Raw genomic sequence first — 56491 nt, forward strand, 5'->3', positions numbered from 1 at the left:
CAACTTCGGCAGGTCGTGGCGGTGCAGCCGGCACCAGCGGAGCAAGGCCGCCGCCGAGGCGGCACCCGATGCGGACCCTGCGGGTGCGGACAGAGCCGCAGGGTGGACGAAGACACCGGTGAGGCCGGTCAGCGGGCGCTGACCGGCCTCGCAGTGCCCTGTGCGTCTTTGTGACCGCCGCCACACGCCTGTCGTGGTTCGGGTGGGGCGCCTGCCGGTGATACGGCAGCTGACAACGGTGGCGGAAGGTGGCACGGCATGAGCCCGAGCTTGTTCTCATTCGACGATCTGGTCGGCGTGTGCCTGGCCGCGCTGGTGCTGGGCGCTCTGGCGACAGTCGCGCTGCTGTGGCTGGTCCGCTGGGAGGCGCACGCCGACCGGGCGCAGTCCGCCTGGCAGCCGACAGGCCCGGAAGCGGCCCTGACCTCCGCCGGAGTCTCGCCTGACAAGTCTTGATTCAGCCCTCACCTGCGCTTTGCGCTGCTAATCCCTTTCGTGTGGCCGGGGTCACAGGCCGCGGGTGAATGATCGGCCCGCGGCGGGCTATACGCGCATGGTTGCCGATGGAAGGACCGAGCCCGTGACGCACGAGCTGTTCTCGTTGAACGAAGTGCTGCTCGCCAGCATGGTGTCCCTGCTGTTCGGCGCGGCGGTGGCCGCCGCGCTCCTGCTACCGGTGCTGCGCCGCGGGGCCGAGGGCGAACCGGTCCGGGCGTACGCGCGCCGGGCGCTGTCCGGCACCGGGAACCGGTCCGGGCGCCACCACGAGGGACCGAGCCGGCCGAGCCGGTTCACCGCCGACCGGACCCGGTCCTGATTCCTGGCCGCGCTATCGGCTCGCGCTGATCACGACAGCAGCGCGATCAGCGCGTCGGCGGCCGGGCCGGAGGAGGCCGGGTTCTGGCCGGTGATGAGCCGGCCGTCGGTCACCACGTACGGCTGCCAGTCGCCGGTCTTGCGGAACCGGGCCCCCTTGGCGATGAGCTCGTCCTCGACCAGGAACGGCACGACCTCGGTCAGGCCCACCGCCGCCTCCTCGCCGTCGGTGAAGCCGGTGACCTCGCGGCCCGCGACCAGGGGACTGCCGTCCGGCGTGGTGACGTGGCGCAGCGCGCCCGGCGCATGGCACACCAGGGCGATGGCCTTGCCGGCCTGGACGGTGTCCTCGATCAGCTTGATCGAGACGGGGTCCTCGGCCAGGTCCCACATGGGGCCGTGGCCGCCCGGGTAGAAGACGGTGTCGTAGTCGTCGGCCGACACCGAGTCCAGCGGCAGCGTCCGGTCGAGCCGGGCCTCGGCGTCGGCGTCGCCCTCGAACCTGCGGGTCAGGTCGGTCTGGAACTCCGGCTCGCTGCTCTTGGGGTCCAGCGGCGGCCGCCCGCCCTTGGGCGAGGCCAGCGTGACGTCCCAGCCCGCCTCCTGGAAGCGGTAGTACGGCGCGGCGAGCTCCTCGAGCCAGAAGCCCGTCTTGCGGCCGGTGTCACCGAGCTGGTCGTGCGAGGTCAGCACCATCAGAACCTTCATCAGCCATACCTCCCTACGATCCGTAATCGTATGGCTTCGGCGGGCGATGCTCCGGCGACCCGGAAAACACGCTGGCCGGCCCGGGGGCTTCCGCGCCCCGGGCCTCGTTCGCCACCCCGGCGGCCAGACCGTCTCGGCTGACCCGGACGCGGGTGCCGGGCGACTCCGGCACCCGCGCCGCCGTTTCACGCCCGCCGGGCGGTGAACAGCAGATACTCCCAGTCCATGGCGCCCCAGCCCAGGTCGTTGCGCATCGCCAGCTCGTCCAGCGCGTGGTCCAGCGCCGCGACCCGGTCCGGGTCGTCGCCGATGTTGCGGTACGCCGCGATCGTCGGCCCGTAGCACCGCTTGAAGAAGTCCCGGAATCCCGCCGCGTCGCTGAACACGTCGACGCGAACCGTCCGGCGCTCCGCCCGCACGTCGGTGACCCGATCCCCGAACAACTGCCGCACGTGCTGCTCACTGCCCCACAGCGGCGGCGGCTGCGCCCCGGGCGGGGGCGGGGCCGCGTACGGCTTCATGGTGGCGAACATCTGGCCGATGAAGCCTTCCGGCGTCCAGTTGACCAGGCCGATGGTGCCGCCCGGCCGGCACACCCGCACCAACTCGTCGGCGCTGTCCTGGTGGTGCGGCGCGAACATGACCCCGACACACGACATCACCACGTCGAACTCGGCGTCGCCGTAGGGCAGCCGCTCGGCGTCGCCCTGCTCCCACCGCAGCCGCAGCCCCAGCTCGGCGGTGGCCGCGCGCCCCGTCTCCAGCAGCTCCGGTGTCAGGTCGCTGGCGACCACGTCGGCCCCCGCCTGCGCCGCGGGCACGGCCGCGTTGCCCGAACCGGCGGCCACGTCCAGCACCCGCTGTCCGGCCGCGACCTCGCACGCCCGCACCAGGACCGGTCCCAGCTCCGGGATCACCTCGGTGGCCACGCTCGGGTAGTCGCCCAGCGCCCACATCGCCCGATGCCGCGCCTTGAGCGCCTGGTCGGCGTCGGACGGGTCGGTCGTAGAACTCATCTGCCCTGCTCTCCTATGGTCGTGATGGGACCAGGCTAAGAAGGGGCGTGCCGGCAAGCCTAGTACAGGATGTGTACTGGACCCGTTGCGGCGGGCCGTCTAACGTGCGCGCCATGGGAGCGTCCTACCACCAGTTCTGCCCGGTCGCCAAGGCGATGGAGCTGCTCGACGAGCGCTGGACCATGCTCGTCATCCGTGAGCTCGTGGCCGGTAGCCGACACTTCAACGAGCTGCGCCGCGGCCTGCCGCGCATGTCGCCTACGCTGCTGTCCAAGCGGTTGCAGCAGCTGGTCGCCGCCGGGGTGGTGCAGCGGCGGCCGGTGGGCTCGGAGGTGCACTACCTGCTCACGGCGGCGGGGCGGGAGCTGGAGCCGATCGTGCTGGCGCTGGGCGCGTGGGGTGTCCGCTGGATCGGCCGGATCGGCGACCAGGACCTCGATCCGAAGCTGCTGCTCTGGGACATGCACCGCAGCGTCGACCGGGCGAAGGTGCCGACCGGCCGGACCGTGGTGGAGTTCGGGTTCGACGGGGTGGCGCCGCAGCTGCGCCGCTGGTGGCTGGTGATCACGCCGGAGGACGTGGACGTCTGCGACGCCGACCCGGGCCATCCGGTGGACGTGCTGGTGGGCTGCCGCCTGCGTACGCTCGTCGACGTCTGGATGGGCAACCTGGGCTGGTCCGATGCGCTGCGTTCCGGCAGCATCGAGGTGGCCGGGCCGCGTGCGCTGTGCCAGGACCTGCCGACATGGTTCAGTTCGACGTTCGCCTCGGTGCCCCGCCCTGAGGTGCGGCCCTAAGCTTCACGAGATAGGGCCTATTCCTCGGATATGGATTGGGATTCATAACGGTTGAGCAGGATGAGTTCGTCTGCGATGGCCGACAGGACCGGGGGTTGGACTCGTAGAAGCACGGCGGGCGGCGCCGTGCGTCCGGACAGCTGCATCTCCAGGGGGAAGCGGCTCGGGCTCGGAAACATGCGATGGTCCGGTGTCGTCCAGCCGCCGATGCGCAAGGCGTTCGCCACCGCCCGCCGAGCGGTCGCGCCCTCCGTCACGCCCGCGACGGCCCACGCGGCGTGATGCGGGTTGCTGATCGCTGATGCGAATCTCTCGGCCCGCTCGGCGTCGCCGTTTTCGTACATGGCCTCAGCCAAGCTGGCGAAGACCTGGTCCTGCCAGAATTCGTGCTCTTCAGCGGCCGCCTCGACAGCACAGCGGGCCAGCTCTTGTGCCTGCGTGCGTAGCCCGGCTCTGACAGCCCCCGCGGCGAGGGTAGCGAGTTCCATCGCGCGCAGTGGACCGCTCTGCGCGAGGTCGGGGGAGTGCATGTCGAAGTCGCCCAGCATTGCGACAGCCGCGGGCCAGCCCACCCGCCGCGCGATCGTCCGCGCGTCTGCCGGCATCGCCGACATGTCGATGTCATCGCGGCCTGACGCTGCGATCCTGTCGAACGTCGCGGCGAGCGCGATCACGTCGACCTTGTCTTCCTGAAGGACAGTCGCGAGCACGCGCTCGGCGAGTTCGTGGGCCAGGCCGTCGCTGCCGTGTGCGACCGAGGTCACCAGGTCGGCCAGTCTTCCCGATCGCGGGAACGCATCGGGAATGGTCCTGGCTTGTGCCTCCGCCTCCGCCGCAAGTTCGCGGGCCAGGGTGGCCTCGCCAGCCGTCGTCAAGGCATGGATCACATCCGTCAGGGCAGCCACCTGCCCGTCCGGCTCCGGCATCGAACGCGCGTCGGCGACGGCGCGCTCGGCGAGCTCTCGTGCGCCGTCGAAGTCGCCGAGCGCGGCCCGTACGTCGATGATCAGGGACATGCACCTGGCCAGGATCCCCGGGGCTGCGATCGAGCCGGCGACGACTTCGGCCTGCCGCCTCAGCTGGTCGGCACGCGCAACGTCGCCGCTGGCGGCGGCGGCGATCGCCGTGGTCGTCAACCCGCAAACCTGCCACCAGTCGACGGCCAGAGTGTGGGTCAGGCTCTCCGCGCGATCTACGTCCCCGGCCACAGCGAGCGGTGCGATCATGACGGCCGTCTCATCGTACATCGCCGCGTCTGAGGCGATCTCCCGGTCGCATCGCTCGGCGAGTTCCCAGGCACGTGAGGCGTCGCCCGTGACGAGCAACGACTTGGACAGTTCGGCGTAGATATAGGCGCGGTAGCGCGCGGTGGGCGTCGACCGCGCCCCCGCTTCCACCTCATCAGCGAGCTCGGACGCAGCGGCGTGATCACCGGCCCGGCTGAGCACCGCGACGAGCGGTGCCAGCGCGATGAACGAGGTGCCTGGATCGGCTGACCGCGCATTCTCCTGCGCGAGCTGGGCGAATTCCAGCGCTTGGGAAACATCCCGCTGAACTAGGAGGGCATTGGCGATGCCGATTAACGCGTAGGTACGCCATCGTGGTCTGACAATTGACTTTGCCAGGCCGGATGCGGCCGCTATGGTCCCCGCGTGGGCCATGGACGCCGCCGTCACCGCCAGAATCGAGCCGTCATTGTCGGCGTCGAGGTTCGCGGGATCGACGATTCCGATCAGTGTGGTGAGCAGTGCGGAGGCCCGAGTGGTGTCCTCGACGGAGGCGGCGGCCTCGATCAGGCCCGCCAGCGCCCACGCGCGCGAGTCGTGGTGCAGCGCCGAAGAGGCTTCGTCGGCGGCTCGCCACCGGTCGGCTGCCGCGACGCGATCACCTGACGTCGCGTACGCCACGGCCAGGCTGGACCAGGCGTAAGCCTGCCATCGTGGGGCGCCGATCCGGTTCGCGACGGCCTCGGCGCGTGGGAGGTCGCCCTGCTCGGTCAAGGCTCGGACGACCAGCGCCAGCGCCCACGCCCGCCGCTCGGGGTCCGGAATCGAGTAGGCCATCTCCTCGGCCCGGTCAGGCTGCCCTAGCCGGGCCCACACGGCGGGAAGATTGACGCGCGTCCCGTCGGCCCGTTTGGCCAGTCGATGGCGATGTACGGTCAGTCGGGCGATCGCGTCGAGGTCGGGCTCCGGTTGGGCGAGCAGGCGGTCCTGGCCAATTATGATCTCTCTCAGGGCCGCGCCGTGGCCGCCGCTCAGGCGAAGCATCCGGTGATGGCGGGCCGGATCCGTGCCGCAGACCACCATGCGCGCCAGATCCTCGGTGTCGCGCAGCACGTCGAAGTAGCCGCGCAGCAGGTACTCCGGCGTGTCGACGGGCCAGCGCCGGAGCCGGTAGCCATCGGCCCAGCCGTGCAACTGCAACCGGGACTCGGCCAATCGGGCCGCGCCCAGACTGTCGATGGCCTCGGTCTGGAGTTCCTCGTGGCCCAGGACGTAGACGTCCGTCGGGCTTGCCCCCGTCCAGCGTGTCGTACGTCTGGCGAAGCTCCGGCCCGCGATCGTCCGCAGCTGCCGCTGCACCTGCCGGAGCGGCCGATCGGTCAGCTCCGCAAGGTCGCGGTCGCTCAGCCCGCCTCCGGCCGCAGTGAGCAGGCTCAGCAGTTCCTGGTCGGCAGATGGGCCGTCGAGCAGCCGCTGAATCTCGCGGATCATGTCCATCCGCACGACGCCTGCCTGCGCTGAACCGCTCAGCGGCCTGACGATGCGGCCGTCGCGAAGCGGATGACCCTCCGGCACGTCGTCGGGGACGGGCGGATTCGGGCGGCCTGCCACGATGACCTTCAGGCCGTTGGGCAGCGGCCACGGCAGCATCGCCGCGACGCTGTAGGCGTCTGGCCCCAGCGTCACACCGCGATCCTCGTCCAGGCCGTCCACGACCAGGACCAGCCGCTCGCCTCGTGCGGTGCATCGGGCGGCGGTCCGGTGCAGCAGATGGAGCAGCTCCATCTCGGCGGTGGCCTCGGTAACGGTCGGCCTCGGTTCGCCGAGCATCTCGGCGAGCTGGGGCAGCAACACGTCTACGAATGCCACCCTGTCCTGGTGCCCGCGGAACCGCGCGGTGATGAAGAAGGAGACGATCCGGACGCCTGCCGGCGGGTGCAGCACGAACCACGACAGCAGCGCGGACTTGCCCGCCCAGGCGGGAGCCTGCCAGTAGCTGTACGACCCGGTGTCGCTGGTGCAGAAGCGTGCCAGTTCTGCCAGCTCGTCGTCACGGTCGAGCAGGCTGTCCGGCGCGATCCGCGCCACGTGCTGCTCCCGGTAAGGCGAATAGGTGGGCGCTGGGGCCACCATGTACAGGTCGCCGTTGACGATGCCGGAGTTGGCGAAACCGCCGTTGGTGGCGGTGGCGTGTCCGGTCTCGGTGGCGATGAGGCGCGGTCTGGGCATCCACCTCTCCGCAAAGGAGCCGTGTCGTGGCGGCTGCGGGTCACCGGCGTCACCGGCGACCGGATCAGCTGAGCCGGACGCCACTGGTGGCCTCGCCGCCGTCGGCCGCCTCCGCTCGCCCGGTGCCCCGGACGGAGATCTCCCCTGATCGACCGGCGGGGGCTGTCACTCCGCTGACGGCAGATCCTGACCCTCGGGCCTCGGCCGGGCCGGTGTCGGACACTCGTATCCCTCCCGCGCGCCGCCCCGGCAGCGCAGCCCACGCCGCCACACCCAGGGCGGCCACGGCCGCCAGGGCCGAAACCACCGCGGAGGCGTCGGCGAGATGGTCGTTTCCCACCAGCGACAGCAACAAGGCTGTCGCCGCGACGCCGAACAGCGTGATCATCAGGACCAGGCGCCGTGCGTTCACTATGTCACCACCATCGAGTGCTTGCGGGAGCGGACGCCTGAGTCTAGGGCCTGGGCCCAGGATCGAAAGGCGACCTCGCTCGTAAGAGATCGCATGTCCCGCCCGTCTCGGCTCCCCTGGCCGTACTTGGTCGGTGCCCGTATCCGGTGGGGCGGTTCAGATCCACCGACGATGTGGCGATCTGATCCACCCAAGTGGAGATTTCCAGAACGATGCCGGTCCGCTACGCTCCTTGAGACCGGGCCGGAGAGCGCTCTCTCTGTTATCTGCCAAGCAGATCACGCCTACCTGTCATGGGCGAGAGCGCTGTCCCGTGCCCGGACGTCCCCACACGAGAGGACTTCCTCGCAATGATGAGCACGAGTCGCGGCGTCACCGTACGCCGAAGATTCGCCCTCGGTCTGGCGTCGGTTGCCGCCGTCGCCATCGTGGGCAGCACCGGTGCGGCGGCGGTCGCCGTCGCGCCGCCGTTCGGCGCGGCCGACCTCGGTGCCAACGTGACGGTCTTCGACCCGAGCACGCCGGTAGCCGAGATCCAGGCCGCCCTGGACGCCGCGAACACCGCCCAGGTCGCCAACGAGATGGGCACCGACCGGTACGCGTTCCTGTTCAAGCCGGGCACCTACGGCACGGCCGAGCAGCCGCTGCAGATCAAGGTGGGCTACTACACCGAGATCGCGGGCCTGGGCGCCAACCCGACCGACGTCGTGATCAACGGCAAGGTCGAGGTCTACAACCGGTGCCTGGCCGACGGCGGCACCAGCAACTGCCTGGCCCTGGTCAACTTCTGGCGCACGCTGGCCAACCTGACCATCAACGTCAACGCGGCCGGCCAGGACGGCTGCCGCGCCTCGGCCGACTTCTGGGCCGTGTCGCAGGCGGTGTCGCTGCGCCGCCTCAACATCACCGGCGCGAACCTGTCGCTGATGGACTACTGCACCGCCGGCCCGCAGTACGCCAGCGGCGGCTTCATCGCCGACTCCAAGCTGCCGTTCGTCATCAACGGCTCGCAGCAGCAGTGGCTCATCCGCAACAGCCAGGTGGACGGCTGGTCCAACGGCGTGTGGAACCAGGTGTTCAGCGGCGTGGTCGGCGCCCCCGACGACGCGGCCTTCCCGGACCCGCCGTACACCACGCTGGACGCGACCCCGGTCAGCCGGGAGAAGCCGTACCTGTTCGTGGACGGCAACGGCAAGTACCAGGTGCGGGTGCCCTCGGCGCGGACGAACACCAGCGGCATCTCGTGGGCCGACGGCCTGACCGCCGGCCGCACCGTCCCGCTGAGCGACTTCTACATCGCCAAGCCGGGCGACTCCGTCGCGAAGATCAACCTGGCCCTGACGCTGGGCAAGAACCTGCTGCTCACCCCGGGTGTGTACGACATCGCCCGCAGCATCGAGGTGTGGCGCCCCGACACCGTGGTGCTGGGCCTGGGCCAGGCGACGCTGACCGCGGTCAACGGCGCCACCCCGCTCAACCTCGCCGACGTGCCCGGCATCATCGTCGCGGGCGTCACCATCGACGCGGGCCTGCAGGAGTCCCCGGTCCTGCTGCGCGTCGGCCGCAAGCACAACTTCCTGGCCTGGTCGCAGGCGAGCAACCCGACCACCCTGTCCGACGTGTACTTCCGCGTCGGCGGCCCGCACGTCGGCAAGACCGACACCGCGCTGGAGGTCAACAGCGACCACGTGCTCATCGACCACACCTGGGTGTGGCGCGGCGACCACGGCGTGGAGGGTTTCACCGACACGCAGCGGTGGAACACCAACACCGGCCGGTACGGCGCGGTCATCAACGGTGACCACGTCACCGCCACCGGCCTGTTCGTCGAGCACTTCCAGCGCCACAACACGGTCTGGAACGGCGAGGACGGCACCACCATCCTGTACCAGAACGAGCTGCCGTACGACCCGCCGACGCAGGCGGACTGGATGAACGGCTCGGTCGAGGGCTACTCGGCGTACAAGGTGGGCGACAACGTGCGCACGCACAAGCTCTACGGCGGCGGCGTGTACGTGTTCAACCAGAACAACCCGTCGATCCACACCGAGAACGGCTTCGAGGTCCCGAACCGGCCCGGCGTGCAGCTGTTCCACATCATGACGGTGAACCTGAGCGCCGGCACCATCGACCACGTGGTCAACGGCATCGGCGACCCGGCCGACACGACCCGCGTCGGCGGCCCGGTGTTCATCGCGCAGTACCCGACTCCGTAACACCCGCAGTCGGAGCACCGCGGCCGGCCGACGCGCGAGCGTCCGGTCGGCCGCGGCCGTCTGCGCCGACAGTGCTTGCGACGGGCCGGTGCCGGGTATGTGGCTGCCGTGCGTCTGCGTCGTAGCGACCTGTCGAAGCCGGGCATCAGCCGCCGCCGGCGCGGCAAGGGCTTCTCCTACACCCTCGGCGGCGAGCCGGTCACCGACCGGGCGGTGCTGGACCGCATCGCGGGGCTCGCGGTGCCGCCCGCGTGGAACGACGTATGGGTCTGCCCCGACGAGCGCGGCCACATCCAGGCGACCGGCACCGACGCGGCTGGGCGCAAGCAGTACCGGTACCACGACCTCTGGCGGGCCAAGCGCGACCGGCAGAAGTTCGGCCGCCTCGACGAGATGGCGCGGGCCCTGCCGAAGATGCGCGCGGCGGTGGCTCGTGACCTCGGCGGCCGGGGCCTTTCCCGCAGCCGCGTGCTGGCCGCGGCGGTCCGGCTGCTCGACCGCGCCGCCGTGCGCGTCGGCAGTGAGCAGTACGCCGTCGACGATCCCGACCTGGGCGAGGCGACGTTCGGGCTGGCGACGATCCGGCGCGAGCACGTGCGGGTGCGCGGCAGCCGGCTGACGCTCAGCTTCCCCGCCAAGGGCGGGATCGAGGCGGCGGTCACCGTGGACGACGACGCGCTGGCCGGCGTGGTGCGGGCGCTGCTGCGGCGGAAGGACCCGTCGGAGGAGCTGCTGGCGTACCGCACCGGGCAGGAGTGGCACGACGTCAAGAGCGGCGACGTCAACGACTACCTGCGCGAGATCAGCGGTGCGGAGATCACCGCCAAGGACTTCCGCACCTGGCACGGCACCGTGGCGGCGCTGGTGAGTCTGTGCGCCGCCGGGGCGTGCGGGTCGGCCACGGCTCGGAACAAGGCGGTGGCCGCGGCGATGCGGGACGCCTCGCAGGTGCTGGGCAACACGCCGGCCGTGGCGAAGGCTTCGTACGTCGATCCGCGGCTGGTCGACGAGTTCCACGGCGGTTCGCTGGCACCGCTGGACGGTCTATCCAGCGCGGACGGCGACGCGGTCGCGGCCGCCTTCGCCGACGAGCGGCTGTGGCGCCGCGCGGAGAAGGCCGCTATGCGGGTGCTCTCCTGAGCGTGCCCTGGTCACTCAGGACTTCGACGCGGGCCCACACCACCTTGCCGTCGCTGGTCAGCAGGCAGCCCCAGTCGCGTGACAGGGCGGACACCAGCTCCAGGCCGCCCCCGGCGTCGTGCGGGCCTGGCGCCTGGGGCGGGAACGGGTCGCCGTCGCGGACCGCCACGTCGATGCCGCCGGGCACCGCACGCAGGGTCAGCTGGAGTTCGGTGCGGGCGTGCACGATGGCGTTGGCGGCCAGTTCCGAGGCGAGCAGGCGCACGATCTGGGCCGGTCGGCGCAGCCCGAAGTCGTGGCAGGCCTGCCACGCGAGGTCGCGGGCGGCGGCGCAGCTGGGAGCGACCGGTGGTAGCCGCAGGGACCGGCGCGGGGCGGCGGGCAACTGCCGAGCGGTGGCCACGGCGTCGGCCGTTTCGGCGTACGTGGTGATGCCGTCGATCCCTGTCAGCCAGGCCGGGGGCGCCGCGACCAGCAGTGGTGCTCCCGGCCAGCGCCGGGCGGTGCGGGCCATGCCGAGCAGCCAGGCCGGAAGCCGCGGGTCGAGGCAGGGGGCGGCGGTCAGGTCGAGCAGCACGCCATCGGGCTGGTCGGCCAGGCAGTCGGTGACCGTCACGCCCAGTTCGACCACTGTCGACTCATCCAGTGTGCCCGCCACCACGATCTCTGCGATCGGGAGGTGGCGCCTGACATGGCACACCAAAGTCGGCATATATCCCATGTCCCCGTCTTCGCGACTATTAATCCCTGACTGACCGGGGACATTGAGGGGACGTCGCGCTACGGTCACGCCGCCGCCTGCCGCTGGTAGTCGGCCAGCTCGTCCCGATCCAGGTCGGCCCGGCTCACCACGCCGACCACCCGCCCCGCCTCGCACACCGGCAGGCGCCCCAGGCCGTGCAGCGCCATGAGCCGCAGGGCCTCGGTGATGTCGTCATCGGCGTGCACGGTCACCAGCTCCCGGCCGAGCAGGTCACGAACGGTGGCGGCGTGCGGGTCCAGGTCCTCGGCCAGCCCCCGGGCCACCAGTTCGTATGCGGTGAGTGTGCCGATCAGCGTCGTCCCATCGGTCACCAGCAGCTCGTCGATGTCGTGCGAGCGCATCAGCCGGCTCGCCTCGACCAGCGCGGCATCGGCGTCGACGCATACCAGGTCGCCGGTCATCACGTCGCGGACCAGGACGGTGTCCATCACGACTCCCTTCGTAGGGCGCTGACGTTCCCGACCCTCCCATCGCCGAAACTGCCTGTTCAGAAGCGGTTTGGTGCCGAACGGGGCCGGGTATCAGCGTGGTTCGCCGTATGGCGACGATGACCGCCGAGCAGCCTTCTGAGGCGGCGGCCGGTGCTCCAGCAGCAGGGCACGAAGCTTGGACTACGCCCTCGGCAGCGCGCGCCGCGCCTGTCCGGGCAGGCTGGGTGACCGGCAATGACCACGACCAAGTTCCTCGAACCCGATCCGGGTTCCGAGACACCGACGGCTGACTGCGAACAGGCGCTGAGCCTCCTGCACCGGCTGCCGCCCGAGGACGCCGGCACGATGCGGCTGCGCAACGAGATCATCTGCCGCTGCCTGCCGATGGCGCGCAGGCTCGCCGAGCGGTTCCGCAACCGGGGCGAGGACGTCCAGGACCTGATCCAGGTCGCGACGATCGGGCTGATCAATTCCGTCGACCGGTTCGACCCCGACCGGGGCGTGCCGTTCGCGTACTTCGCGGCGCCGACGATCCTGGGCGAGATCAAGCGACACTTCCGCGACCGGACCTGGACCCTGCACGTCTACCGGTCGCTGCAGGATCTGCACGTGGCCGTGTGCCGGGTGGTGCCCGAGCTGACCCAGGCGCTGCAGCGTACGCCCACGGCCGCGGACATCGCCGCGAGCCTGAAGGTCGACGTGGCCGAGGTGCAGCAGGCCATGGAGTGCTCGGCGGCCCACACCACCGGGTCGATCAACGCGCCGATCACCGGCGACGACCGCGACAGCCAGATGGGCGACCTGCTCGGGGCGCCGGACAGCACCCTGGAGGGCGTCGCCGACCGGCAGGTGCTGTACGACGCGATCGCCACCCTGCCCGAACGCGACCAGCGCATCCTGCGGATGCGGTTCGTCGACGGGCTCACCCAGAGTGAGATCGCCGCGCAGATCGGCGTCTCGCAGATGCAGATCTCGCGGCTGCTGGCGCGCACGTTCGACCGGCTGCGCGAGCAGCTGACGATCGACGACTGAGCGGCTCAGCCGGCCAGGGCCGCCCGCAGCGTGTGGCGGACCTGGCCGACGCGTACCGGGATACGCCGGCGGCGGGCCATCAGCATCGCGGCGGCGGCGGTGGCCGCCGTCGTGGCCAGGCCCGCGGCGACGAGGGTGGTGCGCGGCCCGGCGAGCTCCGCCAGCAGGCCGAGCAGCGGGGCTCCGGCCGCGGCCGCCAGCGAGCCGGTCGCGGCGAGCGCGGCCAGGACCCGGCCCCGCAGGGCGGCACTGGTGTCCAGCTGCACGCGGGTGCTGACGGCGGTGTCGATGAGCACCGCCCCGGCCGCGATCGGCACCAGCGCCAGCGCGAACGACCACAGCTGCGGTGCGAAGCCTGCCAGGACCTGCAGTGCGCTGGTGACCAGGGCGGCCCCCACCAGGGTCCGGTAGCCGAGTACGGCCTGGCGGGCGGCCAGCAGTCCGCCGGCCACCGTGCCCGCGGCGAACACGGTGGACAGCAGCGCGTAGCCGCCTGCCCCGGCGTGCAGCGGTCCGTCGCTCATCGCGGCCATGGTCACCTGGTAGTTGCGGCCGAGGCTGCCCAGCACCAGGGCCAGCGCGAGCGCGGTCAGCACCATGGGCCGACGGCGCAGGTGCGCCAGCAGGCCGGTGGCGGGCTGGTGCGCGGCCGGGGCGGCGGTCGGCAGGTCGAGCGGGTGCAGGTCGCGACCGCGGATGGCGGCCACGGCGGCGATGACGAGCAGGAAGCTGACCGCGTTGCCCGCGAACAGCAGCGTCGGGCCCCACGCGGCGACGATGACCCCGCCCAGGCTCATGCCGAGGATCCGGCCGCAGGAGCTGACCAGGGAACCCAGGGACAGGGCGTTGGACAGCGCAGCCCGGTCGACGGTCGCGGCGGCATACCGGCCCATGACGGGGCCCTCCAGCGCGGTCACCGCCCCGCCCAGCAGGGAGATCGCGTAGACGGCGGGCAGGTCGCGGGTCGAGGGCGTGTACGCGGTGAACGCCAGCGCGGCGGCGAGCGCGGCATGGGCCGCCTGGGTGGCGACGAGCAGCGGCCGGGCGGGCAGCCGGTCGGCGAGCATGCCGCCCAGACCGCCGAGGAGCAGTACGGGCAGGGTCTGCAGGGCGACGGTCACGCCCATGCTGGCGGCCGAGCGGGTCGACTGGAGGACGTACCAGTTGACGCCGAGGACCTGCATCCAGGTGCCGACGATGGAGACCAGGCAGGCTCCGGTCCAGAGGCGGAACGCGCGGTGACGCAGCGCCGCGAACATGTGCCGCACGACAATGTGCCTTTCGGGGGTGGATCAGGTCGCCCGTGGGTCGGGGACCTGCCAGTGTGCTGGCAGATGTCGATCAGTGGGTACTTCTGGTGAGCCGCCTCACCGCACGGGCCGCGGCCGCGGCCCGGCGCGCAGCCAGCCGCGCAGCCAGTGCCAGACCGCCAGCGGCGGGATCGCGGCACTGGTCAGCAGCATCGTCGTACGCTCGGCGGCCGTCGGCGGGCCGGGCGCGATGCGCGCGGCGGCGAACTCGGCCGTGCCCGCGAGCCAGCCGAGCGCGCCGACCGCCGCCGCCAGGCCCGCCGGTCGCCGGGCCCGCCGGTCGGCGGCGCAGGCCGCGGCGACCAGGGCGCCGACCCCGGCCAGCGTGATCGCGACGTGGCGGGGGCGGCGGCCGGGCGGCACCTGCAGCAGGCTGCGCCAGTGGCTGCCGTAGAGGCGGTACAGCAGGGCGTCGTCGGCGTTGCCGCGCTGGGTGCGCAGGCTCACCCAGCGGTTCTCGGGCCGTACCGGGTGGGTGGTCTGCCGGGCCCCGCGTACCAGCCGCCAGCCCGCCGCCCGGACGCGGAAGGCCAGCTCGGCGTCCTCCCGGTACGCGCGCGGGAACCGCTCGTCGAACCCGCCCACGGCGGCCAGCGCCGAGCGGCGGTACGCCATGTCGGCGGTGATCCAGTGGCTGGTAGACAGCGCGGCGGTGCACCGCTCCCAGTCGGTGGGGCGCCGGTCCGGCGGCAGCGGCACGCGGATCCGGCCGATGCTGCCGCCGACCGCCCCGGGCAGGCTCAGGTCGGCGCGCAGCGCGTGCCACCAGCCCGGACCGGGCCGCACGTCGTCGTCGAGGAAGGCGATCCAGTCGTGGCGGGCCGCGCGCCAGCCGACGTTGCGCGCGGCGGCGGGTCCGCGTCCGGGCCCGTCCAGCACCCGGGTCAGCGCCCGCAGCCGGGCCGGCACGGCCACGTCCACCGGCCGGTCGCGCACCACCAGCAGCTCCACCTCGCCGGGGGCGGCGGTGCCCAGCTGGCCCGCGAGCACGGCGAGCAGCTCGTCGAGGCTGGCCCGGCCGATGGTCGGGACGACCACGCTGACGTTCACCGGGGGCTGCCGAAGGCGACCGGGCGGCGTACGGCGTACGGGCCGAGCACGAGCAGGTCGACCGGGGCGGCCCCGAACAGCTCCATCGCCTGGCGCGGGGTGTCGACCATGGGCTGCCCGGCGATGTTGAGCGAGGTGTTGACCACCACCGGCAGGCCGGTGCGCCGCTCGAACGCGGTCAGCATCGCCGCCACCCGCGGCTCGACGGCCGGGTCGACGGTCTGCACCCGGGCGGTGCCGTCGACGTGCACGACCGCCGGGATGCGCTCGCGCCAGTCCGGGCGCACCCGGTGCACGAACAGCATGTACGGGCTGGGCAGCATCCCTTCGAAGATGTCGGCGGCCCGGTCCAGCAGCACCATCGGTGCGACCGGCCGGAACTGCTCGCGCCCCTTGATGTCGTTGAGCCGGGCGGTGGTGCCCGGGTCGCCGGGGTTGGCCAGCAGCGACCGGTGCCCCAGGGCGCGCGGCCCGTACTCGGCGCGGCCGTCGAACCAGGCCACCACGCCATCGGCGGCCAGCACCGCGGCGGCCGCCTCGGCGACGCTGGGCGGCCGCTCGTAGGGCAGCCCCGCCCGGAGCAGCTCGGCTTCGAGCTGGTCGTCGGTGAAGCCGCGGCCCAGGTCGGGGCCGGGCATCGGCTGCGGGGTGTCCTCGTACAGCCGGGCCAGCTGAAGCGCGGCGCCCAGCGCCGTGCCCGCGTCACCGGCGGCGGGCTGGACCCAGACGTCGTCGAACGGGCCGTCGGCGGCCAGCCGGGCGTTGGCGACGCAGTTGAGCGCCACCCCGCCCGCCAGCGCCAGCCGGGTCGCCCCGCCGCTGGCGTCGTACAGCCAGGCGGCCAGGTCCAGCAGCACCTCCTCCAGGCGGTGCTGGACGCTGCACGCCAGGTCGGCGTGGTCGTCGTCCAGCGGGTCGTCCTCGTGGTGGCGGGCCTTGGCCATGGCGGCCCAGTCGACCGGTTCGGTGCGGAAGCCGCCGTCGGCGGTGGGGTAGACCAGCTCGCGCAGCGCGGGCAGGAACCGGGCCCGGCCGTAGGAGGCCAGCGCCATCACCTTGTACTCGTCGCAGGAGCGCAGGAAGCCCAGGTGCGCGGTCAGGTCCTCGTAAAGCAGGCCGAGCGAGTGCGGCAGGGTCTGGCCGTACAGGGGTCGCAGCAGGCCGTCGCGGTAGACGCCGGACAGGTGGCTGGTGGCCTCGCCGCGCCCGTCCAGGACCAGCACGGCGGTGTCGCCGCCGACCGGCGCCGCCAGGGCCGCCGAGGCGGCGTGGGCGACGTGGTGCGGCACGAACCGGACGGCGCTCGGGTCGAGGCCGGGCAGCTCCTCGGCCAGGAACGAGGGCGCCCGGCGGGCGTAGTCCTGGCGCAGCCAGTCCCACGGGTCGTCCAGGCCGACCTCCTCGGCGGGGTGGCACAGGCCGGGGTCGAAGGAGTAGCCGACCGCGTCGAGGTCGGCGGGGGTCAGCCCGGCTTCGGCCAGGCACCACCGGGCGGACTGGGCGGGCAGCTCCCACGCCGAGAACGGCACCGGCCGCTTGCCGTGCTTGCGGCGGCTGAACCGCTCCTCCTCGGCGGCCGCGACGGTGCGGCCGTCGACGACCAGGGCCGCCGCCGGGTCATGGAACACCGCGTTGATACCGAGCACCTTCATGCGGGCGGCAGTTCCCGGGCCCCAGCGGTTCAAAACGGTGCAATCTCCTCGCTGGAGATTTCTATCCTGGCCGGAGATTGCCCACTGCGCAGTAACAAGCACTGAAATCTCCTTTTCGCTGCGTTTGAGTACGGTTTGCCGGGCGAGGGATCGGGTACCGAGCCCAGGTGCTTCCCGAGACTCCGTCCGCAGGGCTCTTCGACGCGGTCCTGTTCGACCGCGACGACACCCTGATCCGCGACGTCCCCGGCATCAGCGACCCGGACCTGGTCGAGCCGATGCCGGGAGCCCGCGCCGCCCTCGACGCGCTGCGCGCGGCCGGGCTGCGCCTGGGGGTGGTCACCAACCAGGCGGCCGTCGGCCGAGGCCAGACCAGCGCCGCCGCCCTGGGCGCCGTCAACGACCGGGTGGAGCGGCTGCTCGGGCCCTTCGACAGCTGGCGCGTCTGCTGCCACGTCCCCGCCGACCGGTGCGGCTGCCGCAAACCCGCCCCCGGGCTGGTCCGAGCCGCCGCCCGCGACCTCGGCGTGGCGACCGTCCGCTGCGTCGTGGTCGGCGACATCGGCTCCGACCTGCGCGCCGCCGCGGCCGCGGGCGCCACCGGCCTGCTGGTGCCGACCGCCCGCACCCGTCCTGACGAGACAGCCGCCGCCTCGTACGCCGTGCCCGACCTGGCGGCGGCCGCGGCGTGGATCCTGGCCCGGCAGGCGGCCGCCCGCGTCGCCGACCGCGACGACCAGCCGGGCCACGTCCTGGCGGTGCGGTCCGACTCCGCCGGCGACGTGCTGCTGACCGGCCCGGCCCTGCGCGCCCTGGCGGCCGGCTCCCGTTCGCTGTCGCTGCTCACCGGCCCGCGCGGCACCGCCGCCGGACGCCTGCTGCCCGGCGTCGACCGGCTCGCCGAATGGCCTACGCCGTGGATCGACCGCGATCCCGCCCCGGTGACCGGCGACGCCGTCGACCGTCTGCTCCGGACGGTACGCGACTGGAGCATCGACGAAGCGGTGGTGTTCACCTCCTACCACCAGTCGCCGCTGCCCTACGCGCTGCTGCTGCGGCTGGCCGGCGTCGGCCGCGTCAGCGCGATCTGCGAGGACTACCCGGGTGCGCTGCTGGACGTGCGCCACCACGTGCCCGACGACCTGCCCGAACCGCACCGCGCCCGGTCGCTCGCGGCCGCAGCCGGCTTCCCGGTGCCCGCCGACGATGACGGCCGTCTGCGGGTGTCCATCCCGCCAGCGCGGCGCACCGGCCGGGTCGTGGTGCACCCCGGTGCGAGCGCGTCCGCGCGCGGCATCCCGACGAAGGTCGCCGTGGACCTGGTCCGGGCGCTGGCTCGCACCGGCCGGCAGGTCGTCGTCACCGGCGGGCCCGCCGAACGCGACCTCACCGCCGAGGTCGCCGGGCACGCCGGAGTCGACCTGGGCGGCCGCACCGACCTGGCCGCGCTGGGCCGGCTGCTGGCCGCCTCGGCCTGCCTGGTCAGCGGCAACACCGGCCCGGCGCACCTGGCCGCGGCCGTCGGCACGCCGGTGGTCAGCCTGTACGCCCCGACCGTGCCGTTCGCCCGCTGGGGCCCGTACGGCGTGCCGCACGTGCGGCTGGGCGACCCGGCCGCGCCGTGCCGCGACTCCCGGGCCGTGGCCTGCACGCTGCCCGGCCACCCGTGCCTGTCCGAGGTGGACGCCGCCGACGTCGTCGCCGCCGTGGAACTGCTGACCGGGGAGTAGCCGTGAACATCCTGCTCTGGCACGTGCACGCCGCCTGGACCACCGCGTTCGTCCAGGGCCCGCACACGTACCTGCTGCCCACCACCCGCGAACGCGGCCCGTACGGCCGCGGGCGGGCGCGCACCTACCCGTGGCCGCCGTCCTGTGTGGAGGTCACCCCGGACGAGCTGGCCACCGCCGAGGTCGACCTGATCGTGCTGCAGCGGCCCGAGGAGTGGCAGCTGGCGGCCCGCTGGCTGCGCCGCGAACCCGGCCGCGACGTGCCCGTGGTCTACGTCGAGCACAACACCCCGCGCCGGGACGTCCCCGACAGCCGCCACCCGATGGCCGACCGCGACGACGTGACCCTGGTGCACGTCACGCACTTCAACGACCTGTTCTGGCAGGCGGGCGCCACCCGCACCGTCGTCGTCGAGCACGGCATCCCGGTCCCGGCGGTGTCCTACACCGGCGAGCTGGCCCGCATCGCGGTCGCGGTCAACGAACCGCTGCGCCGCGGCCGGGTCGCCGGCACCGACCTGCTGCCCCGCTTCAGCGAGGCGGCCGGGCTGGACGTCTACGGCATCGGCGCCGGCGCCCTGCGCTGGGACGTCCCACCCGGCACCGGCCTGTACGACGACCCGCCGCAGCCCGAACTGCACCGCCAGCTGGCCCGCCACCGGGTGTACCTGCACCCGTTCCGGTGGACCTCGCTGGGGCTCAGCCTGCTGGAGGCGATGATGATCGGCGCGCCGGTGGTGGCGCTGGCCACCACCGAGGCGGTCGAGGCGGTCCCGTCCCACGCCGGTGTCCTGTCGACCAGGGTCGACACCCTGGTCGAGGCGGTGCAGTGGCTCATCGCCGACCCGCAGACCGCCACCGAACTGGGGGCGCGCGGCCGTGCCGCGGTCAGCGCCCGCTACGGCCTGGACCGTTTCACATCCGCCTGGGAGCGGCTGTTCAGGGAGGTCATCCCATGTATGTCGCACCGATAGACCAGACGCTGCTCACCGGCCATCTGCGCAAGCTGGCCCAGACCGCCGCGACGTTCGAGGCCCAGGCGGCCAAACTCTCCCGCTGGGGCAACCTGCTCGCCCGCACCCTGCTCGGCGGCGGTCGGCTGCTGGTGGCCGGCAACGGCGGCAGCGCCGCGCAGGCCCAGCACCTGGCCGCCGAGTTCGTCGGCAAGCTCGACGGCGACCGGATGCCGCTGTCGGCGATCGCGCTGACCGCCGACAGCTGCGGCGTCACCGCCATCGCCAACGACTACGGCTACCCGGCCGTGTTCGCGCGGCAGGTCCGCGCGCACGGCCGGGAGGGCGACGTGCTGCTGCTCATCTCCACCAGCGGCCGCAGCGAGAACCTGCTGTCGGCCGCCGACGCGGCCCGCGCGACGGGGCTGCGGGTCTGGGGGTTCACCGGCGACCTGCCCAACCCGCTGGCGCAGCGCTGCACCGACGTGGTGGCCGTGCCGAGCCGCGATACCCAGATCATCCAGGAGCTGCAGCTGGCGGCCGGGCACGTGCTGTGCGCGTACGCCGACGCGGCGCTGCCGCGGGCCCGGGGCGAGCTCCGGCTGCTGCGCGTGCCCGAGCCGCAGGAGGTGGCGTGATGGGCGCACCGCTGGTCGTCGTCGGCGACTCGCTGCTCGACGTGGACGTCTCCGGGCAGGTCGACCGGGTCTGCCCCGACGCGCCCGTGCCCGTCTTCGAGGCGGGTGTGGGCACACCCCGGCCCGGCGGGGCCGCGCTGGCCGCGACGCTGCTGGCGCTGAGCGGGCACCAGGTGCGGCTGGTGACCGCGATCGGCCCCGACGAGGCCGGCCGGCGGCTGCGCGACCTGCTGCGCGCCGCCGGGGTCGGGGTGCTGCTGCTGCCGTACGACGGCGGCACGCCCGAGAAGATCCGGCTGATCACCGACCGGCAGGTGGTGCTGCGCCTGGACCGCGGCTGCCGGGTGCATCCCGTCGGGGCACCGGGCGGGGCGGCGCTGGTCGCGCTGGCCGAGGCCCCGGCGATCCTGGTCAGCGACTACGGCCGGGGCGTGGCCGCGCACAACGAGGTACGCCGCGCCCTGACCACGGCGGCCTCCAGCCGCCCCGTGGTGTGGGACCCGCACCCGCGCGGGCCCGGCCCGGTGCACGGGCTGCGCCTGGTCACCCCGAACGAACGCGAGCTGCCGGTGGCCGACCAGCCGTCGGTGCACGCCGACCGCCTCGGGGCGGTCGCGCGCCGCGCCGCCGGGGCCCGCCTGCTGTGGCGGGCCGGTGCGGTGGCGGTGACGCTGGGCGCGCAGGGCGCGCTGGTGTGCGACGGCAGCCCCGCCCCGCTGATGGTGGCCTCGCCGCTGCACGCCGACGGCGACGCCTGCGGCGCGGGCGACCGCTTCGCCGGGGTCGCCGCCGCGCTGCTGGGCGAGGGGGCCCTGGTCTCCGAGGCGGTCGCGGCCGGAGTCGAGGCGGCGTCGCGGTTCGTCGCCACCGGCGGCGTGCAGCGCTACGAGCAGCGCGCGGGCCTGCCCGGTCTGGCGCCGGTCGGTCTGGACGCGGCCCTGGCCGCGGTCGAGCGGGTGCGGGCCGCGGGCGGCCGGGTGGTCGCCACCGGCGGCTGCTTCGACCTGCTGCACCCGGGGCACGTGGCGACGCTGCGCGCCGCCCGGCAGCTCGGCGACTGCCTGGTCGTCTGCGTCAACTCCGACGACAGCGTACGGCGGCTCAAGGGCGACGGGCGGCCGGTCGTGCACGAGCACGACCGCGCCCAGACCCTGGCCGCGCTGAGCTGCGTCGACGCCGTCGTCGTGTTCGGCGAGTCCAGCCCCGTCGAGGTACTGGGCCGACTGCGGCCGGACGTGTGGGTCAAGGGCGGCGACTACAACCTGGAGCACCCGCGACCCGGGCAGGCGATGCCCGAGGCGGACCGGGTCCGCGACTGGGGCGGGCAGTGCGTGCTCGTGCCGTACGTCGCCGGGCACTCCACCACGCAGCTCATCCGCAGCGCGCGCCGAGCCGGGCGCGACGCCGAGCAGAGGAGTCCACGATGAACAGCAGCAACCCGGGGCGGGTCCTGATCAGCGGCGGCGCGAGCGGGCTCGGTGCGGCGGTCGTCCGGGCCGTCGCCGACGCCGGTGGCAAGCCGTACGTGCTGGACCGCGACCCCGTCGAGGGCGACCACCGGCTGGTCGACGTCGCCGACACCGCCGCCGTCACCGAAGCCGTCACCGAGCTGGGCCGGCAGACCGGCGGCTTCGACGCCGTGGTCACCGCGGCGGGCTGGGACCAGCCCGGCCGCCTGGCCGACGTGCCCGCCGACCGCTGGGACCGGGTCGTGCACATCGACCTGCTCGGCACGGCCGCGGTCATCCGGGCGGCGCTGCCGTTCCTGCCGATCGGCGGCGGCGGACACATCGTCACCGTCGCCTCGACGCTGGGGCTGCGGGCCGTCAGCGACGCCACCGCCTACTGCGCCGCGAAGTTCGGCGTCGTCGGGTTCACCCGGGCGCTGGCGGTCGAGCTGGCCGGGCAGGTCGGGGTGACGCTGCTGATCCCCGGAGGCATGCGCACGGCCTTCTTCGACGGGCGCACCGAGCAGTACCGGCCCTCGGCCGACGCCGCCCTCAACGACCCGGCCAACGTGGCCGCGGCGGTGCTGTTCGCGCTGTCGCAGCCGCCCGGTTGCGCGGTGCGCGAACTGGTGGTGTGCCCGGACACGGAGCCGTCCTACCCGTGAGCCGCTCGCGCCGCATCCTCGTGCTGCGGGCGCTGGGCATCGGGGACCTGGCCGCGGCGGTGCCGGCACTGCGCGCGCTGCGCACCGCCCGGCCCGACGCGCGGATCACCCTGGCCGCACCGGACTGGCTCGCGCCGCTGGCCGGGCTGACCGGTGCGGTCGACCGCGTGGAGGCGGTGGACGGCCTGGCCGCCTCCGTGGTCGGCGGCGGCCCGTACGACCTGGCGGTGAACCTGCACGGCCGGGGGCCCCGGTCGCACCTGCTGCTGCGGCGCAGCACCTCGGCGGGGCTGTGGGCGTTCCGCTGCCCCGCCGCCGAGCACGGCACCGGTCCGGACTGGCGCGCCGCCGAGCACGAGGTGGCCCGCTGGTGCCGGCTGCTGCGCTGGTACGGCGGCACGCCCGACCCGCAGGACCTGGCGCTGCGGCGGCCGCGGCTCGCGGTGCCGACGGGGCTGACGCTGGTCCACCCGGGGGCCAAGACGGCCGATCGACGCTGGCCGGCGGCTCGTTTCGCCGAAGTGTGCGCCGCGCTGCACCGGTCGGGCCACCGCGTCGCGCTGACCGGCTCGGCCGCCGAGCGGGACCTGGGCCTGGACATCGCCGCGCGGGCCGGGCTGGGCGAGGACCGGGTGCTGGCGGGCCGCACCGGCGTGGCGGAGCTGGCGGCGCTGGTGGCCGCCGCGCGGCTGGTGGTCAGCGGGGACACCGGCATCGCGCACCTGGCCACCGCGTACGCGGTGCCCTCGGTGGTCATGTTCGGGGCGCTGGGTCCGCACCTGTGGGGTCCGCCCGCGGGACGCCCGTGGCATCAGGCCCTGTGGCACCCGGATCCGGCGGCGCTGCCGCGCCCTGCATCCGGTCCCCATCCCGCGCTGCTGGCCACGACCTGTACGCAGGTCATCGAGGCAGCGGAGCTGGCGTGCGCCGCAGCGCCCGCTGGAGCCGGTCCAGCCGTGCCCGCAGCGCCCGCTGCAGCATGACCGGGTACACGTGCAGCACGATGTTCAGGATGGACAGCCACGCCACCGCGGTCCAGGCGCGCGCCACGACGGCGGCGAGCACCAGCGCCGTTCCGATGACGGCGAGGATCAGGTGGCTGAGCTCCGCCCGGCGGGTGCCGAGCTCGAACGCGTCCAGCGAGGCGCGGGTGCCGTCATAGGACCTGTCCTTGCGGTTCGCGCGCTCCCAGCCGATCCGGCGCAGCAGGAGCATGAACGGCCAGACGCCGAGCCTGCGGTAGAGCCCCGGTTCCCAGGCGCGGACCTGATACCAGCCGCCGCTCGGGGACGGCCGCAGCGCCGACATCGAGGCCGACATCCCCGCCATCATGGCGAAGTGGACCACCCAGGCGAAGGCGAAGCCGCCGAAGCCGAGGAACGCGCCGGTCGCCCAGCTCACCGCCACGACCGCCGCCGCGCCGAACACGACGGTCAGCAGTGCGCGGGGACTTTGCCCACGACTCATGCGGGCAGCGTAGTGGTGCGGCGCCCCGTCAGAGGAACCGGGCCGGTACCGCCGCGTCGACATAGCGCTCGGCGGCCACGACCTGCCCGTACACCGTCGCCAGGCGGTGCGCGGTGTGCTGCCAGGTGTACCGGTCCCGGGCGATCGCTCCGGCCATCCGCCCGTAGGCGGCGCGCCGGGCCGGGTCGCCCAGCAGGTGCCCGAGCGCCGCGGCCAGGGCGGGCACGTCGCGGGGCGGCACCAGGGCGCCGGTGACCCCGTCGCGTACCGAGTCGATCAGCCCGCCGACCGCGTACGCGACGACCGGCACCTGGCAGGACATCGCCTCCAGCGGCGTGATGCCGAACGGCTCGTAGTCGGGTGTGCACGCCACCACGTCCGCCGACCGGTACAGCGCGGGCATCTGCGCCTGCGGCACCCCGCCCAGCAGCGTCACCCGGTCGCGTACGCCGAGGCGGGTCGCCAGTTCGAGCAGCCGGACCGCCTCCGGTTCGGCGTCGAGCGCGGCCGCGGGCGGACCGCCCACGATGACCAGCTCGACCCCCGGCAGCGCGGGCATCGCGGCGATGAGGTCGGCGAACCCCTTGCGCGGCACGAGCCGCCCCACGCTGACCACCCGGGCGGGCCGCCGCGACCCCGGGCTACCGGCCGGTGCCGGGGTGAACACCGAGGTGTCGACGCCTGACGGGATGACCGTGGTCTTCTCCGTCGGCAGGCCGTACCGGCGCAGCTCCGCCACCTCGTCGGAGCACTGGGCGATGATCCGCGCCGCGGCGAGGCCGACCTGGCGCTCCAACCCCACCCGGCCGGGCGGGCTGGTGTCGGCGGGGCCCTGCATGCGCTTCTTCACCGCACCCAGCGCGTGGTAGGTGACCACGAACGGCCGGGCGCGCCGCTGGGTCGCCCGCAGGGCCGCGACGCCGCTCATCCAGAAGTGCGCGTGCACCACGTCGGGCTCGAACCCCGGGCGGTGCCACCGGCGCAGCAGGAAGTCGCCGAAGGGACCCATGTACGGCAGCAGCTCGTCCTTGGGCACCGCCTCGGCCGGCCCCACCGGCACGTGCTCGACGCTGTAACCGTCCGGCACGTGCACCACCGGCGGCAGCTCGGGGTCGTCGCGGCGGGTGTACACCCGTACCTGGTGCCCCAGGCGCACCAGGGCGGCGGCCAGCTGGGCGACGTGCACGTTCTGGCCGCCGGCGTCGACGCCGCCGAGCGCGGCCAGCGGGCTGGCGTGTTCGGAGATCATGGCGATACTCAGCGCGGACATCGCGGGGCTCCTCTCGACCGAGCCGCAGTACCCCCGCCCCCGGGCGGGCAAACGGTGCGATTACCCGGGGCGCTGCGCGGGTACGGACCGGTCGCGAACTGCGAGGGGGCAGCCATGGATGACCGCATCGCCGACGTCTGGGGGCGGCGCACGCCCTACCGCGGGGGCGGGCACTGGCCCGTGCGGGAGGACAGCCACCTCGCCGACGGCGTCGACCCGCGGCGGGTGCAGTGGGTGCCGTCGGCCTGCGTGCTCTGCAGCAACGGCTGCGGCTGCGACATCGCGGTGCTCGACGGCCGCATGGTCGGGGTGCGCGGCCGGGTCCGGGACCGGGTCAACCACGGCCGGCTCGGGCCGAAGGGCCTCTACGGCAGCTGGCAGGCCCAGAGCAGCCCGGACCGGCTGACGGTGCCGCTGCTGCGCCAGGGCGGCCGGCTGGTGGAGACCGACTGGGACACCGCGATGGACCGCATCGCGGCGGTGTCGCGGGCCCTGCTGGACGACAAGGGCCCGCTCTCGCACGGCTTCTACACCTCCGGCCAGCTGTTCCTGGAGGAGTACTACACCCTGGCCGTCATCGGCAAGGCGGGCCTGGGCACCCCGCACATGGACGGCAACACCCGCCTGTGCACCGCGACCTCGGCCGCGGCGCTGAAGGAGAGCTTCGGCTGCGACGGGCAGCCCGGCAGCTACACCGACGTCGACCACGCCGACGCGATCTTCCTGTACGGCCACAACGTCGCCGAGACGCAGACGGTGCTCTGGTCGCGAATCCTCGACCGGATCGAGGGCCCCGACCGGCCGAGGATCGTCTGCGTCGACCCGCGCCGCACCGCCGTCGCCCAGGCCGCCGACCTGCACCTGCCGGTCCGCCCCGGCACCAACCTGGCGCTGCTCAACGCGATCGTGCACGAACTGATCGCCGCCGACCTTATCGACCACGACTACGTCCGCGACCACACCAGCGGCTTCGCGCAGCTGCGCGACACGGTCGCGTCGTACGGCGCCGACAACGTCGCCGAGCTGTGCGGCGTACCAGCCGACGACATCCGCCGCGCGGCGCACCTGTTCGGCACCACCGGACGGGTCCTGTCGACGGTGCTGCAGGGCTTCTACCAGTCGCACCAGGCCACCGCCGCGTCGTGCCAGGTCAACAACCTGCACCTGCTGCGCGGCATGCTCGGCCGCCCCGGCTGCGGCGTGCTGCAGATGAACGGCCAGCCCACCGCCGAGAACACCCGCGAGTGCGGCGCCGACGGCGACCTGCCGGGCTTCCGCAACTGGGCCGACGAGGAGCACATCGCGCAGCTGGCGAAGCTGTGGAACGTCGACCCGCTGGTCATCCCGCACTGGTCGCCGCCGACCCACGCCATGCAGATCTTCCGCTACGCCGAGCAGGGCTCGATCCGGCTGCTGTGGATCAGCGGCACCAACCCGGCGGTGTCGCTGCCGGACCTGGCCCGCATCCGGGCCGTCCTCGGCGACGAGAAGCTGTTCGTGATCGTGTCCGACTGCTTCCTGACCGAGACCGCGCAGCTGGCCGACGTGGTCCTGCCCGCCGCGATGTGGGGTGAGAAGACCGGCACCTTCACCAACACCGACCGCAGCGTGCATTTGAGCCTCAAGGCGGTCGACCCGCCCGGCCAGGCCCGCTCCGACCTGGACGCCTTCTGCGAGTACGCCCGCCGGATGGACCTGCGCGACCGCGACGGCGCCCCGCTGATCGGCTGGTCGGACCCGGAGGGCGCCTTCGCGGCGTGGCGCGAGTGCAGCCGGGGCCGCCCCTGCGACTACACCGGCCTGTCCTACCAGCGGCTGCGCCACGGGCCGGTGCAGTGGCCGTGCAACGACGAGCACCCGGACGGCCAGGAGCGGCTCTACGGCGACGGCGTGTTCCCGACGGCGCTCGGGCGGTGCGAGGAGTTCGGCCACGACCTGCTCACCGGGGCGGCAGTGACCCCGGAGCAGTACCGGGCGCTGCGCATCGACGGCAGGGCCAGGCTCCGCGCCGCCGACTACGTGCCCGGCGAGCACACGACCACCGAGGAGCATCCGCTGCTGCTGACGACCGGGCGTACGGCGTACCACTTCCACACCCGCACCAAGACGGCCCGCGCGCCCGAACTGAACCGGGCCGCGCCGCGGCCCTGGGTCGAGGTGAGCGCCGCCGACGCCCGCCGGCTGGACCTGCGCGAGGGCGACACGGTCCGGGTCGAGTCCGCCACCGGCCACGTCGACCTGCCGGTACGCGTCACCGATGCCCGCCCCGGCACCGTCTTCATCCCGTTCCACTACGGCTACTGGGACACCGACTCTACCGAGCCGCGCGCCGCCAACGAGCTCACCGCGACCGCCTGGGACCCGGTGTCCAAGCAGCCGCATTTCAAACTCGCCGCGGTACGCCTGACCCTGCTGGCGCGCGGCGACCAGTCGGCCCCGCCCGGCGGCGACGCCGCCATCGGGGTGTGAGGAGGACCGACCATGCACCTGCCCGTCTACCTCGGCCTGCTGGACAGCGGTGAGCAGGCGCTGGCCGACAGCTTCGACCTGGTCGCCGAGGGGCACGGCGACGAGCCCGACGTCCGGCAGCTGTGCCGCACCCTGGCCGCGCAGTGCCGGGAGCGGGTCGCGGCGCTGCGACCGGTGCTCGACCGCTACGGCGAGAAGCCGGCGGCCGAACCCGAGCGGCTGCACGCCGAGGCCCTGCCCGCCGCGCGTACCGGCGCGGTCGGACTGCTGCGCGACCTGCAGGACCTGGTGCTGCTGGCCACGCTCGTGGACAGCAGCTGGACGGTGGTCTGCCAGGCCGCGCAGGGGCTGCGCGACCGGGAGCTGCTGGCGGTGGTCTGCCAGGCGCAGCCGCAGGTGAGCAACCAGCTCGCCTGGCTGACCACCCGGATCAAGAGCGCCGCGCCGCAGGCGCTGCTGGCCGCCGCCTGACCGATCGTCGCACCGACGTTTGCCCTGCGCCCAGCCGGGAACTGCCCCACGACGCAGTCGACGGAGGAGGCGGACGCGATGAGGGCAGTGACCTGGCACGGCCGGGGTGACGTGCGGGTGGAGACGGTGCCGGATCCGATCCTGCAGGAGCCGACCGACGCGGTCATCAGGGTGACCTCGAGCGGCATCTGCGGCTCGGACCTGCACCTGTACGAGGTGCTCACCCCGTTCATGGCCGAGGGCGACATCCTGGGCCACGAACCGATGGGCATCGTCGAGGAGGTCGGCCCCGCGGTGACCGGGATCAGACCGGGCGACCGGGTGGTGGTGCCGTTCAACATCGCGTGCGGCCACTGCTGGATGTGCGGGCAGGGTCTGCAGAGCCAGTGCGAGACGACCCAGGTGCGGCAGGAGGGCATGGGCGCGGCGCTGTTCGGCTACACCCGGCTCTACGGGCAAGTCCCCGGCGGGCAGGCGCAGTTCCTGCGCGTGCCGCAGGCGCAGTACGGCCCGATCACCGTCCCCGTCGGCCCGCCCGACGACATGTTCGTCTACCTGTCCGACGTCCTGCCCACCGCCTGGCAGGCGGTCGAGTACGCGGCGATCCCGCAGGGCGGCTCCGTGCTGGTGCTCGGGCTGGGCCCGATCGGCGACATGTGCTGCCGGGTGGCGGCGCTGCGCGGCGCGGGGCAGCTCATCGCGATCGACCCGGTGCCCGAGCGCCGCGAGCGCGCGCGTGCCCGGGGCGTGACCACGCTGGACCTGGGCGACCGGGACGACCTGGTCGCCGCCGTCCGGGAACTGACCGGCGGCCGCGGACCGGACTCGGTCATCGACGCGGTCGGCATGGAGGCCCACGGCTCGCCGGTCAGCGCCACGCTGCAGAAGATGACCGGCGTGCTGCCGGACGCGGTGGCGGCCAAGCTCATGGAGACCGCCGGGGTCGACCGGATGGCGGCGCTGAACCTGGCCATCGAGGCGGTGCGCCGGGGCGGCACCATCTCGATCATCGGCGTGTACGGCGGCATGGCCGACCCGCTGCCCATGCTGACCCTGTTCGACAAGCAGGTCCAGCTGCGCATGGGCCAGGCCAACGTGCGCAACTGGGTCGACGACATCATGCCGCTGCTCACCGACGGGGATCCGCTGGGCGTGCTGGACTTCGCCACCCACCGGGTACCGCTGACCGACGCGCCCGAGGCGTACCGGACCTTCCAGGAGAAGAAGGACGGCTGCGTCAAGGTGCTGCTGCAGCCGTGACGCCGACGCGGTGGGGTGCGGGACGTGTCGCTGAGCCCGCGGGAGCGCGAACTGCTCGGCCTTTCCGCAGCTGGCAGGCCGTTTGAGGTAGGTCCCGGCGGGTACGTGTCGACATCGGCCACACGGAATGCGACGGCTCCTTCCGGCGCCGCGCGGCCCGCAACGGCCACCAGATCGTGGAGGGGGAACACGAGATGACAGAGCAGTACCGGGATACCACCGAGCGGGACACCGCCAGTGGCGGCTCCGGGCTCGGCGGACCCGCCGGGCAGCCGTCCGCGGAAGGGGTGTCGCGCGAGCAGCACGACCTTTCGCAGACGCCGGGCAAGTTCACCGACGACTCCCCGGTCGACGCGGCCACCGGCGACCCGACCACCGCGACGGCCGCCGACGACGCCAGGCCGTCACCGCTTTCGGGCGACCCGGCGACGCCGACGAGGGGCTACGCACCGGACGCGCCGGGTGTGCCGAGCGGCATGACCGGGCCGCCCATCGCGGCCGAGGCGGCGCAGGCCGTGCCCGTGCCGGCCCAGACCGGCGGCCTGACGCCGTCGACCCGCACCGAGCCCGAACCTGAGTCCGGCGGCGGTATCGCCGGAGCTAAGGAGCAGGTCAAGCAGGTGGCGCAGGAGACCGGTGCCCAGGCGCGCGGCCTGCTGGACACGACGACACGGGAGCTCACCGAGCAGGCCTCCACCCAGCAGCAGCGCATCGCCGGCACGCTGCACACGCTCGCCGACGACCTCGCGACCATGCGGGGCGGCGAGGGCGGCGACCGGATGGCCGGGGAGCTGTTGCAGCAGGTCTCCGAGCGGGCGCACCAGGCCGCCGACTGGCTCGAACACCGCCAGCCCGGCGCGATCCTGGACGAGGTGCGCGACTACGCCCGGCGCCACCCGGGCACGTTCCTGCTCGGCGCGCTGGCCGCGGGGCTGGTCGTGGGCAGGCTCACCCGCAACATCGCGTCGTCGAGCGGCTCGTCGGACGGCTCGCCGGGCGACTCCGTGATGATCGAGCACCCGACCGGGCCGGCGACCCGGATGGTTCCGGAGCGGCCGGCCACCGCCGCCGGTCTGACCGGCGGGCCCAGGACGCCCGACGACCTGGCGTCCACGGCGCGCATCGGCGGCCTGGAGCAGGAGAGCGGGGTCGCGCGATGAGAACCGAACCGCTGCGTACGGGACCGGACCTGCCCGCGGGCGGCCCGACCCAGCAGTCGATCGGAGACCTGATCGGCGACATCAGCACCGACCTGTCGACGCTGATGCGGCAGGAGCTGGAGCTGGCCAGGGCCGAGTTCCGGCAGGAGGCGGCCAAGGCGGGCCGCGCGGCCGGGATGTTCGCCGCGGCCGGGATCGCCGGGTTCCTGGCGGTGCTGTTCGTGTCGCTGGCCCTGTGGCGGCTGCTGTCGGCGGTGATGGACGCGGGCTGGGCCGCGGTGATCGTGGCGGTCCTCTGGGCCGTCGTCGGCGCCATCCTGTACGGGGCCGGCCGGTCCTGGCTGCGTCGGCTGAAGCCGATGCCGCAGACGACACAGACCGTGAAGGAGATGCCTTCGGCGCTGCGGGGGCACAGCCGTGAGGGGGACATGCCATGAGTACGCAGCCCGAGCAGATCCGCCGGGACATCGAACGCACCCGGGAGGAGCTTCGCGGCAACGTCGACGCGCTCAACGACCGGGTGAACCCGTCTCGGGTGGTCGGCCGCCGGGTCGACGCGGCCAGGGGAATGGTCACGTCGGTGCGCGAGCGGGTCATGGGCACCGCCCAGCACCCGCTGCGCAGCGGCGAAGGAGCCGTGTCGGCGCTGACCGACAAGGCGTCGTCGGCGGCCGACTCGGTCGGCGCCACCGCCTCGGCGGCCCAGCAGCGGGTGCTGTCCAGCACCCAGGGCAGCCCGCTGGCCGCGGGCCTGATCGCCTTCGGGGCCGGGGTGCTCATCTCGGCGCTGCTGCCGGCCAGCGAGCCGGAGCAGCGGCTGGCCGGCCAGCTCAAGGAGAAGGTGTCCGAGCACGCCGACGAGCTCAAGGAGCAGGCGTCGCAGGCGGTCGGGGAGGTGCGCGAGCACCTGCGGGAGCCGGTGCAGCAGGCGGTCGAGTCGGTCAAGTCCTCCGCTTCGGAGGCGATGCCGAGCTGACTGTCGGCAAGGGGCCGGTCGGCCGGTCCGGGCAGCACCGCTGCCGGACCGGCCGACCGGCGTATCAGACGGTGGCCCGGCGGGTCGCCTCGGCCGACCACTCGACCAGCATCAGCGTCGCGTCGTCGCGGACCGGGCCCTGCGGGAACTCGACCACCCGGCGGGCCAGCTGCCGCAGCGTCTCCGGCGCGGGCAGCTTCGCCAGCTGCGCCCGCTCGGCCAGGTCCGCCAGCCGCTGCTCGCCGAACGGCTCACCGGCACGGTTGCGGGCCTCGACCACCCCGTCGGAGAAGAGCAGCAGCCGGTCACCCGGCTCCAGGTTCTCCTCGCCCACGTCGAGCCGGGCGTCGGCCAGGCCTAGCGGCATCCGTCGGCCGCCGGACAGCGCGCCCACCGTCCTGCTGCCGCGCAGCAGCAGCGGGAACGGGTGCCCGGCGTTGACGTAGCGCAGCACGCCCGCGTCGGTGTCCAGCTCGCAGAGCAGCCCGGTCACGAAGGCCCGCTGGCCGAACTGCTGCGCCAGCGACCGCTCGGCCGCCTGGACCAGGTTGGCCAGGGCCGGGTCGCGCTGCCGCGCGGCCCGGATCGCGCCCAGCGCCGTCACGGACATGACCGCGGCCGACAGGCCCCGGCCGACCGCGTCCAGGATCAGGAAGCGGGCGTACGGTCCGTCGAGGGCGTAGTCGAACGCGTCGCCGCCGATGTCGTACCGGGGCTCCAGGATGGCGCTGACCACCAGCCGGTCGGAGGTGAACGTCAGCGGCGGCAGGGCCGAGGTGAGCATCTCGGCCGCCACCGTCATCGGCCTGCTGCGCCGCAGCCGGCGCAGCGCGTCGCCGTAGGGCATCTTCACCCCGATCAGATGCCCGGCCAGGTTGACGTAGGTCTCGCACCACTCGCGCACCGGCGCGAGGTCACCGGGCACGAGCATCTCGACGACACCGAGCCGCTCGGACCCGTCCACCAGCGGGACCCACAGCCGCCCCGGCGCGGTGTCCGCCGGGTACTGCGTGGTGACGGTGGTGTAGGCGCGGCCCGCCAGGGTGGTTTCGATCTCCAGCGGGGGGCCGGTGGGCTTGCCGCGCTCCGGGATCGGGCGCAGGCAGCGCTGCTCGACGTCGGCCAGGTAGCAGGTGGTCTCCATGCGCAGCGGGCGCAGCGCCGCGCCTACGCACTCGGCGACCTGCTCGGACCGCGCGTGCTGGACCAGTTGGAGCAGATCGATGATGGCCGCGTGCCAGGGGTCGTACCGCATCATGCCTCCAACCAGGTGGACCGGGTTCGTACCCCGGTGCGGCGGGCCCTATTCGCCGGTCTGCCGGTGCGGCGCCGTCACCGGCTTGGACTCCGGTGAGCCGTGCTGCCGCAGGAAGATGCTCAGTACGACGAGCGCGCCGACGGCGAGGAACTCGCTCTGCCAGTTCTGCATGGACTGGAACCAGAAGTCGGAGGAGCCGAGGAACTGCCAGGCGCTCACCCCGGGCTGGCCGCGCAGGGCCTGCTGCTCGTTGTAGTCGGCGGTGCCGCCCAGCAGGTGGCTCACGAACGACAGCGCGAAGAAGGCGAGCAGCACGATGGCGAGGCTGTTGCGGTAGACCGCCTGCGCGAAGCCGTGGCCCTTCGAGGCCTGCGGCGCGTCGGGACCGGCCTGGTCCGGCTCGTCCTCGGGGCGGTCCTTCTGCTCCGGCTTCTTCGACTCCGCCGAGCCCCGCTGCACCAGGTACGCCGTCAGCAGCACGTACGCGCCCATCTGCAGGAACTCAGACTCCCAGTTCTCGAAGACGGCCTCGGCGAAGTGCCCGGTGGCCAGGTAGTGCCAGTACGAGTCCCCGGCCTGGCCGAACTCGGCGAGCTCCTCGTTGCGCACCTGCCACCCGAACACGCTCTGCAGCACCAGGAACAGGATGAACGCCCCGAACATGGCCAGAGAGAGGGCGTTGTCGCGGATGAAGCCCTTCGTGGCGCTCTGCGGCTCGACCTGACGCTGCTCAGAGTCGCGGAGTATGTCACCGGTCGTCACTTCGCACCCCCGATGTGCCCGGCGCCGCCCGGCGGTACGGGGCAGCGCACGAGGCATCTATACCCCGATCGGCGCAAACCATGCCGCAACGGCCGCCGACCGGAGCCGCCGGGCGGGTAAACCCGCAGGTGGTGGCGTTTTACGGAAGCCGCTTGCCGGGTAGGACTGCCGGACGCAGAACAGCGACGAAGGGCGGAAGGTCATGTGGAAGCGGATTGTGGTGCTGCTGGCCGCTGTGGCGATGGCGCTGGTGGGCGGCGCGGCGGGGACGGCGCTGGCGGCCGTGCAGCCGTCGGAGCAGGACACGACGTGGATGGCCGCGGCACACCAGGCGAACCTGGCGGAGATCGCGACCGGCAAGATGGCACAGGAGAAGGCGAGCTCCGACACGGTCAAGCAGCTCGGTGAACGGTTCGTCACCGACCATACGAAGCTTGACCAGTCCCTGACGGCTCTGGCGCAGCAGCTGAACGTGACCCTGCCGGGCGAGCCGAACCAGGAGCAGCAGGCGGTCGCCCAGAAGCTGCAGGCGGCCAGCGGCGGCGAGTTCGACCGGATGTGGGTCGAGCAGCAGCTGGCGGCGCACGCCAAGTCGATGCAGGCCACCCAGCAGGAGGTCGACAAGGGTGAGCTGGCGCAGGTGAAGCAGGCGGCCGAGCAGGCCATGCCCGTCATCCAGGCCCACCACCAGGCACTGATGGACGCGGCGCCGGACTTCGGCGTCACCCCGCAGACGCCCGGACCCATGACGACGCCGAGGCCGGGACAGTGACACTCCACGGTCGCTCTGCTTGAAGTGCGACTGGTGCGCAGCGCAGATTGTGGCCGGGGCCGCCGCCGCGGCCACCGTCGTGTCCGCCCATCCGGAGGCGTTTGAGCAGCTCAAGCCAGCGGTACAGACGCTCTCATGGCTGAGAAACCGCTTCGTGAGGCCGGTGCGGCACCACCGCCGGAAGCCGGACCGGACAGCCCGGCGTCGCTGGGCCGCCGCTCCTGGTGGCAGGTGCTGCGCCGCACCGTCAACCAGTTCAGCACCGACGACCTGGGGGTATGGGCCGCCGCACTCACCTACTACGGCATGCTGTCGCTCTTCCCAGGGCTGCTGGTGCTGACCGCCCTGCTCGGGCTGTTCAGCGACGACCTGGTCGGCGGGCTGGTGAACGACGTGAAGCCGATCATGCCCGGACCGGTGCAGGACATCGTCACCACCGCCCTGGCCGACGTGCAGCAGAGCCCGCGCAAGGCCGGCGTCGCCGCGATCGTCGGACTCGTCCTGGCCACGTGGTCCGCGTCGGGGTACATCGACGCGTTCATGAAGGCCTCGAACGCGATCTACGACGTGCCCGAGGGGCGGCCGCTGTGGAAGCGGCTGCCGCTGCGGCTGGGCGTGACCGTGCTGACCGGCGTACTGCTGGTGGTCTGCATTCTGATCGTCGTGCTGGGCGGCAGGCTCGCCGATACGCTGGGGGACTCGCTCGGCATGTCGAGCGCCGCCGTGACCGCTTGGAAGATCATCAAGTGGCCGATCCTGGTGCTGCTGGTGGCCCTGCTGCTGGCGATCCTGTACTGGGCGGCGCCCAACGCGCGGCAGGGCGGCTTCCGCTGGAGCAGTCCGGGCGGCCTGCTCGCGGTGCTCCTGTGGATCCTCGTCTCGGTCGCCTTCGGCTTCTACGCGGCGAACTTCGCCTCCTACACGGCCACCTACGGCGCCCTGGGCGGCGTGATCGTGTTCCTGATCTGGCTGTGGCTGACCAACATGGCCATCCTGCTGGGTGCCGAGTTCGACGCCGAGCTGGAGCGCGAGCGGGCCATCGCCGCCGGGCACCCGGCCGAGCAGGAGCCGTACCTGCAACTGCGCGACGACCGCAAGGTCGACGACACGAAGGACCTCTGACCGCACAGCACGGGCACCCGCCGAGGAGGGCGGGTGCCCGCGGTGAGCCGGGCGGCGTCGGGCGGTTCAGCGTCCGCGATCGGCGGCACTCTGGCACGGGACGCACTGGGTCGCCCACGGCATGATCTCCAGCCGCCCCACCGGGATCCGGCCGTCGCACGTCTCGCAGGTGCCCAGCGTGCCCGCCTGCCAGCGCACCAGCGCGGCCTCCAGCCGGTGCAGCTGCTCGTGCAAGGCCGCCGACACCAGGTCGTGCTGCGCGCTCTCGGAGGCCAGCGAGCCGGCGTCGGCGATGTCGCCGGGGCCCTGCTGCGCGACGTTGAGCTCCGAGCGCACCTGCGACTCCAGGCGGATGTGCTCGGCCGCCTCGTCGTACCGCTGCTGCAGCAGGCGGCCGAGGCCGTCCATCGTCAGTTCTTCCGCCATCGCAGTCATCGCCGGCTCCTAACGTGCCTTGGTTTCGCGGTCTGTTCCCTCAGGGATGACTGTTAAACGTCGCGATGGCGAAAGGGGTTCGGCTCCGGTGGGATCGGCCGCGGCGCCCCGAAACGGACCGGGAGCGAGGTTTGCCGACCCCCGCGGCGGGCATTCGGGAGCCGAAGACGTCACGCGCAAAGGAGTACGGTCATGACTGTCGCCGGAATCATCTCGGCCATCATCGTCGGCCTGGTCATCGGCGCGCTGGGCCGGTTGGTCGTGCCCGGCCGCCAGGATCTGCCGATCTGGCTCACCATCGTCGTCGGCATCGTCGCCGCGCTGATCGGCACCGCGCTGGCCCAGGCTGTGGGGGTCGCGGTCACCGACGGCATCGACTGGATCGAGCTCGTGTTCCAGATCGGTCTGGCGGCGCTGGGTGTGGCGCTGTTCAGCGGGGTCCGCGGGCGCCGCTCCATCTGACGCCACCTGTACGCGGAGAGGGCCGGGTATGCACCCGGCCCTCTCCGCGTGTCAGCGGTCGTCGGCCCGACCGCCCTCTTCGAGGCGGACCGGCGGACCGAAGGCGACCGCGCGCCGCAGTGCCCGCGCCGAGGGCCAGGGGTGGTCGTAGCTCCACGCGGACGCCGCGCCGACCACCCCGCCGACCTCGACGTCGAAGTAGCGGGCCACCCCTTTCCACGGGCACCAGCTCCGCTTGCGGCGGGGGCGCAGCCGCTGCCACCGCACCGCCTCGGCCGGGAAGTAGCACGCTCCGTCCCGGTGGATCACGTCGGCGCTCTCGGCCAGCACGGTCCCTCGCCACACGGCCCGCATGACCGCCCGTGGCCGGTCGACGGCACGGCGGCGCCGGAACAGCGGAAAACCGGGATATAGCGCCTTCATCAGCCGAATACGCCTGAACTCGCTCCTGACGGAGATGTTTGGACCCGCTGCGCCAAGGGTAATCCCATGACCTCACGCGTTTTGGAACACGACCTGTCGGTGACGTAGGGCAGGCCAGCGTTGACACGGTTGATGAACCAGCCACTCGCTTCAGCTCTGGAGACGACGTGTCTGGCAACCGTACGACCAAAAAGTGGACCCAGCTCATCTCCGGCCGCACCGCGGTCCTCGTCCTCAGCGGCGAGCTCGACCTCGCCACGGTGGAGGATCTCGAACGTTTCCTCGACGGCATGCGCCACACGGGCGCGGACTGCGTCGTCCTGGACCTGTCCGAGGTCTCCTTCATCGACTGCCAGAGCATGAGGATCATCGGCCACGCCGCACTGGCCGCCCTGTCGACCGGCATGGACGTGCGGGTCGTCGGCCTCAGCAACCTGTCGGCCCTCGTGTTCCGCGTCTGCGGACTCGGCGAACTGCTGCCCGCCGAGGGGCCGGGGTGAGGAGGTCCAGATGACCCGGGAGCCAGAGCGCGCCGACGGCGCCGGAGCTTGGGAGGCCGCGGCCGACGAGCGCGAACGCCTCGCCGACGAGCGGGAACTGCTCGCAGACGAGCGCGAGCTGCTCGCCGACGCGCGGGACCGGCTCGCCGACCGGCACGACGTGGCCCTGGACCGGCAGGAGCGGCAATCGGCCCACGTGCCCGCGGACCACGGGACCGCGGCGGCCCGCGCGGCCGTGGCGCGGGCGGAGCAGTCGTTGCTGCGGGCGCAGGCGCAGCTGCGGCGCGCAAAGGCCGCCAGCGCTCGCGCGGAAGCTCAGCTGAGCAGGACCGCCGCCGGGGAGCAGCGCAGCCGAGCCTCGGCGCTAGCCGACGCGGAGACCGACGCGGGCGAGCGGGCATGGTCGCGGGAGCGGCGCGGCTTCGTGGCCGCCGAGCGGGAGCAGCTCGCCCGGCGCCGCGACGAGCTGGCAGACGCCCGCGACGAGGACGCCGCGCTGCGTGAAGGGCAGGCCGACCAGCGGGAACGGAACGCCCTCCGGTGGGAGCGCCGACTGGCCGCCGGGCCTTCGCCCCGAGAGGGGCGCCTCGCCTCGGCGGCGGGCGGGGACCGGGGCCGACCGGGGCGCGCGCAGGCGCCGACCCGGCCGCCGGAGCAGGGCCGTACCGGCGAGGGGCAGGCTGACGGAGGGTGGACGCCCGAGTCGTACGGGCCGCTGCTCCTGGCCAGCTTCGCCGAGCTGGCCCGCCTGCTGGTCCGCTCGGACAACCTCGACGAGATCCTGCCGCATGTGCTCAAGCAGACCGTCGAGGTGGTGGCCGGCTGCACCTGCGCGGCCGTCACCCTGTGGCGCGACGAGCGCGCCACCGCGCCGGTCGCCACCGATCCCGTCGCGGCGGAACTCGACGAGACGGCCTTCGGCACCGGCGTGGGGCCCGGCCCGCAGGCCCTGAGCAGCGCACAGCCGCTGTACGCGCCGCGGCTGGCAACCGACCGGCGCTGGCCCGCGCTGGCCGCCACCGCCGGTCAGCTCGGCGTCGCGTCGGTGCTGAGCGTCGGCTTGTGCACGCGTCAGCCGGGCCAGTGGACACCGGTCGGTGCGCTCACGCTCTACGGCGGCACCGAGGACGCGTTCAGCCCGCAGGACCGCGAGCTGGTCGACATCCTGGCGGCGTACCTCGCCGTCGCGGTGACCCTGACCGGGCGCCACGAGGAGGTCGAGCGCCGGGAAGCCGCCCTGCACCGGGCGCTGAGCAGCCGCGACGTGATCGGCCAGGCCAAGGGGATCCTGATGGAGCGGCAGCGGCTGTCGGCGGCCGACGCCTTCGACGTGCTGCGGCACGCGTCGCAGCGGCTCAACCGCAGACTGGTCGACGTGGCGCAGCACCTGGCCGACACCGGCGAGCTGCCCGCACCGACGGACTAGCCGAGTTCGGATCACGCGGCCGGGCGTCAGGTCGACGCCCGGCCGCGTTGCCGGTTCAGCTGCAGGTGGCGCCGTTGAGCTTGAAGGCGGTCGGGTTGCCGTTGGTCCCGCTGTAGGTGGCCTGGAACCCGAACGAGGTGCTGGCGTTGGTCGCCAGCGAGCCGTTGTGGCCGGCGTTCTTGGCGGTCACGGCGGTGCCGCTCTGGGTGACCGTGGCGTTCCAGGCGTTGGTGATCTGCTGGTTGCCGCCGAAGTTGAAGGTGACGGTCCAGGCGGTGATCGCCGGGCCGCGGTTGGTCAGGGTGACCGTGGCGGTGAAGCCGTTGTTCCACTGGCTGTCCACCTTGTACACCACCGTGCACGCCCCGGCCGGGGTGCTCGCCGAGGGCGAGGGCGACGGGGAGGCGGACGGGGACGCCGACGGCGACGGCGAGGCCGACCGCGAGGGCGACGGCGACGGCGAGGCGGGCGGCGACGACGGCGGCACCGACGGGCTCGGCGGCGGGCTGGTCACCACGCCGTTCTGGGCCAGCGAGTAGGCGAGGTCCGGCACGAAGGTGCCGGCGCTGGAGGCGCAGCCGTCGGCCTCGCCCGGGGGCTTGACCCAAAGGAACGCGTCCACGGTGGACTCATTGGTCGCGGTGGTCGGCGCGAGGCCGGTGCCGCGGCCGGCCGGGTCGCACCACTCGCTGCCCAGCGGGCCCTTGCCGTTGCGGCTGACGTCGACGACCTGGTGCAGGTTGCCGTTGCCGAGTGCGTTGAGCACGTTGCGGCCGAAGTTGACCTCGTCGGCGGTCCAGCGGAAGTTGGACACGTTGGAGTAGAACCCGGCGGCGTTGGCCACGCCCGCGGCCTGCAGCCGCGACGCGGTGTCGGCGGCGCTGTTCCAGGCGGAGTGCCCGGCGTCGAGGTACACCTTGGCGCTGGGGTTGACCTGCTTGAGCTTGGTGACGGCGTAGCTGAGCGCCGAGTTGCGCTCGGACTTCTCACTGGCAGACAGGCAGGTCTGCAGCGCGAGGCTGTCGGGTTCGAGGATGACCACGGCGGTGCGGGTGCCCAGTCCGGCGGCGAACGCGTCGACCCAGGTGCGGTAGGCGGTGTAGCTGGGGGCGCCGCCCGCGCTGGCGCCGCCGCAGTCACGGTTGGGGATCATGTACGCGACCAGGACCGGGATCTGGTTGACCGCGTTGGCGGCGCCGACGTACGAGCTGACCTGCGACTGGATGGTGCTCTGGTTGTAGTTGGCGAACCACCGGGCCTGCGGCTGGCTGCCGATGCGCTGGCTGATCAGCGAGGCGCGCGAGTCGTTGGGGTTGGCGGCCAGCCACTGGTTCACGGCCGAGGTGGGGTCGCGGTAGAAGCTGCCGCTCAGCGTGCCGGCGGCTGCTTCGCCGGGGCCCAGCAGCAGCCCGGCGAGGGTGGCGGTGGTCACGACGGACGCGGCGGAGATCGCGGCGGCGATCATCCGGTTGCGGCGTCGCGGTGATGGCGTGAGATCGGGTTTCAACGCATCTCCTGGAGACGTCTGTGATTGATCAGCGTGGTGCTGCCCAGACCTGTCTGCTACGGACGCGCGCCGTCACGGCGGCACAGCGGGTTGAATCTGCCCTCCACCCGCGCTGCGCCCACCAGGGCTCCGCGCACATCATCGCCGCCGCAGCGCCACCCGTCAATGCGCCAGGAGACGAGCCCGCCCGCGCGGCAGCGCGGACGGGCTCAGCGAGGGCGCAGGTCAGCCGAGCAGCGCCAGCTCGTCCGGGCTGAGGGCGAGGTCGGCCGCGGCGATGTTCTCCTCCAGGTGCGCCACCGAACCCGTACCCGGGATCAGCAGGATGTTGGGGGAGCGGGCCAGCAGCCACGCCAGCGCGACCTGCGCCACCGTGGTGCCGCGCCGCTCGGCGATCGCGCCCAGGTGCCGGGTGGTCAGCGGCCGGAAGCCCCCGCCCACCGGGAAGAACGGCACGTACGCCACCTCCGCCTCGGCGCACTCGTCCACCAGCGCGTCGTCGCCGCGGTTGGTGATGTTGTACGCGTTCTGCACGCACACGACCGGCGCGATCGTCCGCGCCAGCCGGAACTCCTCAAGCGACACGTTCGAGACGCCCAGGTGCCGGATGAGCCCCTCCTCGCGCAGCCGCATCAGCGTCTCCAGCGGCTCGGCGATGGCGGAGCCGCCGTGTCCGTGGTCGCCCATCCGCAGGTTCACCACGTCGAGCCGGTCCACCCCCAGCGAGCGCAGGTTCGCCTCGACCCCCCGCCGCAGCCCGTCCGGGGTCAACCCGGTCTGCCGCCGGGCCGGCAGCGCGATGTCGGGACCCTCGACCAGCGACCCCACCTTGGTCACCAGCACCAGCCCGTCCGGGTACGGGTGCAGCGCCGATCTGATCAGCTCGTTGGCCGCCACCCCGTCGCGGGCGTAGTAGTTCGACGTGTCGATGTGGTTCACCCCCAGCTCGACCGCCCGCCGCAGCACCGCCAGCGCGGTGTCGCGGCTGGGGCGCCTGCCCTGCGGCCAGCCCGTCAGCCGCATCGCGCCGTATCCCACGCGGGAGACGTCCAGGTCCCCGCCAAGCTTCCAGCTCTCGCCCGTCATACCCGTGCTCCTTGAAGAAGGCACCCGCCCCGCGGCGTGGTCCGATTTGTACAGCTGATCACAGGCGGCGGGTGAGGACCTGACCGGGCCACTGCCCGCTGGGCTGCGCGACGCTGAACGTCTCCGCACGGGTGAAGCCCTGCCTCTCGTAGTAGCCCACCAGCACCCCCTCACCACCGGCGAAGCAGTCCAGCCGCAGCCGGCCGACCCGCTGCCGCAGCGCCAGCTCGCGGGCGTGGGCCAGCAGTTCGGCACCGACACCCCGCGCCGCTGGCGCGGCCCGGTCTGTGATCACCAGCTGGATGTACAACTCCGGTTCGTCGGTCGGGGAAACGTAGGGCAGGGCTTCGCCGACCGAGAGCGCGCCGACGGCGACCCCGTCCCGCTCGGCGATCCACAGGCCGCCCGCGCGGGCGAACCCTTCGATCTGGCCGACGCGCCTGGGGTTGGTCGAGTGGGGTTCGGTCCCCCACTGGTCGGGTCGGCCGATCGACACGAGCCAGGCCGTCGCCCGGTCCATGAAGGCCAGCACGGTGGCGACGTCGTCGAGGCCGCCGGGGCGGATGACCAGGGTGGTGGCGTCAGGCATCCGGTGATCCTGGACAGGTCCGGCGCCGGTCGGCGGGATGCGGCCGCCCTCGGTGACGAGCCACTGGCCGGTCTCCCAATCGGACGGGCCGTCCTCGCCGCGGTAGAGCAGGTCGAAGCGGATGCCCAGGTCCGGCCACGGGTGCCGGATCGGCACGACGCGGAAGATGTCCGCCAGGCCGGGGAATGTCAGCCCTTCCGGCTCCGGGAACAGCAGTTCCAGCTCGGCCCGGGCCAGGTCCGTGTACAGGGCGAACTGCCAGGACGTCTGGGTCAGGCGCTGCTCGTACACCAGCTCGAACCGGGGTTCGCGGCCGACCGGGAAGTCGCCGATGCCGGTGCCGAACTCGTGCGCGGAGGCGGGCAGGACGAACGGCCACTGCTCGCCGGTGGGGTAGCGGTACATCGCCGTCGTCGCGGCGACGGTGCCCACGACCTGCTCCCACTGCGCCGGGGTGGTGCCGACGGGCAGGTTCACGCCGGTGTGGTCGATCCGGCGGACGTGGCCGGACAGGCGCCGGGTCAGCTCGGCCAGGTCGAGGGTGCCGGGCAGGGTGCACTGCCGGGTCTGCTCGCCGTGGGCCAGGCCGAGGACGACGCCACCCAGGGCGACCTCCGGCTCGGGTACGTCGGCCAGGGCGAAGGCCGTCACCGGGCGGGCGCCCGCGGGCACCGGCGGGGTGAGGGTCAACCGGTCGGTGCCGGCGTGCTCGGCGTACGGGACCTCGGCGAGCAGGGCGCGCAGCCCGTCGAGGAACGCCTGCGACTGCGGCGTACGGGGCAGGCGGAAGACGATCTCGCGAAGCTGGTCCATGCATCCGACCGTAGCGGCCGATGCGCCGGTACCGGTCTGACAATTTGACGTGACCGGCTGCGCCGACCGCCGAGCGAAAGGTCGTAAGGCCGAGCCCGCCGGCGGGACCTCGGCGCTAGCGGTCGTCGGCGACCGAGGCCGTCCGCATCTCCACCATGATCTGCTCGGCGTCGAGGATGTCGAGCACCTTCTCCAGCTCGCGCGAGTCGTAGCGGCCGGTGGACCGGGCCCGCAGCAGCGCCGACCGCTGCCCGTCGATGACCCGCAGCCGCAGCTCGCGGTACTGCCGGATGCGCCGGTGGGTCTCCAGCGTGTCGATGTCGGGCACGGCCTCGTCCCGTACCACGTCGGCCCGGACCCGGGCGAGGACCTGCGGGTCGTACGCGTCCCCGCCGGGGCGGGTGAGCGCGTCGTCGTCCAGCAGCCTGCGGGCCGTTTCCTGGCCGGTACGCCGCAGCGCGGTCACGTCCTGCGCGACGCTCGCGGACGCGTCGCCCAGCGCCAGCCTGCGGATGAGCCAGGGCAGGGTGCCGCCCTGCACCAGCAGGGTGCCGGCGGCGACGGTGAACGCGATCAGCACCACGAACGAGCGGTGCGGGAAGTGCACCGGCAGCGACTGGGCGGCGGCCAGCGTGACCACGCCCCGCATGCCCGCCCACACCAGCAGGATCCCCTCCTGCTGGCGCAGCGGTCTGCTGGCGAGGTAGTCGATGTCGGCGATGCGCCGCACGATGGCGTGGCCGATGCGCTCGGCCCGGGCGGCAGGCACGGCCCGCGGCCCGCCGGACCGTCCGGCGAGGACGACAGTGCCGTCGTCGCCGGGGGTCGTGACGCGTCGGCCGACCGCGTCGTACAGCTCCACCGCCGCGTCGCGCCGGGCCTGCGCGCGCCTGGCCCGCCGGGCCAGCGACCACAGCAGCGGGGCCAGGTACGCCGCGCGGACGGCGAGCACGGCGACGGCGGCCAGGACGCCCACCCCGGCGGCGGTCAGCGCGCTGTCGCCCTCGTCGCGCACGTGCTCGACGAGGCCGAACAGTTCGAGCCCCATCAGCAGGAACACGCCGCCTTCGAGCAGGACCTCGACGGTGTGCCAGTTCGACCGCTCCGAGATCCGGTCCTGCGGGCTCAGGTAGCGGGCCGAGCCGACCCCGGTGACCAGGCCCGCGGTGACGACGGCGACCAGGCCCGAGGCGTGCAGGCGCTCGGCGGGCAGGTACGCCGCGAACGGGACGACGAACGACAGCGCGGTGGACAGGGTGGCCCCGCCGACGCGCCGCCGGGCTTTGAGGCCGACCAGTCCCACGACGGCGCCGCAGGCCACGGCCGCGGCCACCGCCCAGAGGAAGTCGCCGGCCACGTCGGCGACGCTCACCGCCGCGGCTGTGGCGGCGACCGCCGAACGCAGCAGGACCAGCGCCGATGCGTCGTTGAGCAGGCCCTCGCCCTCCAGGACCGTGATCACGCGTGGCGGCGCTCCGAGCCGTTTGGCGATGGCGGTCGCCACCGCGTCGGTCGGGCTGACGATGGCGCCCACGGCCACTCCGCCCGCGAGGCCCAGGCCCGGGACCAGGGCCGAGAACAGCAGGCCGAGCAGCAGCGACGTGATGACGACGAGGACCACCGACAGGCCGCCGATCGCGGTGAAGTCACGCCGGAAGTCCATCGCGGGCAGCGACACCGCGGTCGAGTAGAGCAGCGGCGGCAGCACCCCGGCGAGGATGACCTCAGGCTCGACCTCGACGGCCGGTACGAACGGCAGGAAGCTGACGGCGACCCCGACCGCGACCAGCAGCAGCGGCGCGGCGACCCCGGTCCGGTGGGCCAGCGCGTTGACGACGACGATGGCCACGACCGCGCCCACCGCGATGACCAGCAGTTCCATGCGCTTGGTCCTTACCTGTCCGGCACCGTCCGCGATCTTTGAAGATCGTGTCCAGTATCCGGCCGCGGCCGATCCCGGGCGGCATGAGCGTGAACGCGTGTCCTGCGCTCAGGGCACGGGCACCTCCGCGCGCAGCAGGCCCTCGACGGTGTCGAGCTGCCGGGCCGACGAGCGGGCGCCGGTCCCGTCGTGCGCCGGGTCGGGCAGGTGCAGCTCCGTCTCGTCCGGGCCCGGCCGAGGCGAGCAGGTGGTGACCGCCGGGTGCGTCCGCAGCGGCGAGGCGGCGGGCAGCAGGAGGTCGACGTCCCACACGATGGTGGGCAGTCCGAGCCGGTAGGTGTAGTGCTCGACCAGTTCGGTCTGGCGGTGCAGTTCGCAGGTGTGACCGGCGGCGCCGCACCAGGTGGTGTTGCGTCCGCTGACCGGGCCGCACCATTCGGCGACGAACCCGTCCAGCCGGGGCAGGCCGACGTCCCAGTGGTACGGCAGGCGGCGCAGGTGCTCGGTGAGGTCCCGGTCGATCTGCAGGAACACCACGTCGTGTCCGCGCCCGATCAGTCCGTCCGCGAGGCGGCGGCGGCCGCCCTGCAGGAGACCCCGGTGGCTGTAGCCGATTCTCATCGCGGCCGCCTCAACCCGATCCCCGTGCGGGGGAGTCCAGATTCGCGTACTTGTACGCGGCCAGGGCCGCCTCGGTGCGGGTGCGCAGGTTCAGTTTGGTGAGGATGTGGTAGACGTGGCTGCGTACCGTCGCCTCCTGGATGCCCAGCCGCCGGGCGATGGTGACGTTGGTGATGCCGTCGCCCATCGCCTCGAAGACCTCCAGCTCGCGTACGGTCAGCGACGTCTCGATGTCGGCGAAGCAGGACGGCTCGTGGGTGATCTTCGCCGCCATCCAGCCGACCAGCGACGCCGCGATCGAGGAGGACAAGAAGGTGCGGCCCCCGGCGGCGTCGAGGACCGCGTTGCCGAGGTCCTCGTGGCTGGTGTTGCGGTCGACGAAGCCGCGGACCGACTTGGTCACCGCGCGGCGCAGCGTCGGCCGGTCGTCGGCGTCCATGACCGCCACCACGGGCAGCTCCCGCCGGGCGCTGCCCTTCTCGGGCAGGTTCAGCGGCAGGTCGTCGTGCAGCCACAGGTCGCTGATCAGCAGCAGGTCGGGTTGCAGCGTCGGCACGGCCGACAGCCCGTCGCGTACGGCGTGGAAGTCGCCGACCACGGCGATGCGCGAGTGCGCGCGCAGCACCGAGCGGAGCCCGGCCCACAGCAGGGGATCGCGCTCCAGGATGGCGACCCGCACGAGCCCCCCGTGTGCGTACGCCTCCGCCTCGGCATGGAGGACGGTGTCGTCTCCGGCGGTGGGAGGAGCCGATGGTGAGGTTGGAGCAGCCATTCGCGAGTCACGCCTCCATTCCAGCTACAGGTACCAGGGGGTATCGGTGCGGGCAGCCGGTCACGGCAGGCTGTCCCCGCTCGCGCCGGCGGTCGCCCTGAGGGCGCGGCTCAGCCGGTCCAGGCCGGTCGCGAACGCGTCCGGCCGGCCGCCGAAGCCCAGCCGCGCGTGGGCGGGGTGCCCGAAGCAGGAGCCGGGCACCATCAGTACGGAGCTCTCCCGGCCCAGGTGCTTGCACAGCTCGTCGGCGTCGGGGAAGCCCGTGAAGCGCGGGAAGGCGGTGCAGCCGCCGGTCGGCGGGGTCCAGCCGACCAGGCCCTCGTGCTCGGCCATCCACGCCGCCAGCACGCCCAGGTTGGTCCGGGCCTGCTCGCGGCGCAGCCCCACCAGCAGGTCGGCGTGGTCGACGGCGCGTTCGGCGAAGAACTGGGTCAGCGGCGACAGGCAGATGGTCAGCGCGTCGCGCTGCGGCAGGAACGGCGCCAGCAGCTCCGGGGCGCCCAGGCACCAGCCCACCCGGGTGCCGGGCAGGCCGTACGCCTTGGACATCGTGCCGACGGACAGGCAGCGCTCGTACCGCAGCGACGGCTCGGGCAGCGGCTCGGTGTCGTAGGTCAGCTCGGTGAACGCGCCGTCCCAGACGAGGTAGGCGCCGCTGTCGGCCACGATGTCGAGCAGCTGCTCGAACTGCGGCAGGGTCAGGCTGACGCCGGTCGGGTTGTTCGGGAAGTTGACCGCGACCATCCGGGTGCGGGTGGTGACCAGCCGGCGCAGCTCGTCGAGGTCGGGTGCGAAGCCGTCGTCCTCGCGCAGCCGCCACGGCACGACGCGGCAGCCGATCGACCGGGCGATGGAGCTGAGCGAGTGGTAGCCGGGGCTGACGACCACGACCTCGTCGCCGGGCTCCAGCAGGGTGCTCATCGCCAGGAAGATGGCCTCGGTGGAGCCGTGCGTGGCGAACACGCGGTCGGCGTCGCCGCCGGTGAACCGGTCGGCCAGCGCCCGGCGCAGCCCGGGGCTGCCGTAGGTCTCGCTGTCGTCGAAGGTCAGCTCGTCCAGTTCGTCCTGCGTGATGCCCAGCAGCCGGCGCAGCTCGCCGACCGACCAGATCTGCACGCCGCTGCTGCCGAGGTCGATGGTGGTGGCGAAGTAGAACTCGCGCATCCAGTCCTCGAGAGCGGCCCTGCCCAGCCTCATCGCGCCACCGCCGGGCGCCGGGTCGAAACCTCGTCCATGGCCCCTAGCTTCCCGTCGCCTGGTAGCGGCGCAGTCCGAGCCGCCACACGGTGAGCGCGGCCAGCACCGCCGCGGCCGCCACGACCGGGGTCAGCAGGACCAGGTCGCGCTGCCCGAACAGCAGGTAGGTGACCGGGTAGTACGAGGTGAACGCGAACGGCACCATCCAGGTGAGCAGGGAGCGCAGCGCCGGGTGGTAGAGGTCCAGCGGGTAGCCGGCGAACATCGACAGCTCGTTGACCGACCGCATCGCCGAGAAGCTCTGCGTGGTCCAGAAGGCCAGCGACGCGAGCAGCAGCTTGATCGCGAAGTGGATCAGGGCACCGCAGACGACCAGGAGCAGGCCGACGCCGATCGCCTCGCCGGCGGGCACGGCCAGGTCGATCCGGCTCGACGCGTACGACACCAGCGCCACGCCCAGGATCAGCTCGCCGAAGGCGTCCGGCCAGACCAGGCGCTCGGAGAGCACCATCAGCAGCGGGTTGACGGGGCGGATCAGGTAGCGGTAGAACTCGCCGCCCCGGATCTCGAACGCGCTGATCAGCCAGATGTTGTCGGTGAACATCTTGTCCAGGCCGCGCGGCAGCATGGTGAAGCCGAGCAGGAACAGCACGTGCGCGAAGTCCCATCCGCCGACGGTCGGCACCAGCGCGAACAGTGCTCCGACCAGGGCGGCCTGCACGCCGAACATGACCAGGAAGCCGAACGCGCCGAGGATGAAGTCGCCGCGGTACTCGACCAGCCGGTGCAGCGAGACGCCGCACATGTACCAGGTCAACCGTAGTGTCTGCACGATGCTCATCCGCCCAGTACCTCGATTCGGCGCAGTGCCGCGCGCCATACCAGCGCGCTCGCGATGATCATTACGGCGGCCCAGCCCGCCTGGCGGAGCAGGATGAGCCCGGCCTCGCCGAGGCCGTCGAAGCGTCCGAGCAGCAGCCGGACCGGCCCGTCGACCATGCTCTGGAACGGCAGCGCCCCGGCGATCGCGGCGATCGGGCGGGGCAGCAGGTCCAGTGGCACCAGCGCGCCGGACAGGAACACGACCACGCTGTTGACGACCATGCTGACGCCCCAGGTGTTCGTCGTGATCAGCGCGGAGATGCCGACCAGCAGCTGGATCGTGAACGCGATGACCATCGACGGGACCGCGGCCAGCGCGAACAGGGCGACGCCGGACGCGGACGGGGCGTAGGGCGAGAACACCAGCGAGAAGATGACCACCAGTGGGATGCCGACCAGCAGGAACTCGGCCAGCACCACCGGCAGCGCCATGAAGGCGCGGCTGATCGGGTAGCTGACCGGCCGGACCAGCGAGACCGCGATGTCGCCGTCGGCGATCTCCTGCGCGGTGCCGTCCCCGGCCCCGCTGTTGTGCAGCAGGGTGAGCAGCTGCGCCGCGAGCAGGTAGGTGGTGATGGCGGCGGCGTCGTAGCCGCCGATGCTCTGGCCCGGGCTCTGGGTGATGACCGCGCGCCACAGGAAGACCACCACCGCCGTGCTGACGACTTTGATCAGCAGCGAGACGAACAGGTCGGACCGGTACTGCAGGCGGGCCTGCAGGGTGCTGCCGGCGAACGGCAGGTACCGGCGCAGGGCGGCCGCGCTCATACCCGTCCTCCGGCGTAGATCTCCTGGATGACCGTCTTCAGCTCGGGCTCGGGGGCGTAGCAGTCGCTGATCTCGAACCGTTCGAGCAGGCTGGCCAGCACCTCGCGGGAGGTGAGCTGGTCGGCGGGGTAGTCGATGCGCACCCGGTGGTCGTCGGTGACCGAGGCGGTCGCCTTGGGCAGCATGGCGTCGACCTCGCGGACGGTCTCATCGAGGGTCTCCGGGCCGCTGTGGCTGAACAGCACCGAGCGCTGCGACGCGGTGGCGACCAGACCGGCGATGGTGCCCTGGTGGATGACGCGGCCCTTGTCGACCACGAGGACCTGGTCGCAGATGGAGGTGATGTCGCCGAGGTCGTGGCTGGTGAGCACGACGGTGGTGCCCAGCTCGGCGTTGGCCCGGTTGACCAGCGCCCGGACGGCGTCCTTGACCATCAGGTCGAGGCCGATGGTGGGCTCGTCCCAGAAGACCACCTTCGGGTCGTGCAGCAGGGAGGCGGCGACCTCGGCGCGCATGCGCTGGCCGAGGCTGAGCATCCGGACCGGGGTGCCGCCGAGCTCGTCGATGTCCAGCAGCTCGCGGTAGATGCCCAGGTTGCGCTGGTAGACGGCGTCGGGGATGTCGTAGATGCGCTGGAGGATCCGGAACGAGTCGGTCACCGACAGGTCCCACCACAGCTGGGTGCGCTGTCCGAACACGACGCCCATGGCCTGCGCCGCGCGGCGGCGGTCGCGGTACGGCTCCACCCCGTTGACCAGGCAGCTGCCGCCGGTGGGGGTCATGATGCCGGTGAGCAGCTTGATGGTGGTGGACTTGCCGGCGCCGTTGGCCCCGATGTACGCCGTCTTCGCCCCCGCCGGCACCTCGAACGAGACGTCGTCCACTGCCCGCACGGTCTCGTATTCGCGGCTGAAGAGGCTGCTCAACGCCCCTCTGAGGCCGGGTCGGCGCTTGTATTTACGAAATTCCATAGTCAAGTTCGTCGCTTTAATCACGGCGGCCACCGTAACAGTAGGCGACCCCGGCTGCAAGAGCCGCTAGACGGTGTGAGATATTAAAAGGTTTTGGCCAATGCAAATAGGAGACGGCAAGGGTGCCGAGCGCGCCGCACCGCGCTCGGCATGAGATATACCCAGGTCAGCAGAGTGCCAACCGGCATTCGCCGTTCATCTGTCGATGTTTATCACCTCAAGACAAGCGCGGTCGCGACCACGACTGCGGGCCGAGGACCCGGGCCCGCCACCCGGCCGCCGCCGCCGTCCGGTCACCTCCAGCCCCGCAGCAGATCCACCGCCTGCTCCAGCACGCGCTGCTCGGTGTCGCGCATCCGGCCCAGCTGGTCGACCTCGGCCAGGCCGAACTCGGCCGCCTTCCCGCTCATCTCGCGGAACAGCATCCGGTTGCGCAGGTTGAACGCCTGCTTCTCCAGCGCCCTGCCCTCGGCCGCCAGCCCGGCGAGGCCGTCGCCGAGCAGCTCGGCCATCCGGTCCAGGCGGAACCGCATCAGCCGCTTGTGCTCCCACAGCACATGCAGGAAGTGGATGCTGTACTCGGCCTTGCCCGTGACGTAGTCGGCCAGGTACTCCTGCAGCGGCCCGTACGAGTCGATGCCGTAGCGGCGCGTCCAGGCCGGCTGGAACATCTCGAACGGGATGGACACGTTGGCGCCGCTGAGGTAGTCCTCGAACGACCGCCGCACCAGCCGGAAGTTGAAGTCGTAGCTCGCGTCGGCGCGCACCCGGTACAGGTAGACCTGCGGGCACCAGTTGGGCACCGTGTCCAGGCTGCGGTAGGCCAGCCGCAGCTGCTCGAAGCCGATGGTGGACCGCCGGATGACGTCCTCCTTGGTGAAACCGAACGTCGAGAACGTCTTCGCCTCGTCGTCCACGCCGCACAGCAGGATGTCGTGCGAGCCGTTGCGGACCCCGTAGCCGGGACGGCTCGGCACGTAGTAGTCGTCGAGGTTGAGGTAGACGTAGTAGCCCGCGTCGACCGCGTCCCGGCAGAACCGCACCGGGTCGACCCCGGTCGCGTTCACCCAGTCGCGGTTGGCCCGGACCACCTCCAGCCACGGGCTGATCGCGTAGTCGTACAGGCAGAAGCAGAAGGGCACGGGCGAGCCGGGGCTCTCGTCGTACGCGAGGTGGATGTAGTTGCTGAGGATCCAGTCCCGCGACCGGTCGTCGGTGCCCATGACCGCCAGCGGGAAAGCGTAGAAGTGGTATCCGAAAGCGATCGGATCGGCGAGGGGGAGCTCCTTCGCGGTCACGTCACTCCTTTGCCGGGGTAGGGGATGGGCCGGGCCCGCCCGATCGGCGGCCCGGCGGGGGCGGCCTGCTACACGGCCCGGACCTGAAGCTGGTTGAAGCCGTGCTCGTGCTGCTCGGCCGCGGGCCGCGTCCGCGGCGCGCGGACCAGGACCCGCTTGAGCCACCGGTCCGTGCCGTCGTAGCGGGCCTGGAACGAGCCGCGGCCGTGCACCGCGACGTCGTTGTCGATGATCAGCAGGTCGCCGTCGGACAGCGGCACCATCACGCTGGTCTCGTCCAGCCGCCGCCCCAGGTCCGCGTACGCCTGCTCGAAGTCGTCGTCCGGCCCGAGCAGCCGGGTGTAGGTCGGGTCGTAGCGCAGGCACAGCTCGCCGTCGCGCCGCCACAGCGTCGCCATGCCCTGCGAGGCCCGCCCGCCGGCGACGTCGTCCTCGTAGCTGGCGTCGGGGAAGATGACCAGCTTCGGCTCGGACAGCGCGGCGACCTGCTCCGGGCTCAGCCCGATCGCACCGGTGGTGGCGATGCGGCTGCCCACGCCGTCGGGGTTGCGTACGCAGGCCAGCAGCAGGAAGTCGGCGCGATCGGGGTGGAACGCGTCCTCGGTGTGCCAGGTCAGCGGGGCGATGCTGCTGCCGCCGACCTGCACCGTCTCGTACCCGGGTGCGGGCAGGATGTTGTGGACGATGTGGCCGTCCTGCTGGTTCTCCCAGCCGAAGACCTCCCCGTGCAGCGCGGCCACCAGGGTGAGGCCGAGGTCGAACCGGGCGGTGCGGGCGCGGTCGACGTCCTTCCAGTGCGTCGCGGTCGGCCCCTGTTCGCCGAAGGCGGCGAACAGGCCCTTGACGACCCGGTAGCCGACCCCGGGCGCGGGCGGCCGGGTCAGCTCGGCCAGCCGCGCCCGGGTCCCGGCGGCCAGTCCCGTGTCGGGCCGCGCCAGCACGGTGTCGGCGGTGACCCCGGCCGCCGCCAGGGCGCCGGCCGCGCGGACGAGCTCCCGGGCGAGCTCGTCCCGCTCGGTTTCGATGTCCAGAAGCGTCATCTGACAGCCTTTCGGTCGCCGGGGTTCAGTAACCCCGCGAGAGGTCGACGGTGTTGCCCAGGGGCCGGGCGGAGCGGTAGCGGTGGACCTGGTCCAGCAGCAGGGCCAGGCAGCGCTGCTCGGTCTGCTCGGTGGTGTCGGCGCAGTGCGGGGTGATGACGGTGCCGGGCAGGTCCCACAGTGGTGAGCCGGGCGGCAGCGGCTCGTCGTCGAAGACGTCCAGGGCGGCACCGGCCAGGTGCCCGGAGCGCAGCGCCGCGACCAGCGCGTCCTGGTCCACGACCGGTCCCCGGCCGACGTTGACCAGGAAGGCGCCGCCGGGCAGCAGCGCCAGCTCGGGGCCGCCGAGCAGGCCCCGGGTCTGCTCGGTCAGCGGCGCCGCGACCACCAGCGCGTCGAGCTGCCGCAGGAACTCGGGCAGCTGCGCCGGGCCGTACGTGCGTACCACCTCGGCCACCGCCCCGGGGCCGCGCCGCAGCCCCAGCACGGTCACGCCCAGGGCGCTCAGCAGCCGGGCGGTGGACCGGCCCAGGTCGCCCAGGCCGAGGACGCCGATGGTCTTGCCGCTGATCTCGTCGGCGGCGGCCGGACGCCAGCGCCGGTCGCGCTGGGCGTCCAGCAGCGCGGGCAGCCGCTTGTAGTGGGCCAGCAGCAGGGCCGCCACGTGCTCGGCCACGGCCGGGCCGTGCGTGCCGACCCCGTTGGTGACCACCACGTCGCGGCCGCGCAGCGCGGCCAGGACCCGCGGCGGCAGGCCGCTGGCCCTGGTGTGCAGCCAGCGCAGGCGGTGCTGGTCGGCGACGAACCGCGCCAGCTCCGCCTCGTCAGCCTCCCACACCAGCGCCGCCTCGACGTCCGGGCCGCTGTCGTCGAACCCGCCGTCCGGCCACGCCTGGGCGACCTGCTTCGCCACCGTCGGCGGCGCGCCGAACAGCCGGACCCGGGCGGGTGCGCCGGTGGTCACCGGGTGCCCTGCGCCTGCAGGCGTACGCTGCGCGGGCGCAGGTCCGTCCACACCTGTCCGATGTGCTCGAGGCAGTCCTCGCGGCTGCCGGCGAACCCGTCGCCGGTCCAGCCCGCGGGCACGGGCTGCCCGTCCGGCCAGACGGAGTACTGCTCCTCGTCGTTCACGACGACCAGGTACCGCTGCGCTTCGTCAGCTTCGTGCATGGGAGAGCTCCTCGACTGTCAGGGGCGCCGGGTCCGGGTTCACTCGACGATCACGGGCTTGGGCAGCTGGTCGGCGGCCTTGATGAAGCACGAGCCCGGCCCGCCGTCGCGCCGGAAGGAGGCGGCCAGCGCCGCGAAGTTCTCGTCGCTGGTCAGGTAGTAGTCGGCCAGCTTGTTGACCATGTCGGGGGTGGAGGTGCCGCAGCTGCGGCGGATGTCGGGCGACCAGGACAGCAGGAAGATCGCGGTCTCGGTGTAGCCCTGGTCCAGCCACTGCTGCCACATCGCGTCGCGGTCGGCCTCCTGGCCGGCGAAGAAGCCGACGGCGCGCTGGCGCGGCCCGGTCGGCGGCGGGGTCGCCGGCACCGGCTCGCGGCGCAGCTCGACCCGGCGCCCGGCCAGGTAGAGCAGGCCCAGCCCCTTGTTGATGCAGAAGGTCAGCGCCTCGGCGGCGGTGTTGACGTTGGGTTCGCCCTTGTCGTTCAGCGAGGTGTTGCACAGGATCGGCACGCCGGTCCGCTCCCGGAAGGCGTCGATCGCCTGGTGGAGCAGCGGGTTGGCGGCGGCGGTGACGGTCTGGTGGCGGGCGGTGCCGTCGAGGTGGACGATCGCCGGGACCCGCTCGGCCGCGTCGTCGCGGACCCGGACCGCCTCCAGCATGAACGGCGACGGCCGGTCCTGGGCGAACCAGTCGCCGGAGTGCTCGGCCAGCACGATCGGTGCCACCGGGCGCCACCACTGGCGCTGCTTGTAGTGGTTGAGCAGGTCCTTCACCTTCGACGTGCGGGGGTCGCCGAGCAGGCTGCGGGCGCCCAGCGCCCGGGGTCCGATCTCGGCGGGGCCGTCGACCCAGGCCAGGACGTTGTCGGTGACGTCGGCGACGAACCGGTCGGCGGCGAAGTCGCTGACGTCGGCGATCCACGGCGCGAACTCGGCCAGCGCCGCGTCCACGTCGCGCAGCGGCATGCCCTGGTACGGCGAGTCGATCCGCAGGTCGGCCCCGTCGAAGGCGCCGCTGCCGTACAGGCCCAGCAGGCCCAGGCCCAGCGCCTGACCGGAGTCGTTGGCGCAGGGCGGGGTCAGCAGCCCGCGGAACTTGAACCTGTCCAGCAGCAGCGTGTTGGTGGGGCAGTTCAGCGCGAAGCCGCCGCCCATGGCCAGGTAGGCGTCCTCGGTGCGGACCTGGCCGAGCTTGCGCAGCTGCTCGACGTTGTCGACCGCGATCAGGTCGCAGGCGCGCTGGATGTGCTTCATCACCGCGCTGCGGATGTTCTCCTCGCGGCTGAACGCGCTGTCCATGCGGTGGCTGCCCAGCTGCTCCTCGGCCTCCTTGAGTAGCGTCTCCACCAGCTCGAAGGCGGTCTTCCAGGGCGTCTCGCGGCCGCCGCGCAGCCGCAGCGAGCCGACCGCCGCCGCGATGTCGAAGGCGAACGCGGTGCCGGTGGCCGAGGCCAGCGCCATCAGCGAGCCCGGCTCCAGGCCGAACTTCGTCGAGGCGGCGGTGTAGAGCGGGCCGGGCGAGGCGACGGGGGCGAACGACAGGCGGCCCTGCTGGGAGAGGCAGCCGGCGTACCAGTACTGCGGGCTGCGGTTGTCCAGGACGGTGTCGGGCGCCCCGTCGACGGCCAGGCCGACGATGGTCTCGTTCTTGAACAGGGCGGTGTCCATGAGCAGCCCGCTGAACAGGTGGGACAGGCTGTGCACGGGGAACTTCTCGGCACCGGCGGGCACGGTGACCGGCTGCGCGCCGGGCAGTCCGGGCGTACCCCAGACCGCGCTCATGTCCGCCAGGCTGAGCCCTTCGTCGGCCAGCAGCGCGTTCAGGAAGGCCTCGGTCCGCTCGCGGGTGTACAGCGGCCACGCGTGGTGCTTCTGCCCGCTGACCCGCTCCACCTCCCACATGCGGGCGAGTTCGACCCGGCCGCGGGTGCGCCGCCACAGGGCCACGCAATGGTCGTGCCGGGCCGACAGAATGGCGATGTCACCCGGTGGAATCAGGTAGCACGAAAGAAAGTATTCGGTGTCGCGGCTGCTTTCCACGTTGTCCGTCTCCCGTCTGAACCTGGCTGTCCGTGCTTTCGGCAAGGCCGACTCCGGTCGTCGAGAGCGCAGCATAGGCGGCATGACGGGAGTAGGTCGACAGCAGCTCAGGCAGGGTGACTAAGCGAAACGTTGAGGCCGTGGCAATGGTTTGTTGAATTGCTTCTGCTCGATTTAGACAATTGGCCGCTCAAGTGCTCGGCGGTAGCCTCCTCGGAGGACGAATGGAGTCCACGTGTTCAGTCTTGCTGGTCATACGGGAGATGGAACAGCGGCATGCGGATAACTCGGCGCAGTCTATGGGAATGCTCTTCTCCGATAAGTGCGGGCAGTGTGCACGGCGCCTTCGAGGCGCTGGCCGACGCTGACCCGGACGCGGTCGCCGTGATCGCCGCGGCGGGCCGGCTGACCTATGCCGAGCTGGACGCGCTGGCCAACCAGCTGGCCCACGTGCTGGCCGCCGCGGGTGTGGGTCCGCAGTCGCACGTGGGGGTGCTGGCCGAGCCGTCGCTGGCCCTGGCGGTGGCGATCCTCGGGGTGCAGAAGGCCGGTGCGGCCTACGTGCCGCTGGACGCCGGGTACCCGGCGCAGCGGCTGGAGCATCTGCTGGCCGACTCGGGCGCGGCGGTGGTCGTCGCCCAGCACGACCTGGTGGACAAGGTGCCGGCCGCGGGTGCCCGGGTGGTCGCCCTCGACCCGTCCTGGCAGGTGCTGGCCGGTGCCCCGCAGACCCGGCCGGGCGTGGCGGCGGGGCTGGACGACGTGGCGGCCGTCTACTACACCTCGGGCTCGACCGGGTCGCCCAAGGGCGTGCTGATCACCCATCGCGGGCTGCTCAACCTGGCCGAGGCGGCCGCGGGCGAGTTCGGGCTCGAACCGGGCGACCGCTTCCTGCAGCTGGCCTCGATCAGCTTCTCCGCCGCGCTGGAGGAGATCTTCCCGCCGCTGCTGTGCGGCGCCACCGTGGTCCTGGCGGGCTACCGGCAGGCGCTGCCGTCGGTCGAGCACTTCCTGGACGTGCTGAAGACCGGGCAGATCAACGGATTCGAGATCACGACGGCGTACTGGCACCAGCTGGTGGACGAGCTGGCCGCCACCGGCGGCACACTGCCGGACTCGGTGCGGTTCGTCGTCATCGGCGGCGACCGCGCCAAGGCCGAGCACGTGCTGGAGTGGCGCAAGACCGGCATCCCGCTGATCAACGTGTACGGGCCCACCGAGTCCACGGCCACCGCGAGCTACCACCACACCGGCCGGGAGGTGCCGACCGGGGACGGGCTGCTGCCCATCGGGCGCCCCATCCTGAACACGCAGCTGCACCTGCTGGACGCAGGCATGGCCCCGGTGCGGCCGGGTGAGGTCGGCGAGCTCTACATCGGCGGGATGGCGC

Annotated in this window: 54 protein-coding genes (1 of these 54 only partly in view); 24 read left to right on the forward strand and 30 right to left on the reverse strand. The window is 72.9% G+C overall.

Features of this window, described 5'->3' with window-relative positions; all coding sequences use genetic code 11:
• The first annotated feature begins 258 nt into the window (after positions 1–258).
• Positions 259–456, forward strand: coding sequence for a hypothetical protein (locus QEZ54_RS06820; RefSeq protein WP_281303617.1), 198 nt, complete (start codon positions 259–261; stop codon positions 454–456).
• Positions 457–580: 124 nt separating this feature from the next.
• Entirely contained in the window at positions 581–817 is a 237-nt protein-coding gene (locus QEZ54_RS06825) for a hypothetical protein (RefSeq protein ID WP_281303618.1), read from the forward strand.
• A gap of 29 nt (positions 818–846) precedes the next feature.
• Here QEZ54_RS06825 and QEZ54_RS06830 read toward each other — a convergent pair whose 3' ends face one another.
• A complete protein-coding gene (locus tag QEZ54_RS06830; RefSeq protein ID WP_281303619.1) occupies positions 847–1524 on the reverse strand; it encodes a type 1 glutamine amidotransferase domain-containing protein in 678 nt (225 codons plus the stop codon).
• 185 nt (positions 1525–1709) lie between these two features.
• The gene (locus QEZ54_RS06835) at positions 1710–2540 is read right to left on the reverse strand and encodes a class I SAM-dependent methyltransferase (RefSeq protein WP_281303620.1); all 831 of its coding nucleotides are present in this window, start codon (positions 2538–2540) and stop codon (positions 1710–1712) included.
• Positions 2541–2653: 113 nt separating this feature from the next.
• Between QEZ54_RS06835 and QEZ54_RS06840 the strand changes: the two genes are divergently transcribed.
• Positions 2654–3337, forward strand: a complete 684-nt coding sequence (locus QEZ54_RS06840) for a helix-turn-helix domain-containing protein (RefSeq protein ID WP_281303621.1) — start codon at positions 2654–2656, stop codon at positions 3335–3337.
• A 17-nt stretch (positions 3338–3354) separates the two neighbouring features.
• Here QEZ54_RS06840 and QEZ54_RS06845 read toward each other — a convergent pair whose 3' ends face one another.
• A complete protein-coding gene (locus QEZ54_RS06845) occupies positions 3355–6792 on the reverse strand; it encodes a hypothetical protein (protein ID WP_281303622.1) in 3438 nt (1145 codons plus the stop codon).
• A gap of 64 nt (positions 6793–6856) precedes the next feature.
• A complete protein-coding gene (locus QEZ54_RS06850) occupies positions 6857–7204 on the reverse strand; it encodes a hypothetical protein (protein ID WP_281303623.1) in 348 nt (115 codons plus the stop codon).
• Positions 7205–7557: 353 nt separating this feature from the next.
• Between QEZ54_RS06850 and QEZ54_RS06855 the strand changes: the two genes are divergently transcribed.
• Positions 7558–9420, forward strand: a complete 1863-nt coding sequence (locus tag QEZ54_RS06855) for an adenylyl cyclase (RefSeq protein WP_281303624.1) — start codon at positions 7558–7560, stop codon at positions 9418–9420.
• Between the two features lie 108 nt (positions 9421–9528).
• Complete coding sequence (locus QEZ54_RS06860) at positions 9529–10560, forward strand: DNA topoisomerase IB (protein ID WP_281303625.1); 1032 nt, start codon at positions 9529–9531, stop codon at positions 10558–10560.
• Here QEZ54_RS06860 and QEZ54_RS06865 read toward each other — a convergent pair.
• Together QEZ54_RS06865 and QEZ54_RS06870 are read right to left on the reverse strand one after the other, a co-directional pair.
• Positions 10541–11191: an ATP-binding protein gene (locus QEZ54_RS06865; protein WP_281303626.1), complete on the reverse strand. Its 651-nt coding sequence runs from the start codon at positions 11189–11191 to the stop codon at positions 10541–10543. The genes QEZ54_RS06860 and QEZ54_RS06865 overlap by 20 nt on opposite strands.
• A 155-nt stretch (positions 11192–11346) precedes the next feature.
• Entirely contained in the window at positions 11347–11751 is a 405-nt protein-coding gene (locus QEZ54_RS06870) for a CBS domain-containing protein (RefSeq protein ID WP_281303627.1), read from the reverse strand.
• A 237-nt stretch (positions 11752–11988) separates the two neighbouring features.
• Between QEZ54_RS06870 and QEZ54_RS06875 the strand changes: the two genes are divergently transcribed.
• On the forward strand, positions 11989–12786 hold the full coding sequence (locus QEZ54_RS06875) for a SigB/SigF/SigG family RNA polymerase sigma factor (protein ID WP_281303628.1): 798 nt from the start codon (positions 11989–11991) through the stop codon (positions 12784–12786).
• Between the two features lie 5 nt (positions 12787–12791).
• Here the strand turns inward: QEZ54_RS06875 and QEZ54_RS06880 are convergent, their stop codons facing one another.
• The 3 genes from QEZ54_RS06880 to QEZ54_RS06890 all read right to left on the reverse strand — a co-directional run bounded on the left by QEZ54_RS06880 (position 12792) and on the right by QEZ54_RS06890 (position 16798).
• The gene (locus tag QEZ54_RS06880; protein WP_281303920.1) at positions 12792–14045 is read right to left on the reverse strand and encodes an MFS transporter; all 1254 of its coding nucleotides are present in this window, start codon (positions 14043–14045) and stop codon (positions 12792–12794) included.
• A 108-nt stretch (positions 14046–14153) separates the two neighbouring features.
• Entirely contained in the window at positions 14154–15146 is a 993-nt protein-coding gene (locus QEZ54_RS06885) for a glycosyltransferase (protein ID WP_281303629.1), read from the reverse strand.
• Positions 15143–16798 (reverse strand): carbamoyltransferase C-terminal domain-containing protein, encoded by a 1656-nt coding sequence (locus QEZ54_RS06890; RefSeq protein ID WP_281303630.1) that lies wholly within the window; start codon positions 16796–16798, stop codon positions 15143–15145. The genes QEZ54_RS06885 and QEZ54_RS06890 overlap by 4 nt, the downstream gene beginning before the upstream one ends.
• Before the next feature lie 167 nt (positions 16799–16965).
• Here QEZ54_RS06890 and QEZ54_RS06895 point away from each other — a divergent pair, with 167 nt between their 5' ends.
• The 6 genes from QEZ54_RS06895 to QEZ54_RS06920 are packed head-to-tail and all read left to right on the forward strand — an operon-like array spanning position 16966 to position 23215.
• Entirely contained in the window at positions 16966–18528 is a 1563-nt protein-coding gene (locus QEZ54_RS06895) for an HAD-IIIA family hydrolase (protein WP_281303631.1), read from the forward strand.
• A gap of 2 nt (positions 18529–18530) precedes the next feature.
• Positions 18531–19502: a glycosyltransferase gene (locus QEZ54_RS06900; protein ID WP_281303632.1), complete on the forward strand. Its 972-nt coding sequence runs from the start codon at positions 18531–18533 to the stop codon at positions 19500–19502.
• Positions 19484–20119, forward strand: coding sequence for an SIS domain-containing protein (locus QEZ54_RS06905; protein WP_348650519.1), 636 nt, complete (start codon positions 19484–19486; stop codon positions 20117–20119). The genes QEZ54_RS06900 and QEZ54_RS06905 overlap by 19 nt, the downstream gene beginning before the upstream one ends.
• Positions 20119–21546: a PfkB family carbohydrate kinase gene (locus tag QEZ54_RS06910; protein WP_281303633.1), complete on the forward strand. Its 1428-nt coding sequence runs from the start codon at positions 20119–20121 to the stop codon at positions 21544–21546. Before QEZ54_RS06905 ends, QEZ54_RS06910 begins: the two co-directional genes overlap by 1 nt.
• On the forward strand, positions 21543–22232 hold the full coding sequence (locus QEZ54_RS06915) for an SDR family oxidoreductase (protein ID WP_281303634.1): 690 nt from the start codon (positions 21543–21545) through the stop codon (positions 22230–22232). The genes QEZ54_RS06910 and QEZ54_RS06915 overlap by 4 nt, the downstream gene beginning before the upstream one ends.
• The gene (locus tag QEZ54_RS06920; protein ID WP_281303635.1) at positions 22229–23215 is read left to right on the forward strand and encodes a glycosyltransferase family 9 protein; all 987 of its coding nucleotides are present in this window, start codon (positions 22229–22231) and stop codon (positions 23213–23215) included. Before QEZ54_RS06915 ends, QEZ54_RS06920 begins: the two co-directional genes overlap by 4 nt.
• Here the strand turns inward: QEZ54_RS06920 and QEZ54_RS06925 are convergent.
• Positions 23133–23699 (reverse strand): hypothetical protein, encoded by a 567-nt coding sequence (locus tag QEZ54_RS06925; RefSeq protein ID WP_281303636.1) that lies wholly within the window; start codon positions 23697–23699, stop codon positions 23133–23135. The two genes, QEZ54_RS06920 and QEZ54_RS06925, sit on opposite strands and share 83 nt — an antisense overlap.
• 28 nt (positions 23700–23727) lie before the next feature.
• Positions 23728–24960: a glycosyltransferase gene (locus QEZ54_RS06930; protein ID WP_281303922.1), complete on the reverse strand. Its 1233-nt coding sequence runs from the start codon at positions 24958–24960 to the stop codon at positions 23728–23730.
• 123 nt (positions 24961–25083) lie between these two features.
• Here QEZ54_RS06930 and QEZ54_RS06935 point away from each other — a divergent pair, with 123 nt between their 5' ends.
• The 6 genes from QEZ54_RS06935 to QEZ54_RS06960 all read left to right on the forward strand — a co-directional run bounded on the left by QEZ54_RS06935 (position 25084) and on the right by QEZ54_RS06960 (position 31305).
• On the forward strand, positions 25084–27438 hold the full coding sequence (locus QEZ54_RS06935) for a nitrate reductase (protein ID WP_281303637.1): 2355 nt from the start codon (positions 25084–25086) through the stop codon (positions 27436–27438).
• A 12-nt stretch (positions 27439–27450) separates the two neighbouring features.
• Positions 27451–27909: a hypothetical protein gene (locus QEZ54_RS06940; RefSeq protein WP_281303638.1), complete on the forward strand. Its 459-nt coding sequence runs from the start codon at positions 27451–27453 to the stop codon at positions 27907–27909.
• Between the two features lie 78 nt (positions 27910–27987).
• Positions 27988–29169 (forward strand): zinc-dependent alcohol dehydrogenase, encoded by a 1182-nt coding sequence (locus tag QEZ54_RS06945; RefSeq protein ID WP_281303639.1) that lies wholly within the window; start codon positions 27988–27990, stop codon positions 29167–29169.
• A gap of 194 nt (positions 29170–29363) precedes the next feature.
• Positions 29364–30329, forward strand: a complete 966-nt coding sequence (locus QEZ54_RS06950; protein WP_281303640.1) for a hypothetical protein — start codon at positions 29364–29366, stop codon at positions 30327–30329.
• Positions 30326–30766, forward strand: a complete 441-nt coding sequence (locus QEZ54_RS06955; RefSeq protein ID WP_281303641.1) for a phage holin family protein — start codon at positions 30326–30328, stop codon at positions 30764–30766. Before QEZ54_RS06950 ends, QEZ54_RS06955 begins: the two co-directional genes overlap by 4 nt.
• Positions 30763–31305, forward strand: a complete 543-nt coding sequence (locus tag QEZ54_RS06960; protein WP_281303642.1) for a DUF3618 domain-containing protein — start codon at positions 30763–30765, stop codon at positions 31303–31305. Before QEZ54_RS06955 ends, QEZ54_RS06960 begins: the two co-directional genes overlap by 4 nt.
• A 64-nt stretch (positions 31306–31369) precedes the next feature.
• On the opposite strand, the gene QEZ54_RS06965 is transcribed toward QEZ54_RS06960, so the two are convergent.
• The gene (locus tag QEZ54_RS06965) at positions 31370–32560 is read right to left on the reverse strand and encodes a PP2C family protein-serine/threonine phosphatase (protein WP_281303643.1); all 1191 of its coding nucleotides are present in this window, start codon (positions 32558–32560) and stop codon (positions 31370–31372) included.
• A gap of 48 nt (positions 32561–32608) precedes the next feature.
• Complete coding sequence (locus tag QEZ54_RS06970) at positions 32609–33325, reverse strand: DUF6766 family protein (RefSeq protein WP_281303644.1); 717 nt, start codon at positions 33323–33325, stop codon at positions 32609–32611.
• Positions 33326–33527: 202 nt separating this feature from the next.
• On the opposite strand from QEZ54_RS06970, the gene QEZ54_RS06975 reads away from it, so the two are divergent.
• A complete protein-coding gene (locus tag QEZ54_RS06975) occupies positions 33528–34097 on the forward strand; it encodes a DUF4142 domain-containing protein (protein WP_281303645.1) in 570 nt (189 codons plus the stop codon).
• Between the two features lie 135 nt (positions 34098–34232).
• Positions 34233–35219: a YihY/virulence factor BrkB family protein gene (locus QEZ54_RS06980; protein WP_281303646.1), complete on the forward strand. Its 987-nt coding sequence runs from the start codon at positions 34233–34235 to the stop codon at positions 35217–35219.
• Positions 35220–35285: 66 nt separating this feature from the next.
• On the opposite strand, the gene QEZ54_RS06985 is transcribed toward QEZ54_RS06980, so the two are convergent.
• Positions 35286–35654 carry a TraR/DksA C4-type zinc finger protein gene (locus QEZ54_RS06985; protein WP_281303647.1) on the reverse strand — a complete coding sequence of 123 codons (369 nt, stop codon included), beginning with the start codon at positions 35652–35654 and terminating at the stop codon, positions 35286–35288.
• 192 nt (positions 35655–35846) lie between these two features.
• On the opposite strand from QEZ54_RS06985, the gene QEZ54_RS06990 reads away from it, so the two are divergent.
• On the forward strand, positions 35847–36116 hold the full coding sequence (locus QEZ54_RS06990; RefSeq protein ID WP_281303648.1) for a GlsB/YeaQ/YmgE family stress response membrane protein: 270 nt from the start codon (positions 35847–35849) through the stop codon (positions 36114–36116).
• A gap of 51 nt (positions 36117–36167) precedes the next feature.
• Here QEZ54_RS06990 and QEZ54_RS06995 read toward each other — a convergent pair whose 3' ends face one another.
• Positions 36168–36461, reverse strand: coding sequence for a DUF427 domain-containing protein (locus tag QEZ54_RS06995; RefSeq protein ID WP_281303649.1), 294 nt, complete (start codon positions 36459–36461; stop codon positions 36168–36170).
• A gap of 245 nt (positions 36462–36706) precedes the next feature.
• On the opposite strand from QEZ54_RS06995, the gene QEZ54_RS07000 reads away from it, so the two are divergent.
• Entirely contained in the window at positions 36707–37039 is a 333-nt protein-coding gene (locus QEZ54_RS07000) for an STAS domain-containing protein (RefSeq protein ID WP_281303650.1), read from the forward strand.
• Positions 37040–37049: 10 nt separating this feature from the next.
• Positions 37050–38465, forward strand: a complete 1416-nt coding sequence (locus QEZ54_RS07005) for an ANTAR domain-containing protein (protein WP_281303651.1) — start codon at positions 37050–37052, stop codon at positions 38463–38465.
• A 55-nt stretch (positions 38466–38520) separates the two neighbouring features.
• Here QEZ54_RS07005 and QEZ54_RS07010 read toward each other — a convergent pair whose 3' ends face one another.
• The 15 genes from QEZ54_RS07010 to QEZ54_RS07080 all read right to left on the reverse strand — a co-directional run bounded on the left by QEZ54_RS07010 (position 38521) and on the right by QEZ54_RS07080 (position 55008).
• Positions 38521–39972: a glycoside hydrolase family 6 protein gene (locus QEZ54_RS07010; RefSeq protein WP_348650520.1), complete on the reverse strand. Its 1452-nt coding sequence runs from the start codon at positions 39970–39972 to the stop codon at positions 38521–38523.
• Between the two features lie 225 nt (positions 39973–40197).
• The gene (locus QEZ54_RS07015; RefSeq protein ID WP_281303652.1) at positions 40198–41058 is read right to left on the reverse strand and encodes an oxidoreductase; all 861 of its coding nucleotides are present in this window, start codon (positions 41056–41058) and stop codon (positions 40198–40200) included.
• A gap of 58 nt (positions 41059–41116) precedes the next feature.
• Entirely contained in the window at positions 41117–42460 is a 1344-nt protein-coding gene (locus QEZ54_RS07020; RefSeq protein WP_281303653.1) for a GNAT family N-acetyltransferase, read from the reverse strand.
• A 115-nt stretch (positions 42461–42575) separates the two neighbouring features.
• On the reverse strand, positions 42576–44342 hold the full coding sequence (locus QEZ54_RS07025; protein ID WP_281303654.1) for a cation:proton antiporter: 1767 nt from the start codon (positions 44340–44342) through the stop codon (positions 42576–42578).
• Between the two features lie 108 nt (positions 44343–44450).
• The gene (locus tag QEZ54_RS07030; RefSeq protein WP_281303655.1) at positions 44451–44963 is read right to left on the reverse strand and encodes a hypothetical protein; all 513 of its coding nucleotides are present in this window, start codon (positions 44961–44963) and stop codon (positions 44451–44453) included.
• Positions 44964–44973: 10 nt separating this feature from the next.
• Positions 44974–45642 carry a response regulator transcription factor gene (locus QEZ54_RS07035; protein WP_281303656.1) on the reverse strand — a complete coding sequence of 223 codons (669 nt, stop codon included), beginning with the start codon at positions 45640–45642 and terminating at the stop codon, positions 44974–44976.
• Between the two features lie 153 nt (positions 45643–45795).
• Entirely contained in the window at positions 45796–46932 is a 1137-nt protein-coding gene (vioD, locus tag QEZ54_RS07040; RefSeq protein ID WP_281303657.1) for a capreomycidine synthase, read from the reverse strand.
• A 43-nt stretch (positions 46933–46975) separates the two neighbouring features.
• Entirely contained in the window at positions 46976–47773 is a 798-nt protein-coding gene (locus QEZ54_RS07045; protein WP_281303658.1) for an ABC-2 family transporter protein, read from the reverse strand.
• A complete protein-coding gene (locus QEZ54_RS07050) occupies positions 47770–48582 on the reverse strand; it encodes an ABC-2 family transporter protein (RefSeq protein ID WP_281303659.1) in 813 nt (270 codons plus the stop codon). Before QEZ54_RS07050 ends, QEZ54_RS07045 begins: the two co-directional genes overlap by 4 nt.
• The gene (locus QEZ54_RS07055) at positions 48579–49508 is read right to left on the reverse strand and encodes an ATP-binding cassette domain-containing protein (protein ID WP_281303660.1); all 930 of its coding nucleotides are present in this window, start codon (positions 49506–49508) and stop codon (positions 48579–48581) included. The genes QEZ54_RS07050 and QEZ54_RS07055 overlap by 4 nt, the downstream gene beginning before the upstream one ends.
• 338 nt (positions 49509–49846) lie before the next feature.
• Positions 49847–50851: a hypothetical protein gene (locus QEZ54_RS07060; RefSeq protein ID WP_281303661.1), complete on the reverse strand. Its 1005-nt coding sequence runs from the start codon at positions 50849–50851 to the stop codon at positions 49847–49849.
• Between the two features lie 68 nt (positions 50852–50919).
• A complete protein-coding gene (locus tag QEZ54_RS07065) occupies positions 50920–51891 on the reverse strand; it encodes a TauD/TfdA family dioxygenase (RefSeq protein ID WP_281303662.1) in 972 nt (323 codons plus the stop codon).
• Between the two features lie 25 nt (positions 51892–51916).
• On the reverse strand, positions 51917–52855 hold the full coding sequence (locus QEZ54_RS07070) for a D-2-hydroxyacid dehydrogenase (RefSeq protein ID WP_281303663.1): 939 nt from the start codon (positions 52853–52855) through the stop codon (positions 51917–51919).
• Positions 52852–53061, reverse strand: coding sequence for an MbtH family protein (locus tag QEZ54_RS07075; RefSeq protein ID WP_281303664.1), 210 nt, complete (start codon positions 53059–53061; stop codon positions 52852–52854). Before QEZ54_RS07075 ends, QEZ54_RS07070 begins: the two co-directional genes overlap by 4 nt.
• A gap of 39 nt (positions 53062–53100) precedes the next feature.
• A complete protein-coding gene (locus tag QEZ54_RS07080; protein WP_281303665.1) occupies positions 53101–55008 on the reverse strand; it encodes a carbamoyltransferase C-terminal domain-containing protein in 1908 nt (635 codons plus the stop codon).
• Positions 55009–55434: 426 nt separating this feature from the next.
• Between QEZ54_RS07080 and QEZ54_RS07085 the strand changes: the two genes are divergently transcribed.
• On the forward strand, positions 55435–56491 hold the beginning of the coding sequence (locus QEZ54_RS07085) for an amino acid adenylation domain-containing protein (protein WP_281303666.1). Its footprint extends 2372 nt past the window's final position; only the first 1057 of its 3429 coding nucleotides appear in the window; it begins with the start codon at positions 55435–55437; its stop codon lies off the right edge, out of view.

Source organism: Catellatospora sp. KI3, assembly GCF_029948125.1.
Classification (GTDB): Bacteria; Actinomycetota; Actinomycetes; order Mycobacteriales; family Micromonosporaceae; genus Catellatospora.

Excerpts from the sequence above, each read along its gene's own strand:
- QEZ54_RS06935 (WP_281303637.1), top strand. The coding sequence starts at position 25,084 with ATGGATGACCGCATCGCCGACGTCTGGGGGCGGCGCACGCCCTACCGC.
- QEZ54_RS06965 (WP_281303643.1), bottom strand. The coding sequence starts at position 32,560 with ATGCGGTACGACCCCTGGCACGCGGCCATCATCGATCTGCTCCAACTG.
- QEZ54_RS06985 (WP_281303647.1), bottom strand. The coding sequence starts at position 35,654 with ATGACTGCGATGGCGGAAGAACTGACGATGGACGGCCTCGGCCGCCTG.
- QEZ54_RS06980 (WP_281303646.1), top strand. The coding sequence starts at position 34,233 with ATGGCTGAGAAACCGCTTCGTGAGGCCGGTGCGGCACCACCGCCGGAA.
- QEZ54_RS06880 (WP_281303920.1), bottom strand. The coding sequence starts at position 14,045 with ATGTTCGCGGCGCTGCGTCACCGCGCGTTCCGCCTCTGGACCGGAGCC.
- QEZ54_RS06975 (WP_281303645.1), top strand. The coding sequence starts at position 33,528 with ATGTGGAAGCGGATTGTGGTGCTGCTGGCCGCTGTGGCGATGGCGCTG.
- QEZ54_RS07030 (WP_281303655.1), bottom strand. The coding sequence starts at position 44,963 with ATGAGAATCGGCTACAGCCACCGGGGTCTCCTGCAGGGCGGCCGCCGC.
- QEZ54_RS06990 (WP_281303648.1), top strand. The coding sequence starts at position 35,847 with ATGACTGTCGCCGGAATCATCTCGGCCATCATCGTCGGCCTGGTCATC.
- QEZ54_RS06910 (WP_281303633.1), top strand. The coding sequence starts at position 20,119 with ATGGGCGCACCGCTGGTCGTCGTCGGCGACTCGCTGCTCGACGTGGAC.
- QEZ54_RS07050 (WP_281303659.1), bottom strand. The coding sequence starts at position 48,582 with ATGAGCGCGGCCGCCCTGCGCCGGTACCTGCCGTTCGCCGGCAGCACC.
- QEZ54_RS06875 (WP_281303628.1), top strand. The coding sequence starts at position 11,989 with ATGACCACGACCAAGTTCCTCGAACCCGATCCGGGTTCCGAGACACCG.
- QEZ54_RS06960 (WP_281303642.1), top strand. The coding sequence starts at position 30,763 with ATGAGTACGCAGCCCGAGCAGATCCGCCGGGACATCGAACGCACCCGG.
- QEZ54_RS07065 (WP_281303662.1), bottom strand. The coding sequence starts at position 51,891 with ATGACGCTTCTGGACATCGAAACCGAGCGGGACGAGCTCGCCCGGGAG.
- QEZ54_RS06845 (WP_281303622.1), bottom strand. The coding sequence starts at position 6,792 with ATGCCCAGACCGCGCCTCATCGCCACCGAGACCGGACACGCCACCGCC.
- QEZ54_RS06835 (WP_281303620.1), bottom strand. The coding sequence starts at position 2,540 with ATGAGTTCTACGACCGACCCGTCCGACGCCGACCAGGCGCTCAAGGCG.
- QEZ54_RS06915 (WP_281303634.1), top strand. The coding sequence starts at position 21,543 with ATGAACAGCAGCAACCCGGGGCGGGTCCTGATCAGCGGCGGCGCGAGC.
- QEZ54_RS07005 (WP_281303651.1), top strand. The coding sequence starts at position 37,050 with ATGACCCGGGAGCCAGAGCGCGCCGACGGCGCCGGAGCTTGGGAGGCC.
- QEZ54_RS06955 (WP_281303641.1), top strand. The coding sequence starts at position 30,326 with ATGAGAACCGAACCGCTGCGTACGGGACCGGACCTGCCCGCGGGCGGC.
- QEZ54_RS06905 (WP_348650519.1), top strand. The coding sequence starts at position 19,484 with ATGTATGTCGCACCGATAGACCAGACGCTGCTCACCGGCCATCTGCGC.
- vioD (WP_281303657.1), bottom strand. The coding sequence starts at position 46,932 with ATGAGGCTGGGCAGGGCCGCTCTCGAGGACTGGATGCGCGAGTTCTAC.
- QEZ54_RS06830 (WP_281303619.1), bottom strand. The coding sequence starts at position 1,524 with ATGAAGGTTCTGATGGTGCTGACCTCGCACGACCAGCTCGGTGACACC.
- QEZ54_RS06870 (WP_281303627.1), bottom strand. The coding sequence starts at position 11,751 with ATGGACACCGTCCTGGTCCGCGACGTGATGACCGGCGACCTGGTATGC.
- QEZ54_RS06855 (WP_281303624.1), top strand. The coding sequence starts at position 7,558 with ATGAGCACGAGTCGCGGCGTCACCGTACGCCGAAGATTCGCCCTCGGT.
- QEZ54_RS06890 (WP_281303630.1), bottom strand. The coding sequence starts at position 16,798 with ATGAAGGTGCTCGGTATCAACGCGGTGTTCCATGACCCGGCGGCGGCC.
- QEZ54_RS07015 (WP_281303652.1), bottom strand. The coding sequence starts at position 41,058 with ATGACGGGCGAGAGCTGGAAGCTTGGCGGGGACCTGGACGTCTCCCGC.
- QEZ54_RS06820 (WP_281303617.1), top strand. The coding sequence starts at position 259 with ATGAGCCCGAGCTTGTTCTCATTCGACGATCTGGTCGGCGTGTGCCTG.
- QEZ54_RS07025 (WP_281303654.1), bottom strand. The coding sequence starts at position 44,342 with ATGGAACTGCTGGTCATCGCGGTGGGCGCGGTCGTGGCCATCGTCGTC.
- QEZ54_RS06925 (WP_281303636.1), bottom strand. The coding sequence starts at position 23,699 with ATGAGTCGTGGGCAAAGTCCCCGCGCACTGCTGACCGTCGTGTTCGGC.
- QEZ54_RS06840 (WP_281303621.1), top strand. The coding sequence starts at position 2,654 with ATGGGAGCGTCCTACCACCAGTTCTGCCCGGTCGCCAAGGCGATGGAG.
- QEZ54_RS07075 (WP_281303664.1), bottom strand. The coding sequence starts at position 53,061 with ATGCACGAAGCTGACGAAGCGCAGCGGTACCTGGTCGTCGTGAACGAC.
- QEZ54_RS07020 (WP_281303653.1), bottom strand. The coding sequence starts at position 42,460 with ATGGACCAGCTTCGCGAGATCGTCTTCCGCCTGCCCCGTACGCCGCAG.
- QEZ54_RS06940 (WP_281303638.1), top strand. The coding sequence starts at position 27,451 with ATGCACCTGCCCGTCTACCTCGGCCTGCTGGACAGCGGTGAGCAGGCG.
- QEZ54_RS07045 (WP_281303658.1), bottom strand. The coding sequence starts at position 47,773 with ATGAGCATCGTGCAGACACTACGGTTGACCTGGTACATGTGCGGCGTC.
- QEZ54_RS06945 (WP_281303639.1), top strand. The coding sequence starts at position 27,988 with ATGAGGGCAGTGACCTGGCACGGCCGGGGTGACGTGCGGGTGGAGACG.
- QEZ54_RS06950 (WP_281303640.1), top strand. The coding sequence starts at position 29,364 with ATGACAGAGCAGTACCGGGATACCACCGAGCGGGACACCGCCAGTGGC.